The organism is Schinkia azotoformans (assembly GCF_035811335.1).
GTDB classification, from domain to species: domain Bacteria; phylum Bacillota; class Bacilli; order Bacillales; family Bacillaceae_J; genus Schinkia; species Schinkia azotoformans.
This window is the reverse complement of the sequence record NZ_JARSMD010000025.1, coordinates 115,344-164,989: the sequence shown is the minus strand read 5'-3', so window position 1 is coordinate 164,989 and position 49,646 is coordinate 115,344. Positions and strand designations below refer to the sequence as shown.

At 38.0% G+C, this 49,646-nt stretch carries 55 protein-coding genes; 7 read left to right on the top strand and 48 right to left on the bottom strand.

The window, feature by feature from the left end; genetic code table 11:
* Nucleotides 1–81 precede the first annotated feature (81 nt).
* The 5 genes from P9E47_RS15910 to P9E47_RS15890 all read right to left on the bottom strand — a co-directional run bounded on the left by P9E47_RS15910 (nt 82) and on the right by P9E47_RS15890 (nt 3,107).
* Nucleotides 82–1,251, bottom strand: coding sequence for a cobalamin-independent methionine synthase II family protein (locus tag P9E47_RS15910; RefSeq protein ID WP_003331971.1), 1,170 nt, complete (start codon nt 1,249–1,251; stop codon nt 82–84).
* Between the two features lie 31 nt (nt 1,252–1,282).
* Nucleotides 1,283–2,011 carry a sulfurtransferase TusA family protein gene (locus P9E47_RS15905; protein ID WP_003331972.1) on the bottom strand — a complete coding sequence of 243 codons (729 nt, stop codon included), beginning with the start codon at nt 2,009–2,011 and terminating at the stop codon, nt 1,283–1,285.
* A gap of 12 nt (nt 2,012–2,023) precedes the next feature.
* Complete coding sequence (locus P9E47_RS15900) at nt 2,024–2,383, bottom strand: DsrE family protein (protein ID WP_003331973.1); 360 nt, start codon at nt 2,381–2,383, stop codon at nt 2,024–2,026.
* A 15-nt stretch (nt 2,384–2,398) separates the two neighbouring features.
* Nucleotides 2,399–2,653 (bottom strand): sulfurtransferase TusA family protein, encoded by a 255-nt coding sequence (locus P9E47_RS15895; protein WP_267880047.1) that lies wholly within the window; start codon nt 2,651–2,653, stop codon nt 2,399–2,401.
* A gap of 157 nt (nt 2,654–2,810) precedes the next feature.
* Nucleotides 2,811–3,107 carry a hypothetical protein gene (locus P9E47_RS15890; protein WP_326164001.1) on the bottom strand — a complete coding sequence of 99 codons (297 nt, stop codon included), beginning with the start codon at nt 3,105–3,107 and terminating at the stop codon, nt 2,811–2,813.
* 176 nt (nt 3,108–3,283) lie between these two features.
* Between P9E47_RS15890 and P9E47_RS15885 the strand changes: the two genes are divergently transcribed.
* Nucleotides 3,284–4,708, top strand: coding sequence for a Na+/H+ antiporter NhaC family protein (locus P9E47_RS15885; protein ID WP_326164000.1), 1,425 nt, complete (start codon nt 3,284–3,286; stop codon nt 4,706–4,708).
* 58 nt (nt 4,709–4,766) lie between these two features.
* On the opposite strand, the gene P9E47_RS15880 is transcribed toward P9E47_RS15885, so the two are convergent.
* Both P9E47_RS15880 and P9E47_RS15875 read right to left on the bottom strand, forming a co-directional pair.
* Complete coding sequence (locus P9E47_RS15880; protein ID WP_326163998.1) at nt 4,767–5,192, bottom strand: pyridoxamine 5'-phosphate oxidase family protein; 426 nt, start codon at nt 5,190–5,192, stop codon at nt 4,767–4,769.
* Nucleotides 5,193–5,208: 16 nt separating this feature from the next.
* Complete coding sequence (locus P9E47_RS15875) at nt 5,209–6,213, bottom strand: LLM class flavin-dependent oxidoreductase (RefSeq protein ID WP_003331978.1); 1,005 nt, start codon at nt 6,211–6,213, stop codon at nt 5,209–5,211.
* A 131-nt stretch (nt 6,214–6,344) separates the two neighbouring features.
* Here P9E47_RS15875 and P9E47_RS15870 point away from each other — a divergent pair, with 131 nt between their 5' ends.
* On the top strand, nt 6,345–6,611 hold the full coding sequence (locus P9E47_RS15870) for a hypothetical protein (protein WP_003331979.1): 267 nt from the start codon (nt 6,345–6,347) through the stop codon (nt 6,609–6,611).
* Between the two features lie 59 nt (nt 6,612–6,670).
* Here P9E47_RS15870 and P9E47_RS15865 read toward each other — a convergent pair whose 3' ends face one another.
* The 6 genes from P9E47_RS15865 to P9E47_RS15840 all read right to left on the bottom strand — a co-directional run bounded on the left by P9E47_RS15865 (nt 6,671) and on the right by P9E47_RS15840 (nt 13,801).
* On the bottom strand, nt 6,671–9,214 hold the full coding sequence (locus tag P9E47_RS15865) for a helicase-related protein (RefSeq protein WP_326163996.1): 2,544 nt from the start codon (nt 9,212–9,214) through the stop codon (nt 6,671–6,673).
* A 133-nt stretch (nt 9,215–9,347) separates the two neighbouring features.
* A complete protein-coding gene (locus P9E47_RS15860; RefSeq protein WP_003331981.1) occupies nt 9,348–9,734 on the bottom strand; it encodes a cbb3-type cytochrome c oxidase subunit I in 387 nt (128 codons plus the stop codon).
* A 337-nt stretch (nt 9,735–10,071) separates the two neighbouring features.
* Nucleotides 10,072–11,454, bottom strand: a complete 1,383-nt coding sequence (locus tag P9E47_RS15855) for an L-cystine transporter (protein ID WP_326163993.1) — start codon at nt 11,452–11,454, stop codon at nt 10,072–10,074.
* A gap of 172 nt (nt 11,455–11,626) precedes the next feature.
* Nucleotides 11,627–12,469: an aldo/keto reductase gene (locus P9E47_RS15850; RefSeq protein WP_326163991.1), complete on the bottom strand. Its 843-nt coding sequence runs from the start codon at nt 12,467–12,469 to the stop codon at nt 11,627–11,629.
* Between the two features lie 65 nt (nt 12,470–12,534).
* On the bottom strand, nt 12,535–13,002 hold the full coding sequence (locus tag P9E47_RS15845; RefSeq protein ID WP_326163989.1) for a branched-chain amino acid aminotransferase: 468 nt from the start codon (nt 13,000–13,002) through the stop codon (nt 12,535–12,537).
* Nucleotides 13,003–13,045: 43 nt separating this feature from the next.
* Nucleotides 13,046–13,801 (bottom strand): exodeoxyribonuclease III, encoded by a 756-nt coding sequence (locus P9E47_RS15840; RefSeq protein WP_326152107.1) that lies wholly within the window; start codon nt 13,799–13,801, stop codon nt 13,046–13,048.
* A 121-nt stretch (nt 13,802–13,922) separates the two neighbouring features.
* Here P9E47_RS15840 and P9E47_RS15835 point away from each other — a divergent pair, with 121 nt between their 5' ends.
* Nucleotides 13,923–14,999 carry a M14 family zinc carboxypeptidase gene (locus P9E47_RS15835; protein WP_326163987.1) on the top strand — a complete coding sequence of 359 codons (1,077 nt, stop codon included), beginning with the start codon at nt 13,923–13,925 and terminating at the stop codon, nt 14,997–14,999.
* A 250-nt stretch (nt 15,000–15,249) separates the two neighbouring features.
* Here P9E47_RS15835 and P9E47_RS15830 read toward each other — a convergent pair whose 3' ends face one another.
* Complete coding sequence (locus P9E47_RS15830) at nt 15,250–16,395, bottom strand: M20 peptidase aminoacylase family protein (protein ID WP_003331988.1); 1,146 nt, start codon at nt 16,393–16,395, stop codon at nt 15,250–15,252.
* Nucleotides 16,396–16,460: 65 nt separating this feature from the next.
* Nucleotides 16,461–17,330, bottom strand: coding sequence for a YitT family protein (locus P9E47_RS15825; protein ID WP_003331989.1), 870 nt, complete (start codon nt 17,328–17,330; stop codon nt 16,461–16,463).
* A 163-nt stretch (nt 17,331–17,493) separates the two neighbouring features.
* Between P9E47_RS15825 and P9E47_RS15820 the strand changes: the two genes are divergently transcribed.
* Nucleotides 17,494–18,243, top strand: coding sequence for a polysaccharide deacetylase family protein (locus tag P9E47_RS15820; protein WP_003331990.1), 750 nt, complete (start codon nt 17,494–17,496; stop codon nt 18,241–18,243).
* A 42-nt stretch (nt 18,244–18,285) separates the two neighbouring features.
* On the opposite strand, the gene P9E47_RS15815 is transcribed toward P9E47_RS15820, so the two are convergent.
* The 3 genes from P9E47_RS15815 to P9E47_RS15805 form a co-directional block, all read right to left on the bottom strand.
* On the bottom strand, nt 18,286–18,924 hold the full coding sequence (locus tag P9E47_RS15815; RefSeq protein ID WP_003331991.1) for a superoxide dismutase family protein: 639 nt from the start codon (nt 18,922–18,924) through the stop codon (nt 18,286–18,288).
* A gap of 222 nt (nt 18,925–19,146) precedes the next feature.
* Nucleotides 19,147–19,698 carry an HD domain-containing protein gene (locus P9E47_RS15810; protein ID WP_003331992.1) on the bottom strand — a complete coding sequence of 184 codons (552 nt, stop codon included), beginning with the start codon at nt 19,696–19,698 and terminating at the stop codon, nt 19,147–19,149.
* A gap of 123 nt (nt 19,699–19,821) precedes the next feature.
* Nucleotides 19,822–20,259: a DUF2935 domain-containing protein gene (locus P9E47_RS15805; RefSeq protein ID WP_003331993.1), complete on the bottom strand. Its 438-nt coding sequence runs from the start codon at nt 20,257–20,259 to the stop codon at nt 19,822–19,824.
* 197 nt (nt 20,260–20,456) lie between these two features.
* Between P9E47_RS15805 and P9E47_RS15800 the strand changes: the two genes are divergently transcribed.
* Complete coding sequence (locus P9E47_RS15800) at nt 20,457–20,564, top strand: YjcZ family sporulation protein (protein ID WP_087946163.1); 108 nt, start codon at nt 20,457–20,459, stop codon at nt 20,562–20,564.
* Between the two features lie 81 nt (nt 20,565–20,645).
* On the opposite strand, the gene P9E47_RS15795 is transcribed toward P9E47_RS15800, so the two are convergent.
* Complete coding sequence (locus P9E47_RS15795) at nt 20,646–20,825, bottom strand: YjcZ family sporulation protein (protein WP_039957530.1); 180 nt, start codon at nt 20,823–20,825, stop codon at nt 20,646–20,648.
* 96 nt (nt 20,826–20,921) lie between these two features.
* Nucleotides 20,922–21,179, bottom strand: coding sequence for a hypothetical protein (locus P9E47_RS15790; RefSeq protein WP_003331994.1), 258 nt, complete (start codon nt 21,177–21,179; stop codon nt 20,922–20,924).
* Between the two features lie 195 nt (nt 21,180–21,374).
* On the opposite strand from P9E47_RS15790, the gene P9E47_RS15785 reads away from it, so the two are divergent.
* Entirely contained in the window at nt 21,375–21,587 is a 213-nt protein-coding gene (locus P9E47_RS15785; RefSeq protein WP_003331995.1) for a hypothetical protein, read from the top strand.
* Between the two features lie 55 nt (nt 21,588–21,642).
* Here P9E47_RS15785 and P9E47_RS15780 read toward each other — a convergent pair whose 3' ends face one another.
* The 11 genes from P9E47_RS15780 to P9E47_RS15730 form a co-directional block, all read right to left on the bottom strand.
* Nucleotides 21,643–22,056: a hypothetical protein gene (locus tag P9E47_RS15780; protein WP_326163985.1), complete on the bottom strand. Its 414-nt coding sequence runs from the start codon at nt 22,054–22,056 to the stop codon at nt 21,643–21,645.
* Nucleotides 22,057–22,157: 101 nt separating this feature from the next.
* A complete protein-coding gene (locus P9E47_RS15775; protein WP_326163983.1) occupies nt 22,158–23,663 on the bottom strand; it encodes a class I adenylate-forming enzyme family protein in 1,506 nt (501 codons plus the stop codon).
* Between the two features lie 86 nt (nt 23,664–23,749).
* A complete protein-coding gene (phaZ, locus tag P9E47_RS15770; RefSeq protein WP_326163981.1) occupies nt 23,750–24,634 on the bottom strand; it encodes an intracellular short-chain-length polyhydroxyalkanoate depolymerase in 885 nt (294 codons plus the stop codon).
* Nucleotides 24,635–24,727: 93 nt separating this feature from the next.
* A complete protein-coding gene (locus P9E47_RS15765) occupies nt 24,728–25,777 on the bottom strand; it encodes a branched-chain amino acid ABC transporter permease (protein ID WP_326163979.1) in 1,050 nt (349 codons plus the stop codon).
* Nucleotides 25,774–26,646: a branched-chain amino acid ABC transporter permease gene (locus P9E47_RS15760; protein WP_326163977.1), complete on the bottom strand. Its 873-nt coding sequence runs from the start codon at nt 26,644–26,646 to the stop codon at nt 25,774–25,776. Before P9E47_RS15760 ends, P9E47_RS15765 begins: the two co-directional genes overlap by 4 nt.
* A gap of 23 nt (nt 26,647–26,669) precedes the next feature.
* On the bottom strand, nt 26,670–27,374 hold the full coding sequence (locus P9E47_RS15755; RefSeq protein ID WP_326163975.1) for an ABC transporter ATP-binding protein: 705 nt from the start codon (nt 27,372–27,374) through the stop codon (nt 26,670–26,672).
* Nucleotides 27,361–28,125, bottom strand: coding sequence for an ABC transporter ATP-binding protein (locus P9E47_RS15750; protein ID WP_326163974.1), 765 nt, complete (start codon nt 28,123–28,125; stop codon nt 27,361–27,363). Before P9E47_RS15750 ends, P9E47_RS15755 begins: the two co-directional genes overlap by 14 nt.
* Nucleotides 28,126–28,194: 69 nt before the next feature.
* Nucleotides 28,195–29,466: a substrate-binding domain-containing protein gene (locus P9E47_RS15745; RefSeq protein WP_003332003.1), complete on the bottom strand. Its 1,272-nt coding sequence runs from the start codon at nt 29,464–29,466 to the stop codon at nt 28,195–28,197.
* A gap of 75 nt (nt 29,467–29,541) precedes the next feature.
* Nucleotides 29,542–30,543: a 3-oxoacyl-ACP synthase gene (locus P9E47_RS15740; protein WP_326163972.1), complete on the bottom strand. Its 1,002-nt coding sequence runs from the start codon at nt 30,541–30,543 to the stop codon at nt 29,542–29,544.
* Complete coding sequence (gene menE, locus P9E47_RS15735; RefSeq protein WP_326163970.1) at nt 30,536–32,059, bottom strand: o-succinylbenzoate--CoA ligase; 1,524 nt, start codon at nt 32,057–32,059, stop codon at nt 30,536–30,538. Before menE ends, P9E47_RS15740 begins: the two co-directional genes overlap by 8 nt.
* Nucleotides 32,060–32,064: 5 nt before the next feature.
* The gene (locus P9E47_RS15730) at nt 32,065–32,703 is read right to left on the bottom strand and encodes a TetR/AcrR family transcriptional regulator (RefSeq protein WP_326163969.1); all 639 of its coding nucleotides are present in this window, start codon (nt 32,701–32,703) and stop codon (nt 32,065–32,067) included.
* Nucleotides 32,704–33,133: 430 nt separating this feature from the next.
* On the opposite strand from P9E47_RS15730, the gene P9E47_RS15725 reads away from it, so the two are divergent.
* Nucleotides 33,134–35,179 carry a molybdopterin-containing oxidoreductase family protein gene (locus P9E47_RS15725; RefSeq protein WP_326163968.1) on the top strand — a complete coding sequence of 682 codons (2,046 nt, stop codon included), beginning with the start codon at nt 33,134–33,136 and terminating at the stop codon, nt 35,177–35,179.
* 31 nt (nt 35,180–35,210) lie between these two features.
* On the opposite strand, the gene P9E47_RS15720 is transcribed toward P9E47_RS15725, so the two are convergent.
* From P9E47_RS15720 to P9E47_RS15640, 17 genes are all read right to left on the bottom strand, one after another.
* Nucleotides 35,211–35,942 (bottom strand): HAD family hydrolase, encoded by a 732-nt coding sequence (locus tag P9E47_RS15720; RefSeq protein WP_326163965.1) that lies wholly within the window; start codon nt 35,940–35,942, stop codon nt 35,211–35,213.
* Nucleotides 35,943–35,957: 15 nt separating this feature from the next.
* Nucleotides 35,958–36,890, bottom strand: coding sequence for a metallophosphoesterase family protein (locus P9E47_RS15715; RefSeq protein ID WP_326163963.1), 933 nt, complete (start codon nt 36,888–36,890; stop codon nt 35,958–35,960).
* Between the two features lie 51 nt (nt 36,891–36,941).
* Entirely contained in the window at nt 36,942–38,543 is a 1,602-nt protein-coding gene (locus P9E47_RS15710) for an APC family permease (protein ID WP_326163960.1), read from the bottom strand.
* 130 nt (nt 38,544–38,673) lie between these two features.
* Nucleotides 38,674–39,429, bottom strand: coding sequence for a 3-oxoacyl-ACP reductase FabG (gene fabG / locus P9E47_RS15705; protein ID WP_326163959.1), 756 nt, complete (start codon nt 39,427–39,429; stop codon nt 38,674–38,676).
* A 229-nt stretch (nt 39,430–39,658) separates the two neighbouring features.
* Nucleotides 39,659–40,609, bottom strand: a complete 951-nt coding sequence (gene mdh / locus P9E47_RS15700) for a malate dehydrogenase (protein ID WP_326163957.1) — start codon at nt 40,607–40,609, stop codon at nt 39,659–39,661.
* Nucleotides 40,606–40,896 carry a BMC domain-containing protein gene (locus tag P9E47_RS15695; RefSeq protein WP_407697190.1) on the bottom strand — a complete coding sequence of 97 codons (291 nt, stop codon included), beginning with the start codon at nt 40,894–40,896 and terminating at the stop codon, nt 40,606–40,608. Before P9E47_RS15695 ends, mdh begins: the two co-directional genes overlap by 4 nt.
* Before the next feature lie 33 nt (nt 40,897–40,929).
* Nucleotides 40,930–42,453: an aldehyde dehydrogenase family protein gene (locus P9E47_RS15690; protein WP_326163956.1), complete on the bottom strand. Its 1,524-nt coding sequence runs from the start codon at nt 42,451–42,453 to the stop codon at nt 40,930–40,932.
* A 57-nt stretch (nt 42,454–42,510) separates the two neighbouring features.
* Nucleotides 42,511–42,780 (bottom strand): BMC domain-containing protein, encoded by a 270-nt coding sequence (locus P9E47_RS15685; protein WP_326163954.1) that lies wholly within the window; start codon nt 42,778–42,780, stop codon nt 42,511–42,513.
* 15 nt (nt 42,781–42,795) lie between these two features.
* Nucleotides 42,796–43,059: a EutN/CcmL family microcompartment protein gene (locus P9E47_RS15680; protein ID WP_326163953.1), complete on the bottom strand. Its 264-nt coding sequence runs from the start codon at nt 43,057–43,059 to the stop codon at nt 42,796–42,798.
* Nucleotides 43,060–43,078: 19 nt separating this feature from the next.
* The gene (locus tag P9E47_RS15675) at nt 43,079–43,723 is read right to left on the bottom strand and encodes a hypothetical protein (protein WP_326163952.1); all 645 of its coding nucleotides are present in this window, start codon (nt 43,721–43,723) and stop codon (nt 43,079–43,081) included.
* Nucleotides 43,723–44,391 carry a phosphate propanoyltransferase gene (gene pduL / locus P9E47_RS15670; protein WP_326163951.1) on the bottom strand — a complete coding sequence of 223 codons (669 nt, stop codon included), beginning with the start codon at nt 44,389–44,391 and terminating at the stop codon, nt 43,723–43,725. The genes P9E47_RS15675 and pduL overlap by 1 nt, the downstream gene beginning before the upstream one ends.
* Nucleotides 44,392–44,417: 26 nt before the next feature.
* Entirely contained in the window at nt 44,418–44,708 is a 291-nt protein-coding gene (locus P9E47_RS15665) for a BMC domain-containing protein (RefSeq protein ID WP_035194671.1), read from the bottom strand.
* Nucleotides 44,709–44,723: 15 nt separating this feature from the next.
* Nucleotides 44,724–44,987 carry a hypothetical protein gene (locus tag P9E47_RS15660; RefSeq protein ID WP_326152090.1) on the bottom strand — a complete coding sequence of 88 codons (264 nt, stop codon included), beginning with the start codon at nt 44,985–44,987 and terminating at the stop codon, nt 44,724–44,726.
* Between the two features lie 19 nt (nt 44,988–45,006).
* Entirely contained in the window at nt 45,007–46,371 is a 1,365-nt protein-coding gene (eat, locus tag P9E47_RS15655; protein WP_326163950.1) for an ethanolamine permease, read from the bottom strand.
* Nucleotides 46,372–46,440: 69 nt separating this feature from the next.
* Nucleotides 46,441–47,457: a phosphotransferase enzyme family protein gene (locus tag P9E47_RS15650; protein WP_326163949.1), complete on the bottom strand. Its 1,017-nt coding sequence runs from the start codon at nt 47,455–47,457 to the stop codon at nt 46,441–46,443.
* Between the two features lie 31 nt (nt 47,458–47,488).
* Complete coding sequence (locus tag P9E47_RS15645) at nt 47,489–48,742, bottom strand: class-III pyridoxal-phosphate-dependent aminotransferase (protein WP_326163948.1); 1,254 nt, start codon at nt 48,740–48,742, stop codon at nt 47,489–47,491.
* Nucleotides 48,743–48,783: 41 nt separating this feature from the next.
* Nucleotides 48,784–49,551: a DeoR/GlpR family DNA-binding transcription regulator gene (locus P9E47_RS15640; protein ID WP_326163947.1), complete on the bottom strand. Its 768-nt coding sequence runs from the start codon at nt 49,549–49,551 to the stop codon at nt 48,784–48,786.
* Nucleotides 49,552–49,646: the final 95 nt, after the last annotated feature.

The window sequence follows — 49,646 nt, the reverse complement described above, 5'->3', positions numbered from 1 at the left end:
AAAGAAGAGTGTCAACTAAGTTAACACTCCATGCGACTGCCCGTCGCACAAAAAGGGACATAATTGTCCCCAATAGTTTTCTTATTCCTTTCCTCTCAACAAATTCGCTGCCTCTACTAAAATCTTCAATTTTTCGAACGCTTTTTCCTCTGAATTCATCGGACGTTGCGCAAATGTTCCAAAGCCACAGTCTGGATTTAGGAAAATCTTTTCTGCAGGAATATACTTTGATGCTTCGGTTACTCTAGCAACAATATCTTCCGGTGTTTCAATTTGTTGAATTCGCGGGTTCACTACACCAAGGCCGAGTTCCACATCTTTACCAGCCAACTGAGCTAATGTATTTAATTCACCTGCTCTTGGTGTTGCAAATTCAAGGATTAGTTGATCAATATCCATCTGTTTAAAATAAGGCATAACAGGATCGTACGGTCCGTGTAACAATGTTGTTTCGTCCGTACTCCAGTTGCCACGGCAGACATGGACGCCGATTTTTGTACCCCGGCCTCTCATCCCTTCTGTAACTTGATTAATTAAGCTTGTTGCAAATTTCAATTCTTCTTCGGCATCTGCTTTTGCCGTCAGTGCCCCACACATAAAGGTGCGGTTCGCATTTTTTTGAGTAAACACGATTTCGGTTAAAACTGGTTCATCCATTTGGATAAAGCAAGCACCTTCCGCGATTAATTCTTCAATTTCTTCCCGCAATACTTGAACGATATCAACAGCCAAGTCTTCCCTCGTCGGATAAACTTCTTGTGATAACCCTTCAATCCACATTGAACGAGATAGTAAATAAGGACCAGGTATCGCAACTTTTATCGGCTTTGATGTATGTTGTTTAAGAAAGTGAAGTTCATCAACCGCAAGGGGGTGGCGCCTTTTTATTTTTCCTACAGCTGCTGGGTTCGTTAACGAAAACGCAGGTACATCCAGCGTTCCCAATATTTCTTCAAAACTAGCTTTGTCTTCAACATAGTCTAATAGTTCAGATACAGTTAACATTTTTACATTTTCAATTTTTTCAGCGACAAACGAAATGAAGTTGTCCCGTCTTTGTTCACCATCTGACACAATATCGATTCCTGCATCTTCTTGGTATTTAAGACACTCTAAAACTGATTGATTAGCAATTTCATTAAACTGTTCTTCCGTTATTCTGCCTTCCCGCTTATCACGTAAACCTCTTAATACTTTGCGTTTTCTTGGCCAGCTTCCAACGACTGTAGTTGGGAACTTCGGTAAATTCATTATTAATGCACCTCAATTATCAATCTTAAATTTAGTATACGATTGAAAACTTAATATCTAAATCTACTTGATCTTTAAGTGTCTGATAAACAGGAGAACGCTCTAAAGTCTTTTCCCAAATTTGATAAAGTAAATCTTCATCACTTGGAGAAGAAACATAGACTGTTCCAGCTATTTTCGTAATCTTAGGACTGCCTATATCCTCAAGTTCCATATGATACAGGACATTTTCTAACTGTCCTTTTAACGTTACCTCGAATTCATCGATTGTAATATTATTCTTGGAAGCTAGCATTTTAAAACCAACAGTCAAACAAGAACCTAAAGAACTGATGAAAAAGTCAACAGCACTGGGCGCATCAACTTTAGGGCTAAACTCAGCAGGTTGACCAACTAAAAATGTATGGTTACGGGAATGTACTTTGGCTGTTAACCCTTTTTCACCTTGGATGCGCACTGTCCACTTATAACCTTTTGCTGCTTCAAGGTCAGCCTCCAATGAGCGCTCTTCTTTACCGTTTCCTTTTTTTACAAAATATCTTTTATAACCGCCTTCATCATCAGCCATCCCTAAAAACTCATGCTTCACCATTCGGCACCAAGCCGGGAGGTCACCTTCAACAGATGCCTCCCTGCTCCTTATTTCCAGAACTCCGCCAACCTCTAGCGGATCAATATTTTTCTTAATAATCAACAACAAGCCGGAGCCACAGTCCAAATCTCCACCATCACAGATTGCATCAACTTGTGGAATAATCACTGACGCCACTCCTTAGTATGTAATACAAGCTGCACCATTAGCTAAAAATTCAACCAATGTTGCTCCTCCAACAATTTTTGCACCTTCAATTAATTTTCCGTCATCAAGTCCACGTTTCTTAAAGCAAGGTGAACATACCCAAATTGTACCACCTGCTTCTACAAATGAATCGATTAATTGCTTGATTGGCGCAAATCCTTCTTCATGAATATCATCGGCATAGCCTTGCTCAGCAAGATAAGCACCTTCTGAGTTTAAAAATACAACCGTTTCAACACCAGAAGCAACGGATGCATTCGCTACAACAAAACCTAACGTACATAAATCTGTATTATTTTTTGCATTTGTAATACTAACAGCTAGCTTTGACATTATAAATCTCTCCCTTTAGCATTTTTTAATATAAAAATTTGTGATTAATAAACCTTCTTCATTCATTACTAGTAGTTCGTGCCCTTGCATGCGACACCATGCCGGTACATCCTCAACTGCTCCAAGATCATAGGAGATCACTTTGATCACTTGGCCTTGATCCATTTTTTTCATCCTTAGAAATAACTTAACAATTAATTCTCCGCAGCTGTCTGGACCGGCATCATAAAGTTCGTCATATTGATAATTAATATAACTTATATTTATCACCTCTATAAGTTTTTATTATATATATATATATTAAATTATAGTTTAGAGTCGTTTAAACTATCAATAGGGATTTCTTATTTATTGCTTATATATTACAAATTCATGAATTTTTGCATAATGTAATACAAAAAACCTCTCAAGGGCTCAACGAGAGGTTTTAACCTATATCATAATTATCAAATGTTTTAATTTTCCACTCCCCGTCTACCTTCTTTAATGTGCAAACGAAACGATGGATTTCTCCTTTAGTATTCGTAATGGCGTAAAGAACGACAGCTTTATTTTCGTTTTCAGTTAATAATTGCGCACCGATAAATTTTTCAAAATACTTCGCACCCGCTGTATAAAGCTTTTTCATAATAAAATTCGGTCCTTTTGCAAAATAAGACCAGTCCGGCTGTTTAGTTTGAATCAGATTCTCAAAATATTCGGTTACTACTTTTTCAGGGCTCATAGGCTCACCTCTTAAAGCAGATTACTATAGTAAGGTTTATACTGTTCTGTTCGGAATAATGACAGAAAAATAAAATATTATCAGACAAAAAACAAACAATACAATCCCCTTTCGTGATAATGCATCCACTCTATTGGCATACTAAGAAGTGATTTTTGCAATTTAGGAGGATGGTTGTGGCATATTCGTGGATTTCTCTATTGCCTTTTCTAATTGTTATTTCCATGTCCATTTGGTTAAAAGACATTTTACCGGGACTTGTTGTTGGACTTCTTGTTGGTTCAATTATGGTGGCATCTGATGTTTTAACCGGAACACAGCAATCTGTTTCCTACATTATAACTACATTGTCGGATGAAACGAATATTAAAATCGTCAGTTTCCTTTATTTATTTGGCGGCTTGGTTGGAATGATGAATATTTCTGGTGGGATTAAAGGCTTCTCAGAGTGGGTCGGGAGAAAAATTAAAACAGAACAAGGAATCCTCGGACTTATATGGCTTACACTTCCTTTTACATTCATGATGCCAATGTTTCGAATTATGATGATCGCTCCGATCATCAAATCCTTGATCAAAAAAATGAACTTATCAAAGCAAAAAGTCGGTATGACAATGGATATTTCGACAGAATCAACCATCGTTCTTTTACCGGTTGCGACCGCATTTGTTGGATTTATGGTTTCACTTGTGGAAGGTGGAATTCGCGACCTTGATTTAGGCATGTCAGCCTACGAGGTATTTTTATTAAGTATTTTATTTAATTTTTATGCGCTTATCATGTTAATCATTGGCATTATTCAAACATTTTGGCCTTCAAAGAAAAAGACTACTACATCTAAAAAACATGAAGATAACATTGAGGATGAGGAACACGAATTTCACAGGGCTTGTATAACTAAAGAACTATCATTAGTAAACGCTCAACCATGGCATTTAATTGTCCCTGTCTTTTTACTCCTAGCGTTATCCTTGTTTCTTTTATGGAAAAACGGGACAGATTTAGGGGCTAAAACGGTATTTGAAGCCTTTTCGATGGCCGATGCCACTTTTGTAATGCTGTTAGCAGTATTTATCACACTTATTTTCACATTTGTCTTTTATATTGTGCGGAAGCAAGCGTTAAACGAAATTTTGTATCATTTTTATGATGGCGGCAACCAAATGATGCAGGCGATCAGCATGCTGATCCTAATTTGGGCACTTACAATGTCTGCAGAAGATCTTGGCTTTTCAGCATTTGTCAGTTCAACATTGGGAGCCTTCTTACCGGCATATATGGTACCGGCCACGATTTTTCTAATCGGCTCTGTTGTCGGCTATTTTATTGGATCGTCATGGGGAACGTGGGGATTGTTTATGCCACTCGGGATTACGTTAGCGGTCTCCACTGATGCCTCCATCCCTTTAACAGTTGGAGCTGTTTTTGCTAGCGGAGCATTTGGAGCGTTAACCTCACCATTAGGCGACACGACGATAACGACCGCCTCCATTTTGGATATGGAACTTGTTGGGTATGCCCGATATAAACTCAAGCTATCTGCCATTGGAGGAGCCATTTCGGCAGTGTTGTATATTTTATGTGGTTTGTTTTTTGTTTAATAGATAAAAAAAGAAGCAAGAGTGTTCGAAATGATTCTTGCTTCCTTCTTTTAAAGGTTTACGTAAAAGATATAGTATAAGGACCATCAAGATCCGGATGGCTAATTAAACGAATATATTTGGGTTCACAACGAATGACAATGTAATTTGGATCTTCTGGGCCAGTTAAATATTTTAGAAAATTTTCATGCCAAAGACGGTCCTTTAATTCTTTTTCATCGTGGATCGTTGCAACTGCAACGATATCGATAAACGGTTTTCCGAATCCACCGCCCAACAGAATATGTACTTTATTATTTTTTTCGATATCCTGTACTTTTTCAGTTAGTTTGCTTGAAATTGTATAGAGTATGAAGTTTTCCTCATCATTTCGAAAAATCATATAGCGAGCAAACGGCTGATCCCCTTTCATCGTACTTAACGTTCCCAACCGATGCTCACTCATAATTCGTTTTATTTCAGTTTTTATTTGTAGTTCATCCAAGATCCTAGCACCTCTTTTACTTTTTTCCTTCGACTATTTCTTTCAAGATTTTATACGAACTTTTTTGTTTTTCCGGATCAAAAATATAAGTTACAGCCATGATTTCATCCACATTGTATAGCTCTTGGAATTTCGTTATCTGTTCACGAACGGTATCTTTACTTCCTATTAATGAAATCCTAGTTCTTTCTAACTGCATTTGTTTTTCCAACGGACTCCATAGCTCCTCCATATTTTGGGTGGGCGGCATTAATGGAGCTTGCGTTCTCCTGACAATATTCAGTCCGAATTGGTGCATTGTTGTCGCTAAAAATTGAGCCTCTTCATCACTTTCAGCAGCAACGACATTCATACAAACCATCATATATGGTTTTTGTAAGTATTCTGATGGCTTAAAGCGGTTCCGATAGATGGAAATTGCTTCCTCCATGTAGGTTGGTGCAAAGTGTGACGCAAAGACATAGGGCAAGCCTAATCGTGCCGCTAAATAGGCAGAATCTGTCGAGGAACCAAGGATATAAATTGGAATGTTTGTATCTACCCCCGGATAAGCTTTTACTACACCCTGTTTTTCATCTGGTCCAAAATAGTTTAGTAAGGCCTGAACGTCCTCAGGGAATGTATAGACGGAATCATGCTGCGAGCGTCTTAAGGCATTCGCTGTCATCATATCTGTTCCAGGTGCCCGGCCAAGTCCAAGGTCCAGACGATTTGGATAGATTGTGGCCATCGTTCCAAATTGTTCAGCAACTACCAACGGTGAATGGTTTGGTAGCATAATTCCGCCTGAACCAACACGAATGTGTTCAGTATGCTCAAGAGTATGTTTAATTAAAATAGCTGTTGCAGAGCTTACAAGTCTTGATGTGTTATGGTGTTCGGCAATCCAAAAGCGTTCGTAGCCCATTTTTTCAGTTGCCCGGGCCAAATCAACCATTGCATCTATAGCATCCTTTGCATCCTCGCCCTGCCGCACCGGAACTAAACTTAAAACAGATACTGGTATAGTAATATTTGCCATTTTTATCGTGTTTCCTTTCCAATTTTCTATTACTTCTATTCATAATTTTATAGTAGCAATTTGTTGTTTTTCTAACAAACATAAAGGCTTATGCATACACTATTTTGATAAGATAAGGAGGCGAATTTAATATGGAAAGAATGTACGGACTAAATCCGAATTTTGGATTTCAACAAGGGCAGGGTGGTTTTAACCCAAGCAATGTTTATCATTATGGACAGGGCGGTTTTTATCCTGATCATGGGTATCATTATGGGCATGGCAGCTATTATCCTGGGTATGGGTTCCATCATGGGCATAGCGGCTATTATCCAGGTTACGGTTTCCATCATGGACACGGCAGTTATAATCCTGGGCAAGGGTTCCACCATGGACATGGCGGTTTTTATCCGAGATAAATATTTTCGTAAGCATAAACTCCAAAGTGACTTCCATCTATCTTGTGAAAGTCACTTTTTTATTTCAGTCTCAATTCCCATTCATTAAACTGGTACTTCCTGCTCCGTTTCTCATAAAAACAATCATCACACAAATTAAATCTGTATTTAAGCGGCAAGTCTTTCCCGCAGCTTTTACATACCTTCCTCGCCACTTGGATTCCAGATTTTAATTGATCATGGATTTTATCACTTATTTCTTCTCTGATTCTTTCCCAATATTGTGCTTCTGTTGCCCTTCCTAATTTGTATAAAAACAAAAGGTGCAGTCCAATCGATTTGTACGATAATTCAAGTTCTTCAAGCCCTGACTCTTTTATAATAGGATCAGGAATTTCTTCACCAGCGACGATTGCCTCAAGCTTTTGTTTCCACTGCACCCTAAGAGTTGGCTCATTTGTTGAAAAAGGCAAATGTAAAAATCCATACAAGTCTGTAAGAGAAAGCTTGGCTTCCACGATCGTACCTTCGATCATTTCATAAAGCAGCTTTTCTTCAGACAATGGCGCTTTTTTCGTGCCTTCCGGGATTTTAAATTTATCCCATAGGTAAAAAAATAAACCTAGATGCCGTGAATATTTTTGAAATTTTTCCAAAACACCCGTTGTTGGAGCAATCGCAAAGCCGTGCAGTGCTTGATCTTCTTGTTCTAATAACCGCCCCATTGTCTTTGGATCACTATAAAAGGCAACTTTTCCAACATCATAAATCCCTTTTCGACCTGCACGGCCTGCAATCTGCTTGACTTCTTGGGATGTTAACCGCCTTCTTCTTGTCCCGTCGAATTTTTCGTTTTCCAAGAAAACAATTCGCCTTATCGGTAGATTTAATCCCATACCAATCGCATCTGTTGCCACAATAACAGTCGTTTCACCATTTAGAAATCGCTGCATTTGTTTCTTTCTAGTCTCGGGAGGCATACTGCCGTAAATCATACTTACTTTCCGTTTACCTCTTTGTAGTTCTGATGCCGTTTCAAGAACTTGTCTCCTTGAAAAACAGACAAGTGCGTCTCCTTTTCGAGTATCGTTTAGACGAAACAAATGTTGTTCCACTTCAAGTGGTATATCCCTTCTATATTCAAAAACATCGACATCGGATTCTCCAAGCAAATCTAAAATCATCGATTTAGCATTAAAACTACAGATGATATGAACTTCCTTTGCTTTGGCTTTTGTTATTGCTTTATACCAAGAAAATCCTCGGTCTTTATCTGCAAGCATTTGAGCCTCATCAATGACAACCACATCATAATAATCTTTCTCATGAAACATCTCGACCGTACAGGAAAAGTGTGTGGCATCTGTTACCACTTTCTCTTCTTCCCCCGTTTTTAAGGAACAAGGTACACCTTCTTCATTCAGTTTGTCATATATTTCAAATGCAAGTAGGCGGAGCGGGGCTAAATAAATTCCACTTTTAGCTGCCTTCATATTTTCAATTGCTTGAAAAGTTTTACCCGTATTCGTTTCGCCAACATGGAGTATATACTGGATATTCCGGCTTGGGGGTGGACTGTATTCCATACCGAAAATATCTTCAATCATTCTTTTTTCTTCTTCTTTTCTCCGTTCTTCCTCTTCTTTTTGCCGTTGTCTTTTTTCCTGTTCTTCGATCTCTTTTCGTTTTCGTTCCATTATATCTTGGTTAAAAATCTCGCGATGCTTCTCAAGATCAAACGGAATATCAATCAGTTTGATAAGATCAGTCATCAATTCATTTAACAAATCCTCGAAAATTTCATAGCTAAGATCAGCAAGAGGTTCAAAAGAGACTTCCTTTAAAATATCGATGGAAAGTGGTTTTCCAAATGATTCTTTATATTCATCAAATAAATTTGAAGGTAGATGATTTTTAAGCCAATTAGGACCGAAATCAAATAAATAGGTCGAGATCAATCGTTCATATTTTTCTGTTATTTCTTCAACAAATCGATAATTGTGATAGGCTGACTCTTGCTCATCGTATAAATAAGACGAAAACGTAACATCCTCCATTGGTTGGATTACCCCTTGCTTTTCAATCTCTATCGCAAGCTGACTGCCAAGTAAAAATCGGATGTATAGATAAAACTCTTCATAATATTCACCCAACAGCTGTTCAATATGGTATTCAAGCTTCAAAAATAATTTTCTTTTTGATTCTCGTTCTATTTGAATAGCCTTTTTACATAAATGAGATTCCCTAACTTTCTTATATCGCTGTACCCACACTTCCTTTTGAATTAAAAATTTCGTATCGAGCCAACAAATTACATCAAAAGACTCTTCTTCACGAATTTCATTTCGAAACATCTGATTAATTAATTTTTGTTTTACGCCCTCAACATCAAATCCTTTGGAAGTAAGGTATGATACTTTTTCGTTAATAGAAGCATGACTTGAGGTTGCATTAAGCCATGCGTTCAACCAAATCTGACCAATAAATTGGCCCCTTTCTCGAATATATTGTTCATAGGAAGGAATGTCTTCTTTCGTCTCAAGATATTTATCGATATCATCCATGACCATGGTTTTTGCCCGTTCGACTGCTTTTGAATAATAATCAGCCAAAATACCGTTCATTTTGTATCTAGCTCCTTTACAGATCGCTTATTTGCTTTATTTTATCATTTTATGTATAGCATTAGTTTCCCTCAAAAAACAAAAAAGTTCCCTCGAATCTAGGGAACTTTTTTAAAAATCATATTGAAATACATTAATTAGAAATACGATTTTGGTTCGATTTTAGATTTAAAATATTGATAGCAAATAATATTACGCCAAGAACAATAAGCAACGATCCAATTATGGTCACAATTGTTAAACCTGGGTTTCCTGTTACTAGAACAATAAACAATGCGCCTTGCATAAGTGGTAAGCCGATATTATGCAGCCAAAAATGGGCTTTGGCTAATCTTGTTTGTGCTGCACTTGGAAAAATACAGTAAATAATTCCGAAAAGAGCCATAGAAACCCAACCTAAAAGATTAAAATGTGCGTGTACAGAAGTTAGTGTGAAGTTATGAATAATTCCCATTACAAGTCCAATTAGGACAGCAATCGTAAAATATACAACGGAGATTTTAAGGAAACGTAATCCCATGATTACACCTCCTTTCATCAGCAAAATGTATTGCACTATTATTATAGTTTTTTTATTTTCAAAATATTCTTATTATCTAATCATTACAAAGGTTTTTTTAGTTAGGTAGCTACTGCTATCATTTTGATATCACTTCTATATCCTATTGCTATCATATGATACACTCAACAAAAACTTACAATTTTTGATAGACTCACAACTCACTAACTCGAATTCTTTTATTTTCCCCGACAATATGTCAGTTCCTGCGCTTACCCAGGAAATCCACTAACAAAATAAAAAAATTGACCCACGCACATATAAAGCGTAGGTCTAGTTCTTGTCTTAAGTTATTTACTTATGCTTCAACAATTTCTTTTTGTTGATATACTTCTTCTTCGAACTCACCGGTGATTCTGCTTGTTAAAATACCAGTCGTCATTCCGCCGCTTACATTTAATGCTGTACGGCCCATATCAATTAATGGTTCAACAGAGATTAACAATCCAACAATTTCAATTGGAAGACCCATTACTGATAATACAATCAAAGATGCAAATGTTGCACCACCACCGACACCGGCAACACCAAAGGAACTAATCATAACGACTAAAATCAATGAAAGAATGAATGATGGATTCAATGGATCAATACCTACTGTCGGCGCTACCATAACTGCAAGCATTGCAGGATAGATCCCTGCACATCCATTTTGACCGATTGTTAAACTAAATGGGCCTGCGAAATTAGCAATTCCTTCTGAAACCCCAAAATCTTTTGTTTGGCTTTTAATATTTAACGGCAGTGTTCCTGCACTTGAGCGTGAGGTAAAAGCAAAAGTTAGAGTTGGCATTGCTTTTTTCAGATAAAGAACTGGGCTTAATTTTACCATTGATAGCATGATTAAATGAACGATAAACATTAAAATTAACGCTACATAAGAGGCAATAACAAATGTTCCAAGGTTAACGATCGCTTCATAATTACTTGTCGCAGCTACTTTTGTAATCAACGCTAAAATTCCATATGGAGTTAAGCGGAGAACTAATGTAACCACTCTCATGATGATTGCATACAACGAATTTATAATTTTCGCAAATAATTCAGCTTCCTCCGGTTGTTTCCGTTTTATACCAAGGAACGCAACGCCAATGAAGGCAGCAAAAATAACGACAGCGATTGTTGAAGTAGGACGAGCTCCTGTCAAATCTGCAAATGGATTGTTTGGAATCATTTGTAGAATTTGCTGCGGGATTGTCATACCTTCAACCTGAACAACTCTATCTACAAGTTCAGCATTACGGCTTGCTTCAGCGTCACCTTCTGTCAACTGAATCCCATCAAGACCAAAGCCGATTGTTGAACCAATCCCTATAGCTGCTGAAATTCCAGTTGTAAATAATAAAAGTCCAATTACAAGGAAACTGATTTTCCCTAGATTCTTAGTAATTTTTAATCTTGTAAAGGCTCCAACAATGGAGATGAAAACTAGCGGCATTACGACCATTTGTAGTAATTTAACATAGCCGCTCCCAACAATACTCAACCAATCAATCGTTTTAGAAATGACGTCGGAATCCGCCCCATAAATCACGTGAAGGACATATCCAAAGACAATACCTAATCCCAAACCTGTAAACACACGTTTAGAAAAAGAAATATGCTTTTTTTGCATAATAATTAATACACCAATCAACAAAAGAAAAACAATTACATTAACAATGATAAGTCCGTTATTCATCTTAATTCTCCTTTTTGAAAATAAAACAATTTAATATTTTATTATATTCGTATACTCGAAAATATTACTCTATTAAAACCAAGTTGTCAAATAAGGATTATCAGATTTAATCAAAAAAATCACATCACTTATTATAATATGTGATGTGATAAGATACCATAGATAAATTTCTTTAAAATTCCTCATATACAGCTGGATCTTGGTTATTAATTCTGCCATCAGGTCGGCTTAATTCTGAAATTATCTTCATTTCTGTCTCGTCTAAGCTGAAGTCAAATATAGATATATTTTCTAACTGGCGTTCCAGTGAAGCGGATTTTGGAATGGAAATAGCGCCAAGTTGATAATGCCAGCGTAAAACAATTTGAACAATCGTCTTATTATGCTGTACGGCAATTTTTTGAAGCGTATCAATTTGCAATTCTTTAAATCCTCTTGTTAATGGACTCCACGATTGGGTTGCAATGTTTTTCTCTTCGTGGTACTTTCTTTGTTCCGCTTGGTTAAAGAACGGATGTAATTCAATTTGATTAATACTCGGCTTTACGCCTGTTTCTTTTTCTAAACGCTCGATATGTTCAGGTAGGAAATTACAAACCCCAATCGAACGGATTAACCCCTTCTCTTTGGCATCAATTAGTGCTTGCCATGCTTCTACATACAGGTCTTGCTTTGGATTAGGCCAATGAATTAGATATAAATCATAATAATCTAAATTTGCGCGGTATAAAGATTCTTCGATTGTAATAACAGCCTTCTCATAAGATTGATAGCGTCCGGGTAATTTAGATGTTATTCTTAATTGTTCTCTTGGAACCGAGCAACGCCTAACAGCCTCCCCTACTGTACCTTCGTTCTCATAGTTGTAGGCGGAGTCAATTAAACGATAGCCAATATCAATAGCATTATTAATAGCATATGCCCCTTCATTACCTTTAAGTAAATATGTACCCAAACCCATAACAGGTATTGTTAATCCATCATGAAGTGTAATCTCCGGAATTGCATTTCTCACAACCTACCACTCCTCTCCCGTATTATTTTAAGATTACCATAATTTTATATAAATGACATTTTTATTCACTCGGTGTTTTCTTCTACTGCCCCAACTAATTTATGTAAAAAAGAAAAAATTAAGCCATAAGCTTCCCCAATTGTCATATCTTCTTTAAAGCCAGATACATAATTAAAAGTAAAATTCAAATCCCACAAGCCATCATCACCGTTAAACATTAGATCAAATGGCGCCTCTTCCGTTTCTAACTGTTTTTTTAGTTGTTCCTTTATTTTGGATGCATACTTCTTTGGAAATTTTAGACCTAACATCACATCATAGGTGCCAAAAGCATTATCAACCTCAAAAGAAACAGAGTCAGTCCTAACTTTATCAAACGATTTTGATTCAACAAACAGAAACTCATTTTTGTGTTTTTTAAAGTATCCAATCGTTTGTTTTAAAAATTCTGTCGTTTCTTTTGCTAGAAGCTCTTCCGTTTCTTTATCAATGCGTTCAATATAAGCATCATCAAAACTTAATAATGAATTCATTTCCGATACCTCCCTCATTCACTCTTACAATGTTATCTTCAGTTTACCCATTTAGCTCAAGACATACAGGACAATGATCACTCCCCATGATTTCTGTATGAATTTGTGAATCGATAATCGAGCTACTTAATCCTTTTGACAGAATAAAATAATCAATTCTCCACCCGATATTTCTTTCCCTTACCTTATTCATGTATGACCACCAGGAATACACATCTCCTTTATCTGGGTATAGATATCTAAAACTATCGACAAACCCGGAATCAAGCAATCTTGTCATTTTTTCGCGTTCTTCATCTGTAAAACCGGAGTTCCCTCTATTAGTTTTATAATTTTTCAGATCAATTTCTTGATGGGCAACATTTAAATCCCCACATAAAATCACCGGCTTAACTTTGTCCAATTCTAATAAATAGTTACGTATATTGTCTTCCCATTCCAACCGGTAGCTTAGTCTTGCCAAATCCCGTTGTGAATTGGGGGTATATACATTAACAAGATAAAACGACGGAAACTCTAATGTGATCGCTCTGCCTTCATGGTCTTCCATATGGTCTCCCAATCCGTACGAAACTGAGATCGGTTTTATTTTTGTGAAAACGGCTGTCCCTGAATACCCTTTTTTAGCAGCGTAATTCCAGTACTGATTGTAGTTTTCAAGGTTTAAATCTATTTGTCCTTCCTGCAATTTAGTTTCTTGAACACAAAAAATATCCGCGCCCATTTCGTGAAAATAATCAAGAAATCCCTTTTGGACACAGGCCCGAAGACCGTTTACATTCCATGATATAAGCTTCATAATTGTTTCTCCAACTCCTTTAAATCCGTAACAATATCTATTTTATTGTAAATATTAATAGTATGTACGTCCACAAATTGTCCAAAATATCAATATGAAATAGATGAAAAGGATGTTTTTTATGAAAGGCAATTTGATTGTGTTTTTCTTTTGTTTATATTTTTGTCCATTAATCATACATGCTGAAATTGTAGAAACTGACGAAGTTTATACCTACGAATCATTAACAGAAGATTTACTTGAACTTTCAAAACTGCATCCTAATTTAATAACATACAAATCATTAACAACAACCCCCTATGGAAGAGAAATTTGGGCGGTGAAGATTGGTCATGGGAAGCCAACAGTATTAATACATGGCGCCCACCATGCCCGTGAATGGATGACAAGCACTCTATTGATGAAAATGATTGAGACATATGCTGATTCGTATAAAAAAGATAAAAAAGTGGGAGGGTACGAATCAAACATTTTAGAAGAAGTATCGATTTGGTTCGTGCCGATGGTGAATCCGGATGGTGTTACATTACAGCAAATGGGCCTATTCGCTTTTCCAAGCTCCATCCACCCAAGTCTTGTTAAGATGAATAAAGGCTCGCTGAATTTTATAAGATGGAAGGCAAATCTTAATGGGATTGATCTCAATCGTCAATATCCTGCCAATTGGGAAAATTTAAAAGGTGTTAGTAATAAGCCTAGTTATCAATTTTACAAGGGGACCAGCCCATTGGAAGCAATTGAGGTAAAGGCTTTAGTTGATTTTACATATGAAATCAAACCTGAAATTGCCGTTAGTTATCACTCGTCCGGCAATATGCTATTTTGGGGATTTTACGAGTGGGGTCTGACACATACAACAAATTTTGCAATTGACTATTTCAAAATTGCTGAAAAAGTTGCTGATATGACTAGGTACAAGTTAGAAGTACCTAAATCCTTTCAGCAAGGCGGAGGTTATACAGATTGGTTTATTGAGGAATTTGAAAAAACAGCATTTACGGTGGAAATTGGTTCATTGATTGAAGATAGCAGCCTCCCTCTCGATTCCTTCCCTTTGATTTGGGAAAGAAACAAAGCGATAGGATTATTCTTGGCAAAAAGGGCGATAGAAAAATTCACATATGACCGTAATAACATTATGTTAACTAACGGAAATGCCAAATCACAAACTTACAATTTGTCTGACACGATTTTATAACTTTATTACAATTTTGTATTTGACATAAATTTGTAAATTATTTATAATTTTCTTAATATTTATAACCATAATAGCGCTGAAATATTTAAAATATCAATAGAAGGTGATGTGAAATAAGGTGAATCCTTTTATTCTCGCGGTTGTCATGATTTTAGGAATTCATGTGGGGCTTAATTTGGACAACATCCTAAACAAGTTTCTTTGAATTACCAAGTACTGCATGAAAAAAGGGACTTGCATTTACAAAAGGTTAAATGCAGGTCCCTTCAAAAGTCCCAAGTACAGCTCTTGTGATAATTTCAATGGCTATATAAAGTGCATCATGGTTAAATGACATGTTAGGATGATGAAGGCCAGGGGTTAAATCACAGCCGAGGCCAAGCATCGTTGCCTTGATTGTTGGTTTTTCCTTCGTATAAAAATGAAAATCCTCTCCACCCGGAGTCATGATTGGTCCAACAAGCCCTCCTATTCCAAGGGTATCTTCTATAGCTTTTTCCAAAAGTTTTTCCGCGAATGGATTTACTACTGCCGCATATACTCTACCTTTTTGTTCAATCGTTAATTCACATTGATATAAAGAAGCCAAACTCTTTATGATGTGATCTACCTTTTCAATCAATTGTTCCATTGCTTCATTCGATTGTGCACGTAAATCAAGACTGAACTTAGCTGAACCTGGAATAATATTTGCATTTGTACTGCTGCCTGCTGAAACATGTGTCATTTTAACGGAATATGGAACAAGCGGATCGAGGCGAATTCCTTTCATTTGTTCAACAATAGCGGTAATGACTTCAATAGCATTGACCGTAAGATGCGGTTTGGCAGCGTGTCCGTCGAAACCATGAATCTCGCCATTTATAGTTGTAGTAGATCCATGAATGATACCTGACGAGGCTTGACCAAACCTTAACTCCTGTATAGGACGCAGATGAACACCATAAAGGAAGTCAATATCTTCCAACACCTGTTTTTCTACCATTTTTAATGCGCCTTCCCCGACTTCTTCAGCCGGTTGAAAAATAAACTTTACCATTCCTGGCAGCACTGCTTCCATTTTTTTTAATAATAATAGAACACCTAAAACAATCGTCATATGCGCATCATGTCCACAGGAGTGGTTAGCTCGGAATGTTCCGTTCACATCTTGAAAAAGAGCATCCATATCAGCTCTGATGCCTACCGTAATATTACCTTCTCTTTTGTTCCCTGACCATGTCCCAATGACCCCGGGTATGTCATCAAACCGCTTGACCTCAAGTCCATTCTTTTCAAGGATTCTTGAAATATAGTTTGTTGTTTCAAATTCCTTCCAGCTTATTTCGGGATTTTCATGTAAATGCTGGAATATATTCAAAATCTCCGGCTTCAGTTCCTCTATTAATTTTTTCATGATACTTCCTCTTTCTTTATGGTTAACGAAAATCCCCCTACTGCAAAGGAATAGGGAGACAAATTTTAATGAATATCATGCTTTTTGAAGTTACCACCCTTAACCTCAGTTACATCATAAATAGCAACAAAGGCCCTTGGATCAATTTCCTGAATGATTTCTTTCATTTTGCTTTCTTCCAAGCGGTTGATGATACAAGTAATTTCCTTGAATTGTTCATTTGAATAACCGCCAAGTGCCAATGAATACGTTGCCCCGCGCCCTAATCGGTCACGAATTGTTTCAACCATTAACTCCGGTTCCGTTGTGATAATTTTAAAGGATTTCAAACCACTCAATCCTTCCTCAACAATAGGAATCACTTTAGATGCGATAAAGTAAGCAATAGCTGATAAAAAGGCACCTTGAAGGCCAAACACAGTTGATACAACAATAAACACAAACATATTCAAAAATAGGATTAGATCACTTGTTCCAAAAGGGGATTTTCTAGAAAGTAATACGGCCAACATATCAATTCCGTCCAAAGCACCACCGTTACGTAAAGCCAACCCCATTCCAAAACCGATGATAATCCCACCTACAACGGTTACTAACAATGTATCACCTTGGATAATGGTTGGTATATGGTGCATAAGGCTCGTGCTGACCGCTAGTGTGGCTATCCCAATAACTGAATAAATAGCAAAACTTTTACCAATTTGTTTATATCCTAAATAGACGAAGGGGATGTTTAATAGGGCAATTAGAAGCCCTAGGGGTAATCCAAATAATTGGGAACCAACGATACTTAGACCTGTCACACCACCATCTGATACACGGTTCGGGATTAATACCGATTCTAGTCCATATGCCGTTATAATACCCCCTATAATTACCAATAATGCTCGTGAAACTATCTTTAATTTAATAGTTTTTTGCTTTGCACTTGCCATATTATTTTCCTCTCTTCGAACATTTACATATTATTCCTTTTTCATGTAATTATTTTAACACAAGGGAGTCCCCGTAGATTATATTTTTTACAATTTTTTATTTGGATATTTTGTGCTGTTTATCGCAAAACTATAATGAATACCATGAAAGAAGGGAATTTCAATGCGGTTTTTTCGTTGCTTTCTTATAATAGAGATTCTTTTTTTGGTGTTTGTAGGATTAGCTTGTTTTCCTATTTCAGCCCATGCCACAAGCTATCCGTTGCAAGCAAAATATCCGGAAGTAATGATTTACAAAGCTCACACAACACAAAAAGTGATTGCCCTATCATTCGATGATGGCCCCGATCAACGGTTTACGCCTCTAATATTAAATATTTTAAACAAATATGATGTGAAAGCAACTTTTTTTTTATTGGGTACAAGAGTTCAGACCTACCCAGATGTTGCAAAAAGAATTTATAATGAAGGGCACGTGATTGGAAATCATACTTATTGGCATCCACAGCTGACAAAAACCGGGGTAAATAATATGATTTGGGAAATTGAAAAAAATGAAAAAAAAATCTTATCCATTACAAATGTGAAAACAAATTTATTCCGTGCACCATATGGGGCTCTAAACGAACAGCTTGTTAAACAATTGGATGTAATGGGTTATCGCGGGGCCGGGTGGTCCGTGGATTCAGAGGATTGGAAAAGCTTATCATCTGTTAAAATAAAACAAAATATACTGAACAATATTCACCCCGGAGCAATTATCCTAATGCATAGTGCTGGGCATTGGACACAGGACTTAACAGGTACTGTTCTAGCTTTAAATGAACTCATACCTTATCTGAAAGAGGAAGGATATACTTTTGTAACAATCCCGGAGCTTTGGTCAATCGAGCACGGAAATACAAACAAATAGCAGGAGCGAATTCGGGTTTGAATTGCCCTGCTATTTGTTGCATTATTGTGGAATATTTCCACCAGCTACCCTGACTCCTGAATTGCCGGCCGGATCCGTTTTTTCATCATCCTCTTCGGCATGAATGATTAAAGATTTTCCTAATATGCTGTTAGTTACGCCATGATCAAGTGATAGACCGTCAAGGACTATGGCTTGATCGACTTTTCCATCTTTATCAGCAACAAGGTTCTGAATATCACCGAGATGTGCTCCTTTAGGGTTATCATGTCCATGTTGTTTTCCAGTCGGATTAAAATGCCCACCAGCTGTCGTAAAATCACCGTTTGTTATTGGGTTTTCATGAATGTGAAAACCGTGCTTGCCGGGAGTAAGACCACCTACATTGACTTTGACTATTACCTGCTTACCCATCTGTACTAAACCGGCAACTCCAATAACGTCACCTTTGGTGTTGTACAATTCAAGATATGTAGTGATGAATTTATGCTGTCTGCCGTTGGATGTAAAATAAGTGTAAGAATAATTATAAGTGGATGGAGTAGGAAAACTTGCCACATTCTTATTATCCTTTGCACCATTGTCTTTAGCTGCACCAATAAAACTATTAGGCAAAAATACAACCGCTAGGAGCAGCATACCAACTATAAAAAGTACGGAAGGTATAGCAAACTTTTTCATCTTGTTCACTCACTTTCTAATTTATTACTTTAGGATGTATTTTCCACTACCTATTATGTCTTGGTAATTAGATTATCAAACCCGGAAATTTTATATTTTTCCAAAAAACAAATAAAATATTCTTCTATTCTATAACCATAATATTATTATGTTAACTAATTCCCGGCATTGGTCATTAAAAAACGTTTGGAATAGATTGGCTTCCAAACGCTGTTGTTTTATCTAATTATCTGAAGACGGACCAAATACGTCCTCCACTTCTTTTTTCAATAAATCTAGGAGCGGAAAATGACTTTCATGTCCAAGACTCTCAATTATATTCCTGTAATACCACTCTTGCTTCTCTCGTCCTCTTTTGAATTTTTCCCAAGTGGCTTCCCCTAGGTTTGTAAGGTCACGGTTGATAGATCTAAGATTGTGGAGTTTGTCGGCACATGCCACTTCTCGAATCAAAAGAGGCGCACTTTTTAAGTACTCAATCGTATGTTTTTTCCTATCTTCCCAGCTCGCACCTTTATCAGGTTCCGAACAACCTTTAACGATGTTAAGCACTTCTTCACCGAAATTATTCAAAATATCAGCTTCCGTAGTTTCTGTATCCTCTAGTGTATCATGGAGAATTCCTGCAACGATCGCTTCTTCACTACATCCGGCTTTTTGCAAGATCATACCAACACCAACAGGGTGGCTAATATAGGGGATGTCCGTTTCTTTTCGGAATTGGTTGCGATGTGCTGTTGCAGCAAATTCAATTGCATAATCAATTAAATTCATAGTGAGTACACCTCCGTATATATGTATATAGTCGTCTTTATTTTCCTCATTGTATCATGGACCAAAAAAAATGTCGTTTTCATATAAGAAAACGACGTTTTGCTACCTGCTTTTTTACGTGTGTTATCCCCAACTAGGATTGTTTCCATATAAAATGGTCCGGGCTATCCCAATAAAGTATTCCGATTCCCTAATAATATGATCAAGTACAGTTTGTGCAATCATATTATCCTTTGCCGCTACACTATTGGTTTTAATCTGACGGCATAATTCAATAAATTTCATGCTTTCGTCTAAGCAGAAAGCTATAAGCTGAATAACCTGCTGTTGAAGTTGCTCATAAACCATAGTGTTACGAACCACAGTTTCTACATAACTTACAACGATTTGATGAGTTTTTCCGAGAGCTTGCTCCCATTCTTTTAATGCATCTACATATTTCCGCTCTAAATTACTAAGAGCAACCCGAATTACTACAGTGTGCTCTCGTTCTTGTTCCTTCCAAAATTCGGCTTCATCCAAAATCCGTAAGGGCATCTGCTGTCCATAATAAAATTGCATCGTCATCCTCCCTATTATTGAAAATGAACTCATTTAAATATATAGATAAAAGAAAAGGAATATGACTTGTATCACATAGCAAGACCATTTCCTTGACTATTTTTGAGCCCAAATATCAATAATCTGGGGATTTATCCAGTTCAATTTTGGGAATTCCACATATGTTATTGTACAAATGTTTAGGGAGGTGTGTATGGATGGGTGCTGTTGCAGGTGGAGCATGCTATGGTGGCGGATTTGCGTTACTCGTAATATTGTTCATCTTATTAATTATCGTAGGGTCAGCTTACGTTGGATGGTGCTAATAATAACATAAATAGTATATATGCAACCCTTGGTCACGCTGCTAGCAGGACCAAGGGTTTTTCTCTTGATTTAGTAAATGTCTAATATCCGCAAGCAGCTGCGCCAACGATGATTAATAGAATAAATAGAACTACGATTAAGACAAATACATTCCCACAAGGTGCTACAGCAACTGGTGCTACAACTGGTCTACGGCACCATGGTGCACCTACAAAACCTCCACCGAAGCCGCCCATTCCAAATCCACCATAACCAAACATATTTTTTCCTCCTTCAATTATTTTTAAAATATCAATTTAATTTATGCTTTTAGAAAACTATTGTAAGGGCATACACCTTTTTTATGAACCCATTTATTACCAGAAGAACCATGGAATTAAAGCCAAACCAGCAATGGCTCCTAAGGCGATTCCTACACCAAATCCTCCCCATCCCCAGCCAAATCCATATCCAAATCCACCTAAGTTTCTTGGTCCACCAAGTGGCTGCAAATAGACCCTGTTAGCAGTAACACGATGGATGATTCCTCTATGAATTCGTCCATCATGGGTTCTAATTTCAACAGCCTTGCCCATATGTCGATTACATAATGCATGGTAATGTCCAACTGACATTCATTCACCCCCATTTCTTTCGTACCATATGACATCTTATGCTTTGATACATGCTTTCGAAAGGACGAATGAATCAGGGGATAAGTGGAATACGAGCGAATTGAAAAATGAGCATTTAATCAAATAGCCTATACACAATGCATCTTCTTCGAATAAAAATAAAAGGAATTAAATTATATTATAGGAGGGAATGGAATGTCTGAACGCAGGGAAGCTAAGGTAATCCACGTCGATAAGTTAATCATACACGCGAAAGAAGTAGAAATTATTCATGAACGAAATGATGACCACCAACCTCATCATATGCCAAGAAGACCTAGAAGAGATCCGTGGGGGCTCTTTTGGGGTAGGCCACAATCAGAACAAGACGATGGACATGAATCTTATGAGGAAAGACGCAACGATTAAGTAGACTAAATAGGCTTATTAATAAAAGACCCCCTCATTTGCAGGGGTCTTTCCCTTATTCATATTCTTTTTTCTCGGCGATTTTCTTTTGATAGTACTTTTCAGTAACATTGAACTTAATTGTAAGGGGCATTTCACCAGCAACCTCTTTTTCAATGAGTAAACGTGAACCACTTTTCCCAATTTCTGATTCATGAAAGTCAGTCGTAATTTGAATCGTCAGTAGCTTATTAGCTGGCACCATGGTAATCCTAGGGTTTCCTTCTTTCACCAATTTTTTAGTGAAGAATCTTTTATTAAAGAAAATTGTAAACAGGAGCTCATTTCCACTCTTCGAAGCATTTTTGACCTCTAATAAATAGGAATTATCTACTTCAATTAACTTTTCCTTGGAGATACCTTCAATTTCTAAGAATAATTGCACCCGATCACCTTTATGAGGAGAAATTCTTATTTTTGTTTTAGCCAAAGTCTACCCTCCCGTTATTGTTACACCAAACTATTATATCCGTCTAGGCGTGAAAAATTACTAAGACTATTTTCGATTTAACGGGGGTAAAAAAGAATGTCCTAGCCATTATCTAAGTCAAAAATTTCAATCCCCATTAGTTGTTTTTTATCTATTTTCCCGACATGTGTTTTCGGAAGCTCCTCAACAAAAATAAATTTTTTCGGTACTTTATAGCCGCCTAACTTCTGTTGGCAGAATGCTTTTAATTCATCTTCATATATAGTATTCTCCCTCTTCGGGGCGACGTAAGCAACAACAATTTCTCCCCACTTATCATGGCTTACACCTACAACAGCAACTTCACTGACGTATTTATGTTCAGCTAAAACATGCTCTACTTCCAATGGATACACGTTTTCACCGCCAGTGATGATCATATCTTTCTTGCGTCCCACAATATAAAAATATCCATCTTTATCTTTTTTCGCTAAGTCACCAGTGTGGAGCCATCCTTTTACCTTTGTTGCTTTTGTTTGTTCGGGATTGTTCCAATAATGATCAAAAACATGGTACCCCTTAATGAGTAGTTCCCCAACTTCATCTGGGTCTGCTTCTGTTCCATCATCATTTATTAGCAATGCCTCATTAAACAGCATTGGTTTTCCGACTGATCCCTTCTTATTCGAAACATCACTTGGGTCCATATAAAAGTTATTTGGTCCAGCTTCTGTTAGCCCATATCCTTCTTTAAAGGTAAGTCCCTTTTGTTCATAGGCTTGATAGATTACATGGGGACAAGGGGCACCCCCTGATAAAAATGTGTGCATCGATGGAAATTCCGAATGTTGAAAAGCGCTTGTTTCTATTACCATATGGTGCATTGTTGGTACAAGTAAGACAATCGTACATAACTCTCCATTGAGCAAATCAACTGTTTTTTCCGGATCGAATTTACTTGTAAAAACAACTTTTCCGCCAATCTGCAAGAGCGGAATCGTTAAGGAAAAAAGCCCTCCAGTATGGAACATTGGCAACACAGTTAATGTTGTATCATTTCCATTCAAGTTCCAGCTTAAAATTGTATTCGTCGAATTGCAAAAGATCGATTGATGTGTGAGCACGACGCCTTTTGGATTACCTGTTGTTCCCCCTGTATAGATAATCGCTAAAGGATCTTCCTTTTGAATTGGATGTGTACATTGAAATTCCTTTTCAAAAAGTAAGTGCTCGGCGTAGCTTTGGCTATCGACCTTTAATGTTGGAAAGGCAACAATATTTCCAATCAATTCCTTCACATCCGAATGATAGGCAATTAAACTTGGCAAACAATCACGTATGATATATTGTATTTCCGCAATCGATAATCTCCAATTCAGTGGAACAAAGATGGCCCCTATTTTTTCACAGGCAAAATATAAATCAAAATAACTGATATGATTTGGAGATACTAAAACAATTCGATCCCCTTTCTGAATTCCTATACTTAAAAAATACGCTGCAAGATGATTGGCTCTATCATTTAATTGGGCGTAGGTCCAACATTCTTTCGTATCACCATCAACTACCGCAATCCGATTGGGTGTAATTCCTGCTCTATTTTTCAGCCAATCTATTTCCCATGACATATCAATCTCTCCTTTCCAGTGGGTCGCGGGTTCGGGAACTGTGTCCCGGTTTTGGCGGGACACAGTTCCCGACCCTCTGGCCCAATTTATTCATTTAAAAAGGTAACCATTTCATTTACTAATTGATCGAGGCCATCTACCAATGGGGAATGACCACAGTTTCGCAAAACCTTTAGTGTTGCATTTTCACCTAGGTCTTCGACTATTTCTTTTGTCATTTTCTCAGAAACGACGAGATCATTCTCACCCCATAAAACAAGAGTTGGTACATTAATATTCTTTGCTTGATTGGTACCTTCGTTTATACCATTTGGCACTCCGCTTATATTGTATAGATTTAAAGCTTGATAGACGTCGACTAAGTTTCTCTGGGTTAACATATCTTCTAGATATTCCTCATACCGAGCCGAATTAGGTTTGTTATTGTTATAAATCACAAAATCCCACATATTACGTAAAAACAATTTATCCCTATTTTGATAAGCACGTAGGACAGGAATCGCTTTTGTAAAATCTTTTAAGACTTCTTCCTTTTTCGTTAAACGAACTTGTTGTCCAAAGGCATTGACAGAATAAAACGGATAGCCTCTCGTTGAAGCTGATGCCAACAGGATTATTTTATTTACAGCTTTCGGATAATCTACTGTAAATTGCATTGCCACTGCCCCGCCAGTGGACCAGCCACAGATAGAAAAGTACTCTAGCGCCAATGCATCTACGAATTGTTTAACATCATCACTAAAATCCTTAATCGTTTCTATTGGTTTATAATAGGTTGAAATTCCAAAACCTCGTAAATCAACCGCATATACTTTGAAATTTTCCGGTAATGCTTCCATAACTAAATCCCAATGCTTGGATGAGGTCATATTCCCATGGATTAATAAGAGAACACGATCTCCCCCATCCCGCTCTCGATAGCCTAGCGTCTCACCATTTGCCAGCATAACCGTTTTTAAAGAGATTTCCAATCGTTTACCCTCCTTTGCGGATCGTTGTTACACCTAAACATACCTGATATCGGCACTTACCAGCATAACAACATCATCCTCGTTTATTTTTCGTCATTTTTTCATCTCCAAACCAGACTCTTGTTTTGAAACATCATTGCTTGAGTGGGAGGAAGAACCCCTCATTTTTTTCTTCATTTTCCTACCAGCCCACCACTGTCTAGTTGTTCCAACGATACCTTTCGGGAAAAACATAACAACAAGAATGTAGATGATCCCAAAAATAATCAGCCAGCGTTCGAAAATCCAATGAACCTTTGCCAAATCTTTTAAACTATGTTGGGCAAACTCTATTAAACCAGACCCAACAATCGCTCCTATTAACGTTCCGACTCCACCGATGATCGTCATCATTAAAGCATCCAAAGTTACCTCTATTGAAAAAACAGCCGTATTGACGAAACGAAGACTAATCGCATATAAAACACCACTAAAGCCAGCGATTATACCTGCAATGACATTTGCGATAATTTTATAGTGAATAATCCGATACCCTAGTGATTCAACCCGGCGTTCATTTTCACGAATAGCAACTAACACCTTCCCCAGCGGTGAATCTATAAATCTTTTTAAAAATAAGTAGGTTAGGATCATACAGATGAGCGCAATTAGGTACAAGGACACTCGATCCTTAAATAAATCCGGAATCGGAAATGTAAAGCCTTCGCCTCCCATTGTTAGGGAACGCCATTTTTCCGCGAGTACTAATAATAAACCTGCGACAGCAAGTGTCAGCATCGCAAAAAAGTGACTTTTTAAACGAAGAGTCAAAATACCAATTAATAGACTCAATAAAGTACAAAGCACGACCGCTACGAGGAGCGCTAGCAATACATTAAAATAAGAATCATCCACTTTCCTCATAAAAATAGCGATACTATAGTTCCCGATTCCAAAAAACATTGCATGACCGAACGAGACAATTCCGGTATAACCTAATAAAAGGTCATAGCTCATTGCAAAAATCGCGAAAATAAACACATTTGTCATCACCACAAGGCCGGTTCGGGAATTATAGACAAATGGCATAATAATTAGACATAAGGAGATCAGTATTAAAAACAAATTATATTTCGAACCTTTAGCTGTAAGTAATTTGTTCATTGCTTCACCACCTCTTCCGACCCTAGCAATCCGGATGGTTTAAAAATTAAAATAATCAGCATACTTAACATATTCACTGCAACAGCAAGGTCAGGTACAAAATAAGCCGCATACGCTCCTAAAATCCCAACTAAAACAGCTGCCATTGCTGAGCCGAGAACACTACCCATCCCACCAATGATGACCACAATAAACGCTAAAATCCCGTATTCCAATCCGATCTCAGCATGGATAACACCCGAATATGGACCAAGTAAAATACCAGCCAAACCGGCCATTGCCGCACCCAATATGAACACAAATAAAAATATTTTCCTAATATCAATTCCTAATGCCTGGACCATTTCCTTATTCATAACACCGGCTCGCACGATCAAACCAAGCTTTGTTTTATTAAGTAAAAATAACAGCCCGCCAAAAACAATAAAACCGACAAGGATAATAAAAATCCGATATTTGATGATAATAATATCACCAAATTCCCAGCTGCCGTTCAAAAAGGGAGGAACCTTAGCTTCAATGATATTGGGACCCCATACTACTTTTACAAGCTCGCCCATGACAAGCATAGCGCCCAATGTAATCAAAATTTGTTGAATGTGGTTTCCATAGACTGGCTTTATAATAAAGCGCTCTAATAAATAGCCCAAAAGAGCCCCGCTTATAATTGCTGCTATCATACCAATTACGAAGTTGTTTGTTTCTCCATAGGTCCAAATCCCAACATAGGCTCCCCATAAAAACAATGCACCATGGGCAAAATTCAAAACATCCATCAATCCGAAAATTAACGTTAATCCTGCCGCTAATAGAAAAATAAGCATACCTGTTGCTAATCCGTTAATCGTGATATTGACCAAAATATCCAATACAGCCAACCTCCTTTCTACTCCTAGGCGATTCCGAGGTACTTCTCACGGAGTTCTTTATCTTCTTTTAATTCCTGCATCATCCCGTGATGAACGGTTCTTCCATCATCGATTAGATAAAAACGGTCACCAATTGTACTTGCCATGATAAAATTTTGTTCCACTAACACAATGGTTGTATTTTTTTTCATTTCGTTAATCGATTCCATCACCTTCTCCACAATGATAGGGGCCAGCCCTTTACTAGGTTCATCGATTAATAGAAGCTCATTTTTATTCACATAGGCACGTGCGATCGAAAGCATTTGTTTTTGCCCGCCGCTTAAATAACCACCTTTTTTCTTCCAAAATGTTTTTAAATCTGGAAAAAGATTTAAAATGTAGTTCAGACGATCCTCTGTTTCCTCATCCTTTCTCTTCATTGCAACTTTCATGTTTTCTTCAACAGTTAATCCATTAAAAATCCCCTGATCCTCGGGTACATAGCCGATTCCTTTATTAGAAATCCCTGGTGTATCCCACTGTTGGATTTGTTCTCCTTTGAAGGAAATTGAACCTCTGGAAACAGGATTCAATCCCATAATCGAACGGAGGGTGGTTGTTTTTCCGGCTCCATTTCTCCCAAGTAATACGGTCACTTCGCCCGCTTCCACTTCAAAGGACACACCTTGTAAAATATGATATTGCTGGATATGTGTATGAATTTCATCTACTTTAAGTAGCGACATCGTACAAACCTCCCAAATAAGCAGACTGGACCTGTTCATTATTCATAATATATTCAGGCACCCCGTCCGCTAACAGCCTTCCATTAAAAAGCACCATAATACTGTCTGATAAATCTAGAACCATATCAATCTTGTGTTCAATTAATAAAATTGTTCGATTTCTTTGTTCTTTAATATTTTGGATCACCTCTAATATTTTTGGGACCTCCTCCAGTGACATTCCAGCAGTAGGCTCATCCAATAATAGAAGCTCTGTATTTAACGCTAACAGCATAGCGATCTCTAGCTTTCTTTTTTCACCATGGGCAAGATTCATTGCCAGTTCATCCGCTTTATTGTCTAATAGGACAAGCTGAAGCAACTCATCCGCTTTCTTATTAATCTCTTTAAATTTGCGAAAATGAGAAAACATGTTATAGCGAATACCGACTTCAGACTGGACTGCAAGACGTACATTTTCATGACATGTTAAATTTGGGAAGACGTTAGTAATTTGAAAGGAGCGACCAATGCCAAGGCGTGTACGGTAGGTTGGGGATAGATTGGTTATCTCTTTTCCATTAAATATAACCTTTCCATTTGTCGGTTTTAATTGTCCACTTAATAAATTGAAAAACGTTGTTTTACCTGCGCCATTCGGACCGATGATGGACTTTAGTTTATTTTTTTCCACTTTAATCGTTACATCATGGACAGCGACATGACCGCCAAAGGCTATTGTAAGATTTTTAGTTTCAAGGATCGAATCCATATTTTTCACCATCCTTTATTTTAAGTGGGAGGACACCACGGCCCTCCCTTTATGCAAGGTCAATTCTTATTAATTTTGAATTGGTGGTGCGGTTTCTTCTGGTGAGAGCTCTCTAATGAATACCGGTACCGGATAATCAAAGCCATCTTTTTTCTCAAGTTTGATGGCATATAATGTTTGTAATGCTTGATGATCATCTGGTCTGAACGTCATCGTTCCTTTTGGTGTTTCAAATGACATTCCTTCCATTGTATTTATTAAAGTATCAGCATTAGCGTCGCCGTTCGTTGCTTTAAGCGCTTCCACAATTGCGATCGCAGCCGTCATACCACCTGGAGTAAATAAATCAGGTGTTTCACCATTAAAACGTTTTTGATGTTCTTCCACTAACCAATCATTCACTTCATTTTTAGGTAATGTATAATGGTAAACTGTAAAACCTTCCATTCCTACTGCATCCTGCATAGTTTTTAAGGCCGCTATATCTGGAGCGCCTGTTGAAAGCTTGATTCCTTTTTCTTGAACCTTCATATCTGATAATTGTTTCCATGGCGGATTAGCACCAGCCCAAATAACGTATAAATAATCTGGTTTTGTATCAATAATTCGTTGAATATTAGAAGTAAAATCGACTGAATCAGGTGCAGCATATTCTTCAACTGCGACCTTAGCACCTAAATCTGCTGCCGCAGTTTTAAACGCTGCTACTCCATCCCGGCCAAATGCAGAGTCCGGAGCCAATGTTGCAATCGTCACACCTTCTTTTGCAATCGCTGCCGCTCCTGCAACCGCATCCTGTGAAGAATTGCGAGCTGTGCGGAAAATATATTTATTCCAGTTTGCTCCTGTAATTGAATCCGCAACGGCCGGTTCAACTATCATTATTTTTTCGTATTCTTCTGCTAACGGGAGTACGGCTAAAGTATCACCAGAAGAGCTGGAACCAACGATAAAATCTGCCCCTTCATCTAATAGCTTTGTAGCTTTTTGAACAGCGACATCTGGCTTAGTCTCAGTATCTTCTACAACAAATTCAATCTTTTTCCCAGCGACCTCCATTGTTCCATTTGTAGCGTAATCCAATCCTAGTTCAAAGCCTTTCAATGTTTGTTTTCCATACGCCTCTAACGCTCCTGTTAAAGAAGCAAGAACTCCTATTTTGATCGTTCCTTTTTCATCAGACCTTCCGTTTTTATCATTGCTGCTGCTCGGCTCACTTTGATCGCTGTTCGTGCCCGAATTTTTACCTCCTGTTGAATTGGAACCACACGCTGTAACGAAAAGCATCATCACGATCATCAACATTCCTAGCCAACCAAACGCTCTCCCCTTACGTTTCATTTCACATTCCTCCTTAATTTTTGCTAAAAAACAACTGGGACGGAGTTCCCGACCCTGTGGCTCATCAGATCAGAGTTATCCCCATTGAATGGCGGTTGCGGCCCATGTATATCCAGTTCCTGCGCTAACAGCGACGACTAAATCCCCAGCATTAAGCTGCTTTTTCAGTTGTGCAATATGGAGGCCAATACAAGGATCAAGTGCAGACATATGCCCATAATGATCCAAATAGATGGATTGCTCTTCGGGTAGCCCTAACTGCTTCAGCAATTCCTGATGCATCGATTTTTTAGTGTGAAGAGGCAGCAATAAATCAATATCTTCCAACTTATAGCCGCTTTTTTGAACGGCTTTGTTTACTACCTTTACAAAGTTTGGAACACTCACCAAGTCTAACCTTTCTTTCATATCCTGCGGATCAGTCACATCTAAATAATGAAGTCTATTTTTAATAGAATTTCCTGAAGAATGAAGTACAGATCCTCCCGCCGGAATTTTCACATCATCGTGAAAGGAGCCATCCGTAATAATACTTGATCCTAATAGGTGGTTTTTTCCATTCCTTTGAATTAAGGCGGCCGCACCTCCATCTGCGAAATTAAACATAAATCTTGATCTAGGATTCTCGTAATCTATAAGGTAAGATTCTTTACATCCTCCCACTAGTAGAATGTTCTGAATGGATTCATCAGAAACTAACATATCCTTTGCAACCTTTAAAGCTATTGGAAAACACGAACTTACATTCATCAATTCAAACGCATAGGCATTTTGGGCTCCTAATTCGTATTGAATTTTAGCAGCACATGGCCACACGTTATAATCCTTATAGGGACTGCCAAAATAAATAATCACATCAATCTCTAAGGGATCAATCTTGGTTAAAATCGGCCGCGCCGCTTCAATCGCCATGTCTGAAGCATGCAGATTTGCGTTGGAAACATGTTTTTGATAAAGCCCGAATTTATTAATAACAATGTCTTCTGGAATACCGGTTTTCAGCTCTAAATCCTTTGCTGTTTCAATGTTTTCCGGAAAGAAAATACCGGTTGCTGTGATGCCAATGTTTTCAATCATGATGCCAGCTCCTTGTATATTGTTTTTTAATTAACGCTTTATCGATTTTTCCTGTTGCGTTTTTAGGTAAAGCGTTTACAAAATAAACGTCCTTTGGAACCTTGTATTTGGCCAAATACTGTCTACAATACTCTTGAATTTCTTTTTTCGTTAGGGTTGATCCTTCATGTAAAGCAATAATAGCGATTGGAATCTCTCCCCATCTGTCATCGGGAACTCCAATAACAGCTGTTTCCTGTACTTGCTTCAGTTTTGCGATGGCCTGCTCTATTTCAAGAGGATAAATATTTTCCCCGCCCGAAATAATCATTTCTTTTTTTCTACCAGCGATGTAGACAAAGCCATCTTGGTCTTTTTTTACTAAATCTCCGGTCAAAAACCACCCATCTTTAAATGAAGCTGCCGTTTCCTTTGGCAAATTCCAATATTTTTTAAAAACATTTGGCCCTTTTACCCAAAGTTCACCAACCTCATCTGGGGCAACGTCCCTATCTAAATGATCTACAACTCTTATCTCTGTAAACATCGCTGCTTTACCGATTGAACCTTTAGATTCTAAGTAATTATCCTTTGTTTGCAAAAACACGGTTGGAGACGTTTCCGTCATCCCGAAGCCTTGCCCAAACGGCAGGCCTTTATCAGTAAAAAATGAAATGAGTTCCAGCGGACATGGAGCGCCACCACTATAAAACCATCTGACAGATGTTAAATCGGTATGATTAAAATTAGGATCTTTTCGGATAGAATCATAAATAGTAGGAACACCCATTATAAGCGTTATCCGATATTGCTCAATCAGTTTTAAGACTCGCGAAGTGTCAAATTTGGAAGGAATAACGACGGTTCCACCCATAAATAATACCGGCAATGAAAAAAGCCCAATCCCGCCAATATGAAATAATGGGAGTAGTGTAAGGGTAACGTCGTTGGATGTAATATCTAAAGATAATTGATTGTTTAAAGCATTCCAAAACATATTTTCTTGTGTTAAAACTGCCCCCTTTGGTCGGCCAGTTGTCCCAGATGTATAACAGATGATGAAAGGTAAGCTGCCATCTACTTCCGGCAAGGAAGCTTCCTCACGTTGAGTTGTTTGGACTAGTTCCTGTAAAGACTTTACCCCCGCATCAAGCAACATAACGGAAGTGATTTTTGTTCTATCGAGAATATTTTTCCCCAAGTCTTCAAACTCTTTCCCGATTATGAATGCTGTCGTTTGACTGTCATTCATTTGAAAAGCTAATTCAGTTGCTGTTAAACGTGTATTTAGTGGTACTATAATACTTCCAATCTTCGCAGCTGCAAATAAAATCATCACATATTCAATCCCATTGGGGAGTAGAAGACCCAGTCGATCGCCTTTTTTTAGCAATAATCTTTCCTGTAAGCACTGCGCAATTACATTAATATTTTCTGACATTTGCTTGTACGTAACCCGATCATTTTCACCAATTAGGGCAAGTTTATTAGGGGCGATTTGCGCTCTTTTCTCAATCCAATAATGGATACCCTTCAACTTTGTCACTCCTTTTTATTTCCAGTTATTCCATGGAAGATGATTCCCATCACATCCTCGAAAACAGGTTCAGGTACATCCGTATTGTCCCAATATACCCAGCGCATTCCGATAAATTGACTAATCCCCATCAAACTATAGGCAATCGTTTCGGGGTCAAGATCCATCAAACTATCATCATTTTTTGCGGCTTCCTTTAATTCTCTGATATAACCTTCAGCAAGTCTTTGATAATAGCTGCGGTATAAATTTTCATCTACGAGAAGAACTTGTTGCACAATACTATAAAGGTTGCGATGTTCTTTTACCCAAGAGAAAAATGTTCGAAATCCTATCCGAAGCACCTGCTGGTAATCTTTGACCCCGCCAATTTCGCCCTTTATTTTACTGCGAAAATCCTTACTCATTTGCGTAATCAATTCTTCAAAAATGGCATACTTGGATGGGAAGTAAATGTAAAAAGTTCCTTGGGCAACCGATGCTTCTTTCGTTATATCAACAATTGAAGCTTGAAAATAACCTGTTTCTCCAAAAACCTTCTCAGCAGCAACGAGCAGCTTCTGTCTTGTTTTATTGCCTCTTTTTGTAAGGGGTGCTTTTACTTTTTTATTGGCATTTTCCTCTGAATATGAAATATGAATCACCTCTCATATTTAGATTATTATGGATTGGCTAAAAAAATGTTTAAAAACATAAATAAGGTAATGGAAATTTTCCACTACCTTATTTAAACTTATACGAAATGAATTTGAGGTGGAAGAAATCTTAAATGAATAAACGTAAGTGGATAGTCGATGGCTTGGGAAAGCTTATTTATCAATTTGGGCCGTAATACATAGATAGCTCTAAAAATGGGCGGAGTAAATTTTGTTCTTATAATTTGGAAGCTTCATTTTCATCACTGTAGATTACCTCCTAATAAATTAATATGTGGGAATAGCCGTTTCATCCGTTTTTTGTTATTAAAATATTATGCAATGTCGCAACAAAGAATTATTTTTTGTAGTATAATTTGTACTATTACAAATAATGAAATGTTAATAATCTAATAAAATTATAAAAAGGAGAGCTTTCATGAATACATATGCTAGTCAGAAAGACGGGGTTTTTCCATCAGTCTGCTCCCTTGATTGTCCGGATCAATGTGGACTACTTATCCATAAAAAGGATGGAAAAATAATTAAAGTGGAGGGAGATCCAAACCACCCTGTTACAAAAGGAAACATTTGCAATAAAGTACGAAATGTCGCTGAACGGCTGTATGATGAGAAGCGATTACAATACCCTTTGAAGTGTATTGGTAAAAAAGGAGAGGGAAAATTTGAAAGGATTAGCTGGGACGAAGCGATCCAAACGATCACTTCCCAATGGAAACAGCTTATCGAAACGGAAGGTCCTGAAAGTATCATTCCATACAGCTTCTACGGAAATATGGGAAATCTCAGTGCTGAAGGAATGGACCGTCGCTTCTTTAACAGGTTAGGTGCCACACAGCTTGATCGAACGATTTGCAGCACAGCTGGTGCAATGGGCTATAAATATACGATGGGCGGCAGCTTTGGAGTTGACCCCGTAGATACGATTCATGCAAAACTGTTCATCTTTTGGGGAATCAATGCAGTCAGCACGAATATGCACCAATGGGCAATAGCCCAAAAAGCCCGTAAAAATGGAGCCAAAATTGTAGTTATTGATGTCCATAAAAACCAAACTGGTAGAATGGCAGATTGGTTTATTCCGATTTTGCCAGGAACAGATACAGCGCTTGCCTTAGGAATGATGCACATCTTATTCGCAGAAAATCTGGTAGATGAAGCATTTTTACAGGAATATACAGTTGGTCATGGAGAGCTTCGGGACCATGTGGTTCAATATGATCCATCTACTGTTTCTAAAATTACTGGAGTTCCAGATGTGGATATTTACAAGCTTGCAAGGTTATATGCTGAAACCTCCCCTTCCTTTATTCGAATTGGAAATGGCATTCAGCACCATGATAATGGCGGCATGTGCGTTAGAACGATCGCCTGCCTCCCTGCTTTGACAGGCCAATGGCTGCATAAAGGTGGAGGTGCGATTAAATCTAATTCGAGTTATTTGGGATATAATGAAACATGGTTGCAAAGACCTGATTTATTAAAAAATAAGAATACCCGTATTATTAATATGAACGCCATTGGTGAGGCCCTGCTTTCATTGGAGAAACCGGTTAAATCTATGTACGTTTACCAAAGTAACCCAGCCGTTGTTGCACCATCTGGAAATAAAGTACGTACAGGACTTGAACGGGAAGATTTGTTTTTAGTCGTTCATGATTTATTTTTAACAGAAACGGCTAAATACGCAGATATTATCTTACCTGCTACCTCTTCCTATGAAAATACGGATTTTTATTGTTCCTATTGGCATAACCACGTCCAAATTCAGGAGCCGGTTATCGAAGCGTATGGTGAATCAAAATCAAACACAGATGTATTCAGGCTCTTGGCAAAAGAAATGGGCTTTGACGATCCCGCTCTTTTTGAAACAGACGTAGAACTTATTACAGGTGCGCTTGAAAATACGGGTAATCCTTATATTGAAGGCATTACGTATGAAATGTTGGTAGAAAAGAAATATGTGAAAGCAAACATGAAGCCATTATTCCCTGGTAAGCTGGAAACACCAAGCGGGAAAATCGAACTTTATTCACAAAAGATGGCCAATGCAGGGCTTCCACCATTGCCGACTTATATCCCATTATGTGATGACGGGGATTTTCCATTTCAATTTGTCCCGGCACCTAATCACAATTTCTTAAACTCTACTTTTTCTAACAATGAGAAACACGTAAGTTTGGAAAAAGAACCAAAATTACATTTAAATATTCAGGATGCGTTATCAAGAAATATTGAGGATGGGGATTTAGTTCGAGTTTGGAACGATCGTGGTGAATGCGAGCTGAAAGTGTCTGTAGATGAAAATGTACTGCCAGGAGTAGTTGCCACTCAAGGGTTGTGGAGTGACCGACCTGGTACGAAGCACCACCTCAACTCTCTCACCCCTGACCGCATAGCTGATATTGGCGGCGGAGCAACGTTCTTCTCAGGACGGGTAGATATTGAAAAGGTTTATAAATAAAGAAGCAGGGGAGAGCCCTGCTTCTTTACCTTTACATCGTTAGCTTTTTATAACTTTTAATGATAACATCTGCATCTTTCAGGTGATTTATATTGTTGTCTGAATAGGTGACAATTCCCACTGTAACATTTACCCCAGCATTTTTCCCTAATTGCATATCAGCATTTGTATCCCCAATTAACATTGTTTCTGACAATGAAATACTATAGCGGTCTCTTGCTAAATAAGCCATATCAGGGAAGGGCTTACCATTTGATACTTGATTGCTTCCAATGACAAATTCAAAATAGTCAGCCAGCTTTACTTCTTTCAAATGTTCCCATGCTCTGTCTGTATCATCAGCTGTCAACACACCTAACCTGATGTTGCTTGCCCTTACATCCTCTAAAAACTCTTTTATTCCATCAATTGCTTTTATTGTTGAAGAATTTTCTTTTTCATTTGCAAATTTTACACTTTCAACAGCATAAACCACAGCTGAATCCCATGGAACTCCGTTTTCATATAATTTATAGGCAATGATGGTCTTACTCTCTTCTATACTTGCAATGGCTAGCGGTCCTTTTGGATCAACAAAATCTCCTTTTTCCCCCGTTCCAAATGCTGTCCTTAATTCAATTCTACTTAATGGGCATTCGGGTACAGTATCTACTAAGTAATCAAAAATATTATCAATCCACGGAATCCAAATGGAAGGAAAATCTATTATTGTTCCATCTTTATCGAATAGTATCGTTTTAATTCCCCTTCCTAAAATTAACATTTTATCACACCCTTTTTACCCTGCTGTTAACGTATAAGACAGGGTACCATCTGAACTAATATCAATTAATGCTCCTCTAAGCATACCTTGATCATAATCTGTACCTGCATTGATACAAATCGTATTCCCTATTCTAGTTACTCCTCTACTTTCATGGACATTACCATGCAATGACAGTAATGGCTGATACTTCTCAATTGCTGCTCTAACCGCTTTACTACCGGTTGGTGCTGTTGCTAAAGAATCTCCATCTAATACCGGCTTCAAGTCTTCATCATATAAAGTACCTCGGTCCAAATCGGTATCATAAGGAGGCATATGAATATTAAAAATACACTTCCTCATATCCTTTACTTCAGCACATAATGCATTAATTTTCTCAGCAAGTTCTTCTTCACTCACTTCACGGGGATACCTAAAGACACTTGGCTTGCCACCGCCAATGGAGACAACTTCATAACCGTTGACTTCAATAATTTTCCCATCACCATTTTGGACATGATTTCCTGAATTTAATATATCATCCAAATAATAATCATCAACACTGCCTGGAATGATAACACATGGGATTTCAGTTCTTGCAAATCTTTCATCAGCGAGCTTTATCCATTCTTTAAGAACTTCCATTTGCTTTTCTTTAATAATCCGTTCTGCATCGCTCTCATTTAGCGTGTTTAATTCTGCTTCAGATATCACTAATGGATAAAAACCAGCATCACGCAGATTTCTTTCTAAATCAGGAAGTTCCCTTACCTTTTTTACTTTTACAGTTGAGCCATAATACGTACAGGTATAAACGCCATCCTTTTCAACAATCGGAACGACCATTTTCCCTGTAAAATCACCTCCGAATATTACTAAATTAGCATTATAAAACTTACCACCATTGGTAAATTTACGGAAAGCAGTTTCACCACCGTGCAAATCTGCGGCATAGAATATTCTCAAGACTCTCACTCCGTTTCCCTTTTAAATAAGGTTATATGGTTGGATTGATGATCAATCGGAAGGGATTTCCTGGAATTGAATATCAATATCTACTCCTTTTTTAGCGTACGAGCGTTTCGTCATGTAATAGATAAAAATAGGAATAAACATGAGTGACAATGAGACAACAATCATGGTAAATGGTAAATCTCCTCTGAAAAATGGTATTAGAAGATAGTAACAAATTGATACACTAATCGCTAGAGTTAACCAACCGAGAATTGTAATTAGGTGCATACCTAGGAATTTTGTTTTGACAATAGGAGGAGAGGAATTAAACAAGATCTTCTTCCGCGTTGAAAATATGATTCCTGAGATACCCAAAAAGATCCATGCCAAGAACCATGTAAAAATTGTGTAGGCAATGTTGGCTGTCCAGGAAGGGAGAAAAATATCGACCATTGAAAAAATCCAAGCCCCAATTATTACAGTTCTTAATGCATAAGTAGGAGAGTTTGTCTTCGGATTGAGTTCCATAAATTTACTAGGGATTAAGCGGTCAAAAGACCAAGCAACAAAATTACGTGATGGGCCAAAGCCTAAGCCTGCAGCTGATCCAAAAGTTGCAACAGCAAAACAAATGGCAATCAAAAATACAAAGATAGGGCTTTTTGTCATGATCCCAATCATGATCGTTATAAATGGATCATAGCCTTGGAATGGATAAGCCTCATGCCCTGCATTATATAAGTAATACAGGCTATTTGACCATATATCACCGAAGTTTACATAAGTCATACCATAGAAAATTGTCCAAACGACCATTAAGATCGCAATTGATCCAAATAAAGCAAGTAGCTGTGATTTTTGAACGTTGCGAACCTCACCAGCTAAATTAGCGCCGAATGTTGACCCCAATGTATTAAGAATAATATAGGTCGAACCAGCCATAAATGTAGCGCCGAATAAAAACTTTGTCGTATAGCCATCTTCTTTTGCTATTTTTATGACATCATCGTAGGCTAGCCCTGTGAGTTGCGTAAAGTTCACGGCAAATGTGCCTTGGCCTGTAACAATATTTGCAATTATAAAAACTACAGCCCCTATTAGAGTAGCAGTTAGTGTTACATAGGCCAGCCTTACCATCCACTTTGTACCTTTATAGTAAATATAATAAATGAGTAAAAGCAAAGCAGTACAAATAATCGCATGCATGATGTTTGTATTAAAGAATTCAGCTAACTTTAACCAGGCTGGATCATTTCCTTTAATAAGCGCCATCGAATAGAAGAATTCTACAATCGACCATTTTACAATCCAGTTTAATAGAATCCCAGTCCATGAGATTGAAGTAAAGGTAATCATAAAGCTTGACATTAAACCTAGTGATGGATGCATAATCCGGCTGATATAAATGTATTCACCGCCGGACCTTGGCATAGACACGGAAAATAACCAATAAAGCCCCGCAATGATAAACATCTGAGATACGGCCAAAATAGCCCAAACCATGTGGGCACCTGGATATAAAAACGGCGCCCACATAATATATACAAGTGCGAACATTAAACCAGGATTTGCAGCTGAATAAATCAATGTATCAACCGGACTGATTTGTCTGGCTACTCCACCCGTTGACTTTTGTTCAAATAATGCAAGACCTGCTTTAGACATTTTATCTCCCTTCTCTCCTGTAAAAGTATCCTAAGCAATTGGCGGCGTTCGATCAAAACTTCATCACAAGATAGATAACGCTTACATAGTTTTCGATCAACTGTTGTGGCACGAATATTGTCCATGTTGGTTAGTTTTCCGGTAGAATTTGCCCGCCGTCAACAATAATCGTTTGACCAGTAATAAATCCAGCTTCCTTGGAGGCTAAGAACAAAGCAGCATAACCGATATCTTCCACTGTTCCTAACTTTTTCATAGGAATTGAAGCGGCCATCTCGTTTAAATAATCTTCTCCCATTCCCTCTAATCCTTCAGTTAATATATTGCCAGGCATTACAGCATTAACAGTTATTCCGTCAGCAGCTAATTCTAATGACGTTGTCCGCATGAAACCAAGCTGCGCAGCCTTACTTGCAGCATAGTGGGCCCACCCAGGATAACCTGTCACAGGGCCAGTGATTGATGATGTAATGACAATCCGGCCAAATTCCGCTTTTTTCAAAACCGGCAGGCATGTCTGAACTGAAATAAATGTTCCTTTTGCATTTGTATTCATCACTGTATCCCAATCATCGTCAGTCATTTCTTCAAGAGGAGCAGACGGGAATATCCCGGCGTTAGCACATAGTACATCGATACCACCGAATGTTTCAGTGACTTTTTGGACCATCGACTCCATTGATTTTCGATCCGTAACATTGGCGTTGAAAGCAACCACTCTTCCCTCTCCCCCATTAATTTCAGCTGCACATGTTTCAGCGGTGGAGAGGTCACGGGCAACAACTGCCACATTTGCACCATGATTGGCAAATACACATGCAATTCCTTTTCCAATCCCCTTACTTCCACCTGTAACGATTACTGTCTTTCCCTTTAAAGAAATCATCTAAACATCCCCTTTCTGAAGATTCTGATATTACAAGATAATAAAAGTTACCAAAAAAGAGTGGATAGTTGTTGAATAGTTTGTGTATTGTTGTGGCTTTTGTTTGGTAGTAATTTTTATGTCCATTTCCTATTTAATATTCCGATACTATCCATAAAAATTATTTCAGAAGCATGTCCACTAACTGGAATTTGAAAATTATTGATTTCACTCAGTTGTTTTTAATATTTTAATATAGTATTCCTGTTATCTTTATTGTTTTCATAATCTCATTTGCGGATATATCCAATTGTGCTTTTTCTTCGTCTGTTAGGGGCAGTTCTATAATACTCTCAATACCTTTTCCACCGAGCACCGTTGGAACCCCTAGATAGAGGTCGTTATATCCATATTCACCCTCAAGATACGCTATGGCTGGCAGAACGCGTTTTTTATCTTTGATTATGGCCTCTGCCATTTCTACTAAAGACGCAGCGGGTGCGTAGTAAGCACTACCATTCCCTAGTAACTCAACAATCTCGCCACCACCTTTTCTCGTTCTCTCGATAATGGCATCGATTTGTTCTTTTGACATTATTAATTCCAAGGGTATGCCACCAACATTGGAATACCGAATCAGCGGCACCATAGTATCACCGTGTCCTCCAAGTACAAAACCTGTAACATCTTCGACTGAAATGTCTAAAGCCTTAGCTACAAAAGTTCTAAAACGAGCCGTATCAAGCACACCAGATTGACCGATTACACGTTTTTTTGGAAATCCTGTTGTTTTAAAGCATGTATAGGTCATGGCGTCAACTGGATTGCTCAAAACGAGTACATAACTATCTGGGGCATACTCCTTTATCTTTTTTGAAACGTTTATTATAATTTCTTTATTCGTTAAGACTAAATCATCGCGGCTCATACCAGGCCTTCTGACTATACCGGCAGTAACGATAACCATATCTGCATTTTTTATTTTAGAGTAATCTGATGTGCCCTTAATGGAAACATTGAATTTTTCAATAGGACCTGCTTCTAGCATATCTAACGCTTTTCCTTTCGCAGGATTTTCCAACTCTGGTATATCAACCAAGATAATATCACCCAGTTCTTTTTGTGCTAACATGAGGGCACAAGTAGCACCAGTAAAGCCGGCTCCGATTACCGCAATTTTATTCCTTCTAAAAGTTTTCATAACGATCTCCCTTTTTTGATAAGTTCTTTTGTTTCGGTATCTGGATGAGGAATTACCAAGGACGAGACAACCGTTCCATAACGAGTAGCTGCTTCTTTACCTGCTTCTACCGCAGCCTGTACTGCACTAACATCGCCTTCAATAACAATCGTTACTAAAGCTGCATCTACCTTATCCTGCCGTATAAGGGTAACGTCAGCTGCCTTTAACATTGCATCTGCTGCTTCAATTGCACCAATCAAACCTCTTGTTTCAATCATCCCTAAAGCACCGTTAATATCTGTCATCTATTTCTCTTCCTTTCTACAAGTATCTCTTTCCTACCTTTGAAGCTCGGAAACTACTTTTTGCACTAGAAACTTAATCTCCTTAACATCAATTGGTTCTCGTTCAATCTTCATACTTTCCAGAACCTTTGAAACAACGTTTTCTACATGGTCACCCTCGTTACTTAAAGAATCCTTTGGACGTTCTGATTCTTGTGGAAGAAGAACCTCTTTTGTTACATATGCTAAACGTTTTATATTAATGAGATGCCGCGCTGAAATATTATCACCTGTTATATTGCCACCATAGGACCCACATCCTAGAGTAAATGAAGGCTTTAGTCCAGTCGTTGCCCCAACTGCCCCAATTGATGATAAAGTATTGACCATAATTCTTGATACAGGCATAATCTGTGCGTATTCCTCAGCAATTTGTTCATCATTTGTATGGATTGACAAACTATGACCTCTCCCTCCAAGATTCAAAAGACCTAAACAAATCTCTTTAGCCCTATTTTGAGTAGGAGCGGTATAAAGAGCAAGAATGGGTGATAGCTTTTCAATCGAAAATGGAGCGGACTTTTCTAATCGGTCTTCTTCTGCAATGATGACACGGGTATCAGCCGGAACGTTTATCCCTGCCATTTTTGCTATTTCCACTGCTGAATGGCCAACTATGTTAGGATTAAGCTGCCCAATTACAGGTGAGATGATTTTTTCCATTTTTACCTTCTCTTCTCCTTCTACAAAATAAGCCTTATTTTTTTTAAACTCTCGAATTGTCATTTCCTTTACATTTTGGTCAACAACGATAGCTTGCTCAGAAGCACAAATCGTTCCATTATCAAAAGTTTTGCTATCAACTATATTTTTAACAGCATTGGCAACATTAGCCGTTTTTTCTATATAAGCTGGTACATTTCCGGGACCAACACCATATGCCGGTTTACCCGAACTGTAGGCAGCTCTTACCAGACCGACTCCGCCTGTTGCCAGAATAACATTAGTCAACTTGTGATTCATTAACAGTTGAGTTGCTTCTATAGTCGGTTTTGAAATCCAGCCAATTAATCCTTGGGGTGCTCCAGCCTCGATAGCAGCTTCGTTACAGATCTTTAGTGCTTCGATCGTACAATTTGTTGCTCTAGGGTGCGGACTTGCCACAATCCCATTTCCGCTTTTTAATGATATTAAAGTTTTGTAAATAGCTGTTGAGGTTGGATTAGTAGTTGGAATAATAGCTGCTACTACACCAAATGGATAAGCAATTTCAGTTACTTTTAAGGCATGATCACAATGAATGATACCGATTGTTTTTTCATTTTTGATGGACTCGTATACGTCGCGTGAACTTACTTCATTTTTTATTTTTTTATGCACCGCAATGCCCATCCCTGTTTCTTCTACAGCCATATCTGCAAGTCTTTTAGATTCCCGAAATGCTGCATCAGCCACCTGTTTTACAATCCGATCCACATCTTGTTGTGTAAAGGTCGCAAACACTTTTTGCGCTTCATGGGCTTTGGTAAGAGCATTTCTCATTTCTTGGATGGATTGAAGGTCTTGGTCAAAGCTCATTTAGTGAATCCCTCCTACTGTTACGCTTTTTTTCTATCACAACATATACACCTGCTTTCACTCAATCAATCTATCCAAAGTTTGATCATCAGCTGCTGGAATGACCGTATAGGCAATGAGAGCTCCCGTACGTTCTGCTACACCTTTGCCAGCTTTAATCGCAGCAACCACTGCACTAACATCGCCCGTGATAAATGTTGTTACAAGAGCTGGATCTGTTTTGTTTTGCTGAAATACAATTACATCAGCCGTTTTGAGCATCATGTCAGTTGCTTCAATTGTAGTAGCAATTCCCAATGTCTCGATCATCCCAACAGCTTTTCCCATTGATTTCATCCTTTCCTATTCTTCCGGATCAATAATTCCGATAATCAGTGCGTCAATAGGAACCGGTTGATCATTAAATTTAGATGCCGGTGTTCCTCTCGTTATAATCACTTTATCTCCTGTACCTGCACCAATTCGATCAGCTGCCACAAGAATAGAACCCATGCAGGTAACATCTGGCTCAACATGATCTAATTTGACCTTCAGTAGTTTTACCCCTGTTAACCCATCCTCTTTTCTTGTAGCCCAAATGCTTCCTAACACGGTTCCTATTACCATAATTAAATCCTCCCTGACTTTAGGAAAAAGAAATCTGAATTCCAAGTTCCCTTGCTTTATCTTTCGCAAGTGGGGTAATGATTGTTCCTTGTTGAACAACAAGTTGATTACCAGCTAAATGCATAATATCTTCAAGTGAAATAAGGGTTTTAGATGACTTACTTTGTTCATTTAGTTTTTTAATCGTTGAACAATTGCACAACTTCAATTCCTCTAATGATTTAAAGGTTACACCAAACTTTTCAATCGTCCCTTTATAATCTCGTAGCTTCTTAATATAGGAGGAATAGTGATGATTTTTTTCATCCCCTTCCAACAGCTGACGTAACGAAGCATCTGGTATGAACGTTATCGGGATTTCGTTCATGATTAATTGTACAAATAGCTTACTGTTCGGGCTGTCGGCTAGGCCGAGGGCAACTCTTACGATTGTGTCCTGATCTATGTTTAAAAACATCGCTTGATCAAAACTGGAAAATACATTACCTTCAATTTTCTCAGCCAAAACAATATTCCAATCTTGTTTTAAACGACTTAATACCTGTTCCATATCCTGTCCCGGCTTGGAGATGACAAGGAGATTAGATTTAGTATTATTTCCATTGGTTTCAAGTTTGGTTATCACCTGTTTTACTATATCTTCGATAAGCTTAGAGTCGATCATTACTGCTCACCTGGCTTCAAGAGTTTCCCATGCGCACCTGATTTTACATTCGCAGCATTCGCCTCGTCTGTATCAATATGCATTTCTAGAACAAAGCCTGATGATACGCGTACTTTAACTTTATCAAAGGATATCGGTCGATTTTCGTTCATCATTTTAATGCGGACATAGTCTCCATCCTTCACGTTAAAATACTCAGCATCTTCAAGTGACATATGAATATGGGCCTGGGCAATAATAAGCCCTTCTTCTAAATAGATACTTCCTTTAGGACCGATTATTGTAATAGGCGAGGAGTTTATGATCTTACCAGACTCCCGAATTGGCGGCTGTAAACCAAGTTTTATTGCATCAGAGATACTGACTTCAACTTGCGTGTTCTTCCTAAATGGACCCAGTATTCTTACGTTTTGAATGCATCCTTTTGGCCCCGCCAGAGTGACCGTTTCATTTGCGGCATAATGACCTGGTTGCTTTAAATCCACTTTTTTTGTAAGCGATGCATCTTTTCCGAAAAGAACAGCAAAATCCTCAACCGTTAAATGACAGTGCCGACTGGAAACACCAATTGGAACAAGAGTTTCATTTTTACTTTTTTCCATTTTTCCCAGGGTTGTAATCTCCTTTACAATTTCATCAACTAAACGATCTATATCTACTTTTCCCATTAAAAGTACACCTCGAAGACCATTATTTATTCACCTATTTTGGGTAAAATAGCAATCAATTCATTGTGAGGACGTGGGATTACATGGACAGAAAGCAGTTCTCCAACACGTTGTGCTGCCACACTTCCAGCCTCCGTTGCGGCTTTAACAGCGCCCACATCTCCTGTTACTAGGACGGTTACAATACCTCCCCCGACATGAACTTTTCCGACAATATTTACATTTGCAGCCTTTACCATCGCATCTGCTGCCTCTATTGAACCTACAAGACCTTTTGTTTCGATCATTCCAAGTGCTCCATTTAAAGATGTTGACATTATAAATTCCTCCTTTTAATATCTAGTAAACTTCACTTTATTCGAGTAAGTGTGTGCATTATTTAGAGTAATGTTGCTCCAATCGGAAACCTCACTATCAGACAGCGGCACTAAGTATTGAATATTTTCTTTATGGGTATGGTTCACAACGCCTGCATCATGAAATGAATTCCACTCTTTAATTTCATCATCACTTAGTTTTCCTTTAGTAGGATTCTCTACTAAACTCATCCGCTCTAGGACAAGTCTCGTTATTTTTTCAACTAATTCTTTATCCATGTTCCCCCTCCTCTAATACTTATTTTTCAGTGGCTACAGCAGTTTCATCACCCATACGTTCCTCAGGTGCATCTGTGTTAATTCGGTAACGAGCCCAGGCGTAGTAATAAATTATCGCTACAATAAAAATACTAATACTGATCATGAAGAAGGTGATGTTTGCAAATACACTTGCAAAAATAGAAATTACAGCGAGTACTAATGAAACGATTGGAGTGATTGGAAATAACGGTGTATTGTATGCACGTGGTAGATTCGGTTCCTTTTTTCTTAGAATTAATACTGACAGATTCATAGAAATGTAGGAAACTAGGGCACCAAATGTTGAAATCAAAATTAAATCATCCGGATTGAATAGCATCACTAAAACTAAACCTACAATACCAGGTAAAATAATTGCCAAATATGGTGTTCTTCTTGTTTTGTGCAATGAGGCTAAAATGGGTGGTAAATATCCTGCTCTAGATAAGGCAAAGATTTGTCGTGAATAAGCCAGCATAACGCCGGAAAAGCTTGCAATCAACCCCACAAGTCCAACCGAGGCAAGGATTTGAGCTAACCAATAAGTGTTTCCAAAGGCTGCCGCAAGAGCTGCTGGTAGTGGGTCAGTTGCTGTGCTCATATGTTCAATTCCTGCAAGACCAATGGCAACAGTAGTTGTTATTACCGAGAGAATCAATAATGTTGTAATTCCTGAAATAATTCCTTTTGGCATATCCTTTTTGGGATTTCTTGTTTCCTCAGATAGCATTGGCAGCATTTCGATAGCAAGAAAGAGCCACATAGCATATGGAAGGGCCGCCCAAATTCCTTTAAATCCGTTTGGAATTAAAGCTTCACCTGTTCCAAATAAATTCTCAATCTTAATTTGTGGAAAACCAACAAAATACATTAAAACTAGTAGAGCTAAAGCTATGAAAACAAAGATTGCTTCAAGTGTTGCATATTCCTTAATACCAATTATGTGTATTATCATGAAGAAAATATACATGAAGGTTGCCGCAATAATCATATTTACCGATGGAAATAAGAAATTAATATAGCCTCCAATCCCAATCGCTACAACAGGAGCAGCAATTAAGTACTCTAACGTTACACCAATTCCGGTTAGGTAGCCGGCCAATGGGCCCATTGCCCTTCTAGCAAAGGAATAAGGACCTCCGGCATGCGGAAGGGCTGTCGACAATTCAGAAATTCCTAAACACATAAACCAGTACATAATCCCCATAACTGCAACGGCAATTAACATACCAACATATCCTGATTCTGCTAAGCCAAAGTTCCAGCCAAAGTAATTTCCTGAGATTACGATTCCCACCCCAATTACCCATAAATGAAATGGCGTAAGCGTTTTCTTTAATTCCAAATTCTTGGTTTCTTCCATTTGGTACGCCTCCTTTTCAAATTTTATTGATTTACATAACTATCACACTATAAACCTTCCAACTAGGCGTTAGTCAGAAAACGCCTCCAAATAATTCTTAGCTAATTGATCTGTCTGTTCTGTATAAGCAACTCCCATTTGTTTGGTCAAATCATTATCTCGGCTGCCTATCCAAGAAATGAGCATTAAACGACGTAACATTATAAAAGTAGGAATTTCTTGCTCTTCTTCATTCGAAAGAGGATGAACCTTCCGATAGCCTTTCAACCACGCTTTTACCAACTTAGGGACATAGGGTTCATGCTCAATGAAGCTAAGTGCAGAAGCAATATCAAATAAGTACCAACCAAAGGCGCAATCATCAAAGTCAATGACTCTAATTTGATTGTTGTGTACAAGTAAATTCGCCAGCCGTAAATCGGCATGGATAAGTCCATAACGGTCTTTTGATTTTCCAAACCTCTCTAGTCTTTTCTTGATTACCTTCGAAACTTTTTGAAAAAGTTCTTTGCGCTCAGGTGTGATCCCTTTTCCATTCTCCCATTTGCCCCACTTCGGGTTTTCACCGAGAATCGTTTCACAATTCCAACTTTCCCGATCAATATCTTTCACTCTTTCCCATGACTTAGCATGTTTATGCAGATGGGCTGTAACTTCACCTAATGTCTCGAAATCTCTAATCAATAAATCTTCATCACTTGGTTTCGGTTCTTTCCCTTCTAGAAAAGTGTACATCGTGCAATGATAATCATGGTTATCAAATTCACTGGTAACTGTCTGAACAAATTCTCCATTACTTCCCGCTATTGGCAACGCTACTTCAACCTTCGAATTTTTCGCAATATCAAGAATCCATTCAATTTCTACCCGTATCTGTTCCTTCGTATGATAATTCGGACGACATACCCGCAAAATTGATTTTTCTTTCGTTTCCTTATTTTCCACTATATACGTAGCATTTTCAGAATAATCAAGAAGCTCTACCATTAAGTTTTCATGTTCAGGATATAAAAGTTTGGCACGTTGACTAATGTAATTAAAATGCTCTAATAATTCTTCAACTGACTGAAACTTTGATTGTTCCATGGGGGAACCCCTCCCTTTTAAGAAAATTATATTATCTTTTTCTGGCCGCTTCTTTAATACCTTTTTCACAACGCTCCAACAATTCGTCACAATAAGTTTTATCTAATAGCAATCCTGGCTTAAATTGTAAAACCTTTGTATCAAGCATTGAATAAATTGCCCAAACACCATTATCATAAAAAGCACGCATAACATCTTTGGCATCATCTTTTTCTCTAAACTCTAATCCCATAATGACACCAAGCTGACGGATGCCTACAAAATAATCGGAATAGTTTTGTCTAATCCGCTCCAGTCCTGTTCTTAAATAACGGGAAACATACTCGACATTTTTTACTACCTCTGGACGTTGACAAATCTCCAACACCTTTTCACCAACAACGCAACCCAGTTCGGCCCCGCCAAAAGTTGAGATATGTGCAAGCCCATCCTCGTTCATCCAGCCGGCTGCACGTTCACCAACTACTGTTGCTGTGATCGGATAAATTCCTCCGCTTAAACCCTTGGCTGTAACAAGAATATCCGGATCTACACCATAATGTTCGATACCCCACATCTTTCCACTCCGCATTAGACCTGTCTGAACTTCATCAGCCACATAAAGAGTGCCATATCTTTCGCAAAGTTCCTTTACCTTTTTTAAGTAACCTTCCTCCGGTAGCGGAAATCCATATGTAGCTGGAACCGTTTCGATCACGACACAAGCTACATCCTCTTCATAAAGGGCATTTTCCATCGCAGCTAGATCATTGAAAGGGACTTGTTTAAATAAACCAGGTTCCCCTTGGCTTAAAAAAGGACCTGAATAACGAATATGTCCTAATGAGACAGCCAACCCGCTATGACCATGATAACCATTTTGAATGGAAACGACTTTCTTACGTTTTGTTGCATAACGTGCACATTTAATGGCTGCGTCTATTGCTTCACTTCCTCCGCAACCAAAAATAGTATAACGAACGCTTTTTGGGGTTGAGCGACCTAGGGCTTCAGCAAGTTTAGCACGTCCAATCGAAGGAAAATGATGATTCCCAATATCAAACTCGTCGAACGCATCCTTTAGCGCTTGGATCACTTCTTGATTTCGATGACCAAGATTAAACGTACCCCCATTTAAGTGCAGATCCATGAGCCTCTTTCCGTGCATATCGTAAATATAGTACCCTTCGCGTTTTCCCATCACAAAATCAATGCCATCTTCTTGCCATTGACGTGTTTTTCCTGGGTTCCACCAATCAATCGATTTTTGGAGAACTTCCTCTTTTCCTATGTCCAATTTGATCATATCTCTATCCCCTTTATATACTAGTTAGTTTTTTGTGGCATTTACGCCATCACCGTTTTAATATCAAATGATTCCAACCTCTTCCTCCAATCACTTGATAACTTGCTGTCAGTAATAACCGTTGAAATCTCTGGGAGTGAGGCAATGTGAGCAAATGTTGCTTTTCCAAACTTAGAATGATCAGCAAGAATAACAACCTCATCTGCCCGTTCAATCATTTTTCTCGATAGATTTGCACCATTTATGTCATAATCAGTGATTGCACCGTTAACAGATATTCCTCCAGCAGCAATAAAAGCTTTATTTACCTTTAATTCACCTAACATATTTTCTGCTATAGGTCCCGCCGTAAGCTTTTGCTCTTTATCCAATTCTCCCCCTGTAAAAATAACTCTTCCTTCAAAATGACCCTCCAAACACATAAGTAAAATCGGGACAGAAGGAGTAACAATCATAACACCCTTCTTATCCTTCAAATAATGAACCATATGCGATGCGGTTGTACCATGGCCTATCATAATGATTTCTCCATCCTCGACTATATCTGCTGCAGCTTTACAAATTGCATACTTCTCTTCTGCATTAACCATGGATTTTTGATCATACGGAAGCTCAAAAGCTCCTTTTTCCCTTACAGCTCCACCATGGACTTTTTTAAGAAGATTTTCCTTTTCCATCCGGTCAAGATCGCGTCTTATTGTTTCGCCTGAAACGCCAAGTATATCAACAAGCTCTGGAATTCTAACACGATCCTGTTTCGAAAGAATGTTGACAATAACCTTTTTTCTTTCTTCAAAAGAAACTGACATGTAATTCACCTGCAATCCATTGAGTAATCTGTGTTGTTCTACAATTTCAAACGATCAAACCCCTTACAATGTAATATTGTATTGGTATGATTCTG

Excerpts from the sequence above, each read along its gene's own strand:
- P9E47_RS15910 (WP_003331971.1), bottom strand. The coding sequence starts at position 1,251 with ATGAATTTACCGAAGTTCCCAACTACAGTCGTTGGAAGCTGGCCAAGA.
- P9E47_RS15900 (WP_003331973.1), bottom strand. The coding sequence starts at position 2,383 with ATGTCAAAGCTAGCTGTTAGTATTACAAATGCAAAAAATAATACAGAT.
- P9E47_RS15890 (WP_326164001.1), bottom strand. The coding sequence starts at position 3,107 with ATGAGCCCTGAAAAAGTAGTAACCGAATATTTTGAGAATCTGATTCAA.
- P9E47_RS15875 (WP_003331978.1), bottom strand. The coding sequence starts at position 6,213 with ATGGCAAATATTACTATACCAGTATCTGTTTTAAGTTTAGTTCCGGTG.
- P9E47_RS15870 (WP_003331979.1), top strand. The coding sequence starts at position 6,345 with ATGGAAAGAATGTACGGACTAAATCCGAATTTTGGATTTCAACAAGGG.
- P9E47_RS15865 (WP_326163996.1), bottom strand. The coding sequence starts at position 9,214 with ATGAACGGTATTTTGGCTGATTATTATTCAAAAGCAGTCGAACGGGCA.
- P9E47_RS15860 (WP_003331981.1), bottom strand. The coding sequence starts at position 9,734 with ATGGGATTACGTTTCCTTAAAATCTCCGTTGTATATTTTACGATTGCT.
- P9E47_RS15855 (WP_326163993.1), bottom strand. The coding sequence starts at position 11,454 with ATGAATAACGGACTTATCATTGTTAATGTAATTGTTTTTCTTTTGTTG.
- P9E47_RS15845 (WP_326163989.1), bottom strand. The coding sequence starts at position 13,002 with ATGAATTCATTATTAAGTTTTGATGATGCTTATATTGAACGCATTGAT.
- P9E47_RS15840 (WP_326152107.1), bottom strand. The coding sequence starts at position 13,801 with ATGAAGCTTATATCATGGAATGTAAACGGTCTTCGGGCCTGTGTCCAA.
- P9E47_RS15835 (WP_326163987.1), top strand. The coding sequence starts at position 13,923 with ATGAAAGGCAATTTGATTGTGTTTTTCTTTTGTTTATATTTTTGTCCA.
- P9E47_RS15830 (WP_003331988.1), bottom strand. The coding sequence starts at position 16,395 with ATGAAAAAATTAATAGAGGAACTGAAGCCGGAGATTTTGAATATATTC.
- P9E47_RS15825 (WP_003331989.1), bottom strand. The coding sequence starts at position 17,330 with ATGGCAAGTGCAAAGCAAAAAACTATTAAATTAAAGATAGTTTCACGA.
- P9E47_RS15820 (WP_003331990.1), top strand. The coding sequence starts at position 17,494 with ATGCGGTTTTTTCGTTGCTTTCTTATAATAGAGATTCTTTTTTTGGTG.
- P9E47_RS15815 (WP_003331991.1), bottom strand. The coding sequence starts at position 18,924 with ATGAAAAAGTTTGCTATACCTTCCGTACTTTTTATAGTTGGTATGCTG.
- P9E47_RS15810 (WP_003331992.1), bottom strand. The coding sequence starts at position 19,698 with ATGAATTTAATTGATTATGCAATTGAATTTGCTGCAACAGCACATCGC.
- P9E47_RS15805 (WP_003331993.1), bottom strand. The coding sequence starts at position 20,259 with ATGCAATTTTATTATGGACAGCAGATGCCCTTACGGATTTTGGATGAA.
- P9E47_RS15800 (WP_087946163.1), top strand. The coding sequence starts at position 20,457 with ATGGGTGCTGTTGCAGGTGGAGCATGCTATGGTGGCGGATTTGCGTTA.
- P9E47_RS15795 (WP_039957530.1), bottom strand. The coding sequence starts at position 20,825 with ATGTTTGGTTATGGTGGATTTGGAATGGGCGGCTTCGGTGGAGGTTTT.
- P9E47_RS15790 (WP_003331994.1), bottom strand. The coding sequence starts at position 21,179 with ATGTCAGTTGGACATTACCATGCATTATGTAATCGACATATGGGCAAG.
- P9E47_RS15785 (WP_003331995.1), top strand. The coding sequence starts at position 21,375 with ATGTCTGAACGCAGGGAAGCTAAGGTAATCCACGTCGATAAGTTAATC.
- P9E47_RS15775 (WP_326163983.1), bottom strand. The coding sequence starts at position 23,663 with ATGTCATGGGAAATAGATTGGCTGAAAAATAGAGCAGGAATTACACCC.
- P9E47_RS15765 (WP_326163979.1), bottom strand. The coding sequence starts at position 25,777 with ATGAACAAATTACTTACAGCTAAAGGTTCGAAATATAATTTGTTTTTA.
- P9E47_RS15755 (WP_326163975.1), bottom strand. The coding sequence starts at position 27,374 with ATGTCGCTACTTAAAGTAGATGAAATTCATACACATATCCAGCAATAT.
- P9E47_RS15750 (WP_326163974.1), bottom strand. The coding sequence starts at position 28,125 with ATGGATTCGATCCTTGAAACTAAAAATCTTACAATAGCCTTTGGCGGT.
- P9E47_RS15745 (WP_003332003.1), bottom strand. The coding sequence starts at position 29,466 with ATGAAACGTAAGGGGAGAGCGTTTGGTTGGCTAGGAATGTTGATGATC.
- P9E47_RS15740 (WP_326163972.1), bottom strand. The coding sequence starts at position 30,543 with ATGATTGAAAACATTGGCATCACAGCAACCGGTATTTTCTTTCCGGAA.
- P9E47_RS15725 (WP_326163968.1), top strand. The coding sequence starts at position 33,134 with ATGAATACATATGCTAGTCAGAAAGACGGGGTTTTTCCATCAGTCTGC.
- P9E47_RS15720 (WP_326163965.1), bottom strand. The coding sequence starts at position 35,942 with ATGTTAATTTTAGGAAGGGGAATTAAAACGATACTATTCGATAAAGAT.
- P9E47_RS15710 (WP_326163960.1), bottom strand. The coding sequence starts at position 38,543 with ATGTCTAAAGCAGGTCTTGCATTATTTGAACAAAAGTCAACGGGTGGA.
- fabG (WP_326163959.1), bottom strand. The coding sequence starts at position 39,429 with ATGATTTCTTTAAAGGGAAAGACAGTAATCGTTACAGGTGGAAGTAAG.
- mdh (WP_326163957.1), bottom strand. The coding sequence starts at position 40,609 with ATGAAAACTTTTAGAAGGAATAAAATTGCGGTAATCGGAGCCGGCTTT.
- P9E47_RS15695 (WP_407697190.1), bottom strand. The coding sequence starts at position 40,896 with ATGACAGATATTAACGGTGCTTTAGGGATGATTGAAACAAGAGGTTTG.
- P9E47_RS15690 (WP_326163956.1), bottom strand. The coding sequence starts at position 42,453 with ATGAGCTTTGACCAAGACCTTCAATCCATCCAAGAAATGAGAAATGCT.
- P9E47_RS15685 (WP_326163954.1), bottom strand. The coding sequence starts at position 42,780 with ATGGGAAAAGCTGTTGGGATGATCGAGACATTGGGAATTGCTACTACA.
- P9E47_RS15680 (WP_326163953.1), bottom strand. The coding sequence starts at position 43,059 with ATGGTAATAGGAACCGTGTTAGGAAGCATTTGGGCTACAAGAAAAGAG.
- P9E47_RS15675 (WP_326163952.1), bottom strand. The coding sequence starts at position 43,723 with ATGATCGACTCTAAGCTTATCGAAGATATAGTAAAACAGGTGATAACC.
- pduL (WP_326163951.1), bottom strand. The coding sequence starts at position 44,391 with ATGGGAAAAGTAGATATAGATCGTTTAGTTGATGAAATTGTAAAGGAG.
- P9E47_RS15665 (WP_035194671.1), bottom strand. The coding sequence starts at position 44,708 with ATGTCAACATCTTTAAATGGAGCACTTGGAATGATCGAAACAAAAGGT.
- P9E47_RS15660 (WP_326152090.1), bottom strand. The coding sequence starts at position 44,987 with ATGGATAAAGAATTAGTTGAAAAAATAACGAGACTTGTCCTAGAGCGG.
- eat (WP_326163950.1), bottom strand. The coding sequence starts at position 46,371 with ATGGAAGAAACCAAGAATTTGGAATTAAAGAAAACGCTTACGCCATTT.
- P9E47_RS15650 (WP_326163949.1), bottom strand. The coding sequence starts at position 47,457 with ATGGAACAATCAAAGTTTCAGTCAGTTGAAGAATTATTAGAGCATTTT.
- P9E47_RS15645 (WP_326163948.1), bottom strand. The coding sequence starts at position 48,742 with ATGATCAAATTGGACATAGGAAAAGAGGAAGTTCTCCAAAAATCGATT.
- P9E47_RS15640 (WP_326163947.1), bottom strand. The coding sequence starts at position 49,551 with ATGTCAGTTTCTTTTGAAGAAAGAAAAAAGGTTATTGTCAACATTCTT.